Source organism: Janthinobacterium sp. SUN100, from assembly GCF_030397705.1.
Classification (GTDB): Bacteria; Pseudomonadota; Gammaproteobacteria; order Burkholderiales; family Burkholderiaceae_D; genus Janthinobacterium; species Janthinobacterium kumbetense.
The window spans coordinates 684,937-740,075 of record NZ_JAPUBU010000002.1 but is presented as its reverse complement, the minus strand read 5'-3'; the positions used below and the strand labels follow the sequence as shown (position 1 = coordinate 740,075).

Annotated in this window: 56 protein-coding genes (1 of these 56 running past the window's edge); 30 read left to right on the top strand and 26 right to left on the bottom strand. The window is 63.7% G+C overall.

Annotation, left to right across the window (positions count from 1 at the left end; all coding sequences use genetic code 11):
• Window positions 1-293: the start of a cytochrome ubiquinol oxidase subunit I gene (locus O0881_RS15570; protein ID WP_289912051.1), read on the bottom strand. Its footprint begins 1,087 nt before the window's first position; 293 of the gene's 1,380 nt are visible here — the first part of the coding sequence; its start codon is at window positions 291-293; the stop codon falls past the left edge of the window.
• A 13-nt stretch (window positions 294-306) separates the two neighbouring features.
• A complete protein-coding gene (locus O0881_RS15565) occupies window positions 307-2,619 on the bottom strand; it encodes an FdhF/YdeP family oxidoreductase (RefSeq protein ID WP_289912048.1) in 2,313 nt (770 codons plus the stop codon).
• A 166-nt stretch (window positions 2,620-2,785) separates the two neighbouring features.
• On the opposite strand from O0881_RS15565, the gene O0881_RS15560 reads away from it, so the two are divergent.
• Both O0881_RS15560 and moaA read left to right on the top strand, forming a co-directional pair.
• Entirely contained in the window at window positions 2,786-3,070 is a 285-nt protein-coding gene (locus O0881_RS15560) for a helix-turn-helix domain-containing protein (protein ID WP_099664923.1), read from the top strand.
• Window positions 3,071-3,183: 113 nt separating this feature from the next.
• On the top strand, window positions 3,184-4,266 hold the full coding sequence (gene moaA, locus O0881_RS15555; protein ID WP_289912044.1) for a GTP 3',8-cyclase MoaA: 1,083 nt from the start codon (window positions 3,184-3,186) through the stop codon (window positions 4,264-4,266).
• A gap of 130 nt (window positions 4,267-4,396) precedes the next feature.
• Here the strand turns inward: moaA and O0881_RS15550 are convergent, their stop codons facing one another.
• Window positions 4,397-5,818, bottom strand: coding sequence for a PLP-dependent aminotransferase family protein (locus O0881_RS15550; protein ID WP_289912043.1), 1,422 nt, complete (start codon window positions 5,816-5,818; stop codon window positions 4,397-4,399).
• Window positions 5,819-5,976: 158 nt separating this feature from the next.
• On the opposite strand from O0881_RS15550, the gene O0881_RS15545 reads away from it, so the two are divergent.
• Both O0881_RS15545 and O0881_RS15540 read left to right on the top strand, forming a co-directional pair.
• Window positions 5,977-6,939 (top strand): Dyp-type peroxidase, encoded by a 963-nt coding sequence (locus O0881_RS15545; RefSeq protein ID WP_289906449.1) that lies wholly within the window; start codon window positions 5,977-5,979, stop codon window positions 6,937-6,939.
• 44 nt (window positions 6,940-6,983) lie between these two features.
• The gene (locus tag O0881_RS15540) at window positions 6,984-7,367 is read left to right on the top strand and encodes a hypothetical protein (RefSeq protein ID WP_251350810.1); all 384 of its coding nucleotides are present in this window, start codon (window positions 6,984-6,986) and stop codon (window positions 7,365-7,367) included.
• Window positions 7,368-7,439: 72 nt separating this feature from the next.
• On the opposite strand, the gene O0881_RS15535 is transcribed toward O0881_RS15540, so the two are convergent.
• Window positions 7,440-7,802, bottom strand: coding sequence for a hypothetical protein (locus tag O0881_RS15535; protein WP_289912041.1), 363 nt, complete (start codon window positions 7,800-7,802; stop codon window positions 7,440-7,442).
• Window positions 7,803-8,028: 226 nt separating this feature from the next.
• Between O0881_RS15535 and msbA the strand changes: the two genes are divergently transcribed.
• Entirely contained in the window at window positions 8,029-9,864 is a 1,836-nt protein-coding gene (gene msbA / locus O0881_RS15530; protein ID WP_289899272.1) for a lipid A export permease/ATP-binding protein MsbA, read from the top strand.
• Between the two features lie 4 nt (window positions 9,865-9,868).
• Here the strand turns inward: msbA and O0881_RS15525 are convergent, their stop codons facing one another.
• Window positions 9,869-10,276 carry a hypothetical protein gene (locus tag O0881_RS15525; RefSeq protein WP_289912040.1) on the bottom strand — a complete coding sequence of 136 codons (408 nt, stop codon included), beginning with the start codon at window positions 10,274-10,276 and terminating at the stop codon, window positions 9,869-9,871.
• A 77-nt stretch (window positions 10,277-10,353) separates the two neighbouring features.
• Between O0881_RS15525 and O0881_RS15520 the strand changes: the two genes are divergently transcribed.
• The 3 genes from O0881_RS15520 (at window position 10,354) to O0881_RS15510 (ending at window position 13,247) form a co-directional block, all read left to right on the top strand.
• On the top strand, window positions 10,354-11,481 hold the full coding sequence (locus tag O0881_RS15520; RefSeq protein WP_289912038.1) for a toxin-antitoxin system YwqK family antitoxin: 1,128 nt from the start codon (window positions 10,354-10,356) through the stop codon (window positions 11,479-11,481).
• A gap of 79 nt (window positions 11,482-11,560) precedes the next feature.
• Window positions 11,561-12,055, top strand: coding sequence for a MarR family winged helix-turn-helix transcriptional regulator (locus O0881_RS15515; RefSeq protein WP_289912037.1), 495 nt, complete (start codon window positions 11,561-11,563; stop codon window positions 12,053-12,055).
• 76 nt (window positions 12,056-12,131) lie between these two features.
• Window positions 12,132-13,247, top strand: a complete 1,116-nt coding sequence (locus O0881_RS15510; protein WP_289912035.1) for a toxin-antitoxin system YwqK family antitoxin — start codon at window positions 12,132-12,134, stop codon at window positions 13,245-13,247.
• Here O0881_RS15510 and O0881_RS15505 read toward each other — a convergent pair.
• Entirely contained in the window at window positions 13,244-14,566 is a 1,323-nt protein-coding gene (locus tag O0881_RS15505) for a chloride channel protein (RefSeq protein ID WP_289912034.1), read from the bottom strand. The two genes, O0881_RS15510 and O0881_RS15505, sit on opposite strands and share 4 nt — an antisense overlap.
• Window positions 14,567-14,652: 86 nt before the next feature.
• Complete coding sequence (locus O0881_RS15500; protein WP_289912033.1) at window positions 14,653-15,576, bottom strand: LysR family transcriptional regulator; 924 nt, start codon at window positions 15,574-15,576, stop codon at window positions 14,653-14,655.
• Between the two features lie 97 nt (window positions 15,577-15,673).
• Here O0881_RS15500 and O0881_RS15495 point away from each other — a divergent pair, with 97 nt between their 5' ends.
• Complete coding sequence (locus O0881_RS15495) at window positions 15,674-16,684, top strand: zinc-binding alcohol dehydrogenase family protein (RefSeq protein ID WP_289912032.1); 1,011 nt, start codon at window positions 15,674-15,676, stop codon at window positions 16,682-16,684.
• 19 nt (window positions 16,685-16,703) lie between these two features.
• Here O0881_RS15495 and nhaR read toward each other — a convergent pair whose 3' ends face one another.
• On the bottom strand, window positions 16,704-17,603 hold the full coding sequence (gene nhaR, locus O0881_RS15490) for a transcriptional activator NhaR (protein ID WP_251350801.1): 900 nt from the start codon (window positions 17,601-17,603) through the stop codon (window positions 16,704-16,706).
• A gap of 159 nt (window positions 17,604-17,762) precedes the next feature.
• On the opposite strand from nhaR, the gene O0881_RS15485 reads away from it, so the two are divergent.
• Window positions 17,763-18,725: a TerC family protein gene (locus O0881_RS15485; protein ID WP_289912030.1), complete on the top strand. Its 963-nt coding sequence runs from the start codon at window positions 17,763-17,765 to the stop codon at window positions 18,723-18,725.
• A gap of 69 nt (window positions 18,726-18,794) precedes the next feature.
• Entirely contained in the window at window positions 18,795-19,196 is a 402-nt protein-coding gene (locus tag O0881_RS15480) for a TerB family tellurite resistance protein (protein WP_289912028.1), read from the top strand.
• 6 nt (window positions 19,197-19,202) lie between these two features.
• On the opposite strand, the gene O0881_RS15475 is transcribed toward O0881_RS15480, so the two are convergent.
• A complete protein-coding gene (locus tag O0881_RS15475) occupies window positions 19,203-19,556 on the bottom strand; it encodes a YnfA family protein (RefSeq protein WP_289912027.1) in 354 nt (117 codons plus the stop codon).
• Window positions 19,557-19,601: 45 nt separating this feature from the next.
• Window positions 19,602-20,765, bottom strand: coding sequence for a sugar diacid recognition domain-containing protein (locus O0881_RS15470; RefSeq protein WP_289912025.1), 1,164 nt, complete (start codon window positions 20,763-20,765; stop codon window positions 19,602-19,604).
• Between the two features lie 146 nt (window positions 20,766-20,911).
• Between O0881_RS15470 and O0881_RS15465 the strand changes: the two genes are divergently transcribed.
• Window positions 20,912-22,243, top strand: coding sequence for an MFS transporter (locus O0881_RS15465; protein WP_289899262.1), 1,332 nt, complete (start codon window positions 20,912-20,914; stop codon window positions 22,241-22,243).
• Window positions 22,244-22,275: 32 nt separating this feature from the next.
• A complete protein-coding gene (locus O0881_RS15460; protein WP_289912023.1) occupies window positions 22,276-23,544 on the top strand; it encodes a glycerate kinase in 1,269 nt (422 codons plus the stop codon).
• 2 nt (window positions 23,545-23,546) lie between these two features.
• Here the strand turns inward: O0881_RS15460 and O0881_RS15455 are convergent, their stop codons facing one another.
• Window positions 23,547-24,560, bottom strand: coding sequence for a zinc-binding alcohol dehydrogenase family protein (locus O0881_RS15455; protein ID WP_289912020.1), 1,014 nt, complete (start codon window positions 24,558-24,560; stop codon window positions 23,547-23,549).
• Between the two features lie 95 nt (window positions 24,561-24,655).
• On the opposite strand from O0881_RS15455, the gene O0881_RS15450 reads away from it, so the two are divergent.
• On the top strand, window positions 24,656-25,570 hold the full coding sequence (locus O0881_RS15450) for a LysR family transcriptional regulator (protein WP_289912019.1): 915 nt from the start codon (window positions 24,656-24,658) through the stop codon (window positions 25,568-25,570).
• Window positions 25,571-25,594: 24 nt separating this feature from the next.
• On the opposite strand, the gene O0881_RS15445 is transcribed toward O0881_RS15450, so the two are convergent.
• Window positions 25,595-25,972, bottom strand: a complete 378-nt coding sequence (locus O0881_RS15445) for a cytochrome c (RefSeq protein ID WP_077401501.1) — start codon at window positions 25,970-25,972, stop codon at window positions 25,595-25,597.
• Between the two features lie 259 nt (window positions 25,973-26,231).
• On the opposite strand from O0881_RS15445, the gene O0881_RS15440 reads away from it, so the two are divergent.
• The 3 genes from O0881_RS15440 (at window position 26,232) to O0881_RS15430 (ending at window position 30,222) form a co-directional block, all read left to right on the top strand.
• Complete coding sequence (locus O0881_RS15440) at window positions 26,232-27,797, top strand: DUF1800 domain-containing protein (RefSeq protein WP_289912018.1); 1,566 nt, start codon at window positions 26,232-26,234, stop codon at window positions 27,795-27,797.
• Window positions 27,798-27,817: 20 nt separating this feature from the next.
• Window positions 27,818-29,008: a DUF1501 domain-containing protein gene (locus O0881_RS15435; RefSeq protein ID WP_251350793.1), complete on the top strand. Its 1,191-nt coding sequence runs from the start codon at window positions 27,818-27,820 to the stop codon at window positions 29,006-29,008.
• An 89-nt stretch (window positions 29,009-29,097) separates the two neighbouring features.
• Window positions 29,098-30,222: an AI-2E family transporter gene (locus O0881_RS15430; RefSeq protein ID WP_289912017.1), complete on the top strand. Its 1,125-nt coding sequence runs from the start codon at window positions 29,098-29,100 to the stop codon at window positions 30,220-30,222.
• Window positions 30,223-30,328: 106 nt separating this feature from the next.
• Here O0881_RS15430 and O0881_RS15425 read toward each other — a convergent pair whose 3' ends face one another.
• Window positions 30,329-30,553, bottom strand: coding sequence for a hypothetical protein (locus O0881_RS15425; protein WP_010396348.1), 225 nt, complete (start codon window positions 30,551-30,553; stop codon window positions 30,329-30,331).
• Between the two features lie 141 nt (window positions 30,554-30,694).
• Here O0881_RS15425 and O0881_RS15420 point away from each other — a divergent pair, with 141 nt between their 5' ends.
• Genes O0881_RS15420 through O0881_RS15410 form a run of 3 tightly spaced genes read left to right on the top strand, consistent with a single transcriptional unit; the run spans window position 30,695 to window position 33,197 of the window.
• The gene (locus O0881_RS15420) at window positions 30,695-31,453 is read left to right on the top strand and encodes a phosphatase PAP2 family protein (protein WP_289912016.1); all 759 of its coding nucleotides are present in this window, start codon (window positions 30,695-30,697) and stop codon (window positions 31,451-31,453) included.
• Between the two features lie 12 nt (window positions 31,454-31,465).
• Entirely contained in the window at window positions 31,466-32,374 is a 909-nt protein-coding gene (locus O0881_RS15415) for a diacylglycerol kinase family protein (protein ID WP_289912241.1), read from the top strand.
• Between the two features lie 4 nt (window positions 32,375-32,378).
• The gene (locus O0881_RS15410) at window positions 32,379-33,197 is read left to right on the top strand and encodes a metallophosphoesterase (protein WP_289912014.1); all 819 of its coding nucleotides are present in this window, start codon (window positions 32,379-32,381) and stop codon (window positions 33,195-33,197) included.
• A 139-nt stretch (window positions 33,198-33,336) separates the two neighbouring features.
• Here O0881_RS15410 and cls read toward each other — a convergent pair whose 3' ends face one another.
• Window positions 33,337-34,728: a cardiolipin synthase gene (gene cls, locus O0881_RS15405; protein WP_289912012.1), complete on the bottom strand. Its 1,392-nt coding sequence runs from the start codon at window positions 34,726-34,728 to the stop codon at window positions 33,337-33,339.
• On the bottom strand, window positions 34,725-36,836 hold the full coding sequence (locus O0881_RS15400; RefSeq protein ID WP_289912010.1) for a site-specific recombinase: 2,112 nt from the start codon (window positions 36,834-36,836) through the stop codon (window positions 34,725-34,727). The genes cls and O0881_RS15400 overlap by 4 nt, the downstream gene beginning before the upstream one ends.
• Window positions 36,837-37,203: 367 nt before the next feature.
• On the opposite strand from O0881_RS15400, the gene O0881_RS15395 reads away from it, so the two are divergent.
• Window positions 37,204-38,265, top strand: coding sequence for a porin (locus O0881_RS15395; RefSeq protein ID WP_289912009.1), 1,062 nt, complete (start codon window positions 37,204-37,206; stop codon window positions 38,263-38,265).
• Here the strand turns inward: O0881_RS15395 and O0881_RS15390 are convergent.
• From O0881_RS15390 to O0881_RS15380, 3 genes are all read right to left on the bottom strand, one after another.
• The gene (locus tag O0881_RS15390) at window positions 38,253-38,837 is read right to left on the bottom strand and encodes a DUF3617 domain-containing protein (protein ID WP_289912008.1); all 585 of its coding nucleotides are present in this window, start codon (window positions 38,835-38,837) and stop codon (window positions 38,253-38,255) included. The two genes, O0881_RS15395 and O0881_RS15390, sit on opposite strands and share 13 nt — an antisense overlap.
• Before the next feature lie 67 nt (window positions 38,838-38,904).
• Window positions 38,905-40,452 (bottom strand): TerC family protein, encoded by a 1,548-nt coding sequence (locus O0881_RS15385; RefSeq protein ID WP_289906470.1) that lies wholly within the window; start codon window positions 40,450-40,452, stop codon window positions 38,905-38,907.
• Between the two features lie 82 nt (window positions 40,453-40,534).
• A complete protein-coding gene (locus O0881_RS15380) occupies window positions 40,535-40,810 on the bottom strand; it encodes a hypothetical protein (RefSeq protein WP_289912006.1) in 276 nt (91 codons plus the stop codon).
• Between the two features lie 282 nt (window positions 40,811-41,092).
• On the opposite strand from O0881_RS15380, the gene O0881_RS15375 reads away from it, so the two are divergent.
• On the top strand, window positions 41,093-43,936 hold the full coding sequence (locus tag O0881_RS15375) for a pitrilysin family protein (protein ID WP_289912005.1): 2,844 nt from the start codon (window positions 41,093-41,095) through the stop codon (window positions 43,934-43,936).
• Between the two features lie 216 nt (window positions 43,937-44,152).
• Here O0881_RS15375 and O0881_RS15370 read toward each other — a convergent pair whose 3' ends face one another.
• From O0881_RS15370 to O0881_RS15355, 4 genes are all read right to left on the bottom strand, one after another.
• Complete coding sequence (locus O0881_RS15370) at window positions 44,153-44,839, bottom strand: OmpA family protein (RefSeq protein WP_233516313.1); 687 nt, start codon at window positions 44,837-44,839, stop codon at window positions 44,153-44,155.
• A 166-nt stretch (window positions 44,840-45,005) separates the two neighbouring features.
• Window positions 45,006-45,152, bottom strand: a complete 147-nt coding sequence (locus O0881_RS15365) for a lmo0937 family membrane protein (protein WP_010396376.1) — start codon at window positions 45,150-45,152, stop codon at window positions 45,006-45,008.
• A 183-nt stretch (window positions 45,153-45,335) separates the two neighbouring features.
• The gene (locus tag O0881_RS15360) at window positions 45,336-45,578 is read right to left on the bottom strand and encodes a hypothetical protein (protein ID WP_099664894.1); all 243 of its coding nucleotides are present in this window, start codon (window positions 45,576-45,578) and stop codon (window positions 45,336-45,338) included.
• Window positions 45,579-45,742: 164 nt separating this feature from the next.
• On the bottom strand, window positions 45,743-46,387 hold the full coding sequence (locus tag O0881_RS15355) for a glycine zipper 2TM domain-containing protein (protein WP_289912004.1): 645 nt from the start codon (window positions 46,385-46,387) through the stop codon (window positions 45,743-45,745).
• 186 nt (window positions 46,388-46,573) lie between these two features.
• Between O0881_RS15355 and O0881_RS15350 the strand changes: the two genes are divergently transcribed.
• Window positions 46,574-47,350 carry a Crp/Fnr family transcriptional regulator gene (locus O0881_RS15350; RefSeq protein ID WP_099664892.1) on the top strand — a complete coding sequence of 259 codons (777 nt, stop codon included), beginning with the start codon at window positions 46,574-46,576 and terminating at the stop codon, window positions 47,348-47,350.
• 96 nt (window positions 47,351-47,446) lie between these two features.
• Here O0881_RS15350 and O0881_RS15345 read toward each other — a convergent pair whose 3' ends face one another.
• Together O0881_RS15345 and O0881_RS15340 are read right to left on the bottom strand one after the other, a co-directional pair.
• A complete protein-coding gene (locus O0881_RS15345) occupies window positions 47,447-47,665 on the bottom strand; it encodes a glycine zipper 2TM domain-containing protein (protein ID WP_289912003.1) in 219 nt (72 codons plus the stop codon).
• Window positions 47,666-47,842: 177 nt separating this feature from the next.
• Complete coding sequence (locus O0881_RS15340; RefSeq protein ID WP_289912002.1) at window positions 47,843-49,879, bottom strand: AsmA family protein; 2,037 nt, start codon at window positions 49,877-49,879, stop codon at window positions 47,843-47,845.
• 253 nt (window positions 49,880-50,132) lie between these two features.
• Here O0881_RS15340 and O0881_RS15335 point away from each other — a divergent pair, with 253 nt between their 5' ends.
• The 7 genes from O0881_RS15335 to O0881_RS15305 all read left to right on the top strand — a co-directional run bounded on the left by O0881_RS15335 (window position 50,133) and on the right by O0881_RS15305 (window position 54,606).
• Entirely contained in the window at window positions 50,133-50,537 is a 405-nt protein-coding gene (locus O0881_RS15335) for a DUF4398 domain-containing protein (protein ID WP_099664890.1), read from the top strand.
• Window positions 50,538-50,562: 25 nt separating this feature from the next.
• Window positions 50,563-51,462 (top strand): OmpA family protein, encoded by a 900-nt coding sequence (locus O0881_RS15330; RefSeq protein ID WP_099664889.1) that lies wholly within the window; start codon window positions 50,563-50,565, stop codon window positions 51,460-51,462.
• Window positions 51,463-51,654: 192 nt separating this feature from the next.
• Window positions 51,655-52,191 carry a ferritin-like domain-containing protein gene (locus O0881_RS15325; RefSeq protein ID WP_070224913.1) on the top strand — a complete coding sequence of 179 codons (537 nt, stop codon included), beginning with the start codon at window positions 51,655-51,657 and terminating at the stop codon, window positions 52,189-52,191.
• 58 nt (window positions 52,192-52,249) lie between these two features.
• Window positions 52,250-52,552: a DUF883 family protein gene (locus O0881_RS15320; RefSeq protein WP_035826246.1), complete on the top strand. Its 303-nt coding sequence runs from the start codon at window positions 52,250-52,252 to the stop codon at window positions 52,550-52,552.
• A gap of 18 nt (window positions 52,553-52,570) precedes the next feature.
• Window positions 52,571-52,957 carry a phage holin family protein gene (locus O0881_RS15315; protein WP_251350778.1) on the top strand — a complete coding sequence of 129 codons (387 nt, stop codon included), beginning with the start codon at window positions 52,571-52,573 and terminating at the stop codon, window positions 52,955-52,957.
• A 21-nt stretch (window positions 52,958-52,978) separates the two neighbouring features.
• Entirely contained in the window at window positions 52,979-53,317 is a 339-nt protein-coding gene (locus O0881_RS15310) for a hypothetical protein (RefSeq protein WP_035826249.1), read from the top strand.
• Between the two features lie 134 nt (window positions 53,318-53,451).
• Window positions 53,452-54,606 (top strand): patatin-like phospholipase family protein, encoded by a 1,155-nt coding sequence (locus tag O0881_RS15305; protein ID WP_289912001.1) that lies wholly within the window; start codon window positions 53,452-53,454, stop codon window positions 54,604-54,606.
• Between the two features lie 28 nt (window positions 54,607-54,634).
• On the opposite strand, the gene O0881_RS15300 is transcribed toward O0881_RS15305, so the two are convergent.
• Window positions 54,635-54,937: a hypothetical protein gene (locus O0881_RS15300; protein WP_289899245.1), complete on the bottom strand. Its 303-nt coding sequence runs from the start codon at window positions 54,935-54,937 to the stop codon at window positions 54,635-54,637.
• 44 nt (window positions 54,938-54,981) lie between these two features.
• Window positions 54,982-55,134: a DUF3309 family protein gene (locus O0881_RS15295; protein ID WP_010396415.1), complete on the bottom strand. Its 153-nt coding sequence runs from the start codon at window positions 55,132-55,134 to the stop codon at window positions 54,982-54,984.
• Window positions 55,135-55,139: the final 5 nt, after the last annotated feature.

Here is a 55,139-nt window from a genome sequence, read left to right as displayed (position 1 = left end):
AGGATGTTGCCGATGAACTGGCCGGAATGGTGCGAAAACGGCGCCCAGTTGGTGCCGAACTGGAATTCCAGGGGAATCCCGCTGACGACGCCGACGGCGAAGTTGAGCACCAGCAACTTGCTCCAGAAGCGCGCGTGGCGGTAGTAGACGGGGTCGCTGGTGCGCAGCCACAGCGCCTCGACGACGAACAGGAACAGCGACAGGCTGATCGTCAAGATGGGCCACAGGATGTGGAAGATGGCCGTCATCGCAAATTGCGCGCGCGACAGGTCCAGGGTATCGAAACCGAACATGGCGTTCTCCTGTTCAGCTGACTGCGGCCGAAGGCGACAGCAGCACGGGAATGGATTTGAAGGTCGGCGTGCGCGAACCGTAGCCGACGCTGTCGAGCGGCACCAGCGGGTTGGTTTCCGGGTAGTAGGCGCCGATGCAGCCGCGCGGGATGTCGTACTCGACCAGCAGGAAGCGGTCGGCGCGGCGTTCGATGCCGTCGTGCCACACGCCGATCAGGTCGACCCAGTCGCCGGCCGCAAAGCCCAGCATGGCCAGGTCGTCCTTGTTGATGAAGACGACGCGGCGCTGGCCGAAGACGCCGCGGTAGCGGTCGTCCATGGCGTAGATGGTCGTGTTGTACTGGTCGTGCGAACGCGTTGTCATCAGCACCATCAGGCGCTCGCCGTATTGCTGGCGGGCGCGGTGGATCGGCGTGTCCAGTTCCACGGCGTTGACGAGGAATTGCGCCTTGCCGCTTTCCGTCTTCCATACCCGTTCGCGCGAGGCGATTTCCAGGTGGAAACCACCCGGTTTGGCCACGCGCAAGTTGTAGTCGAAAAAGTCATCGAACACTTGCTCGATGGAATCGCGCAGCAGCGCATAGTTGCCGGAATAGCGCAGCCAGTCGATCTTCTCGCTGCCCAGGGTCGCTTGCGCCATGCCGGCCACGATGGCGATTTCCGAGCGCAGATTGGGCGAGGCGGGCTGGTTCATGCCGAACGAGATATGCACCATGCTCATCGAGTCTTCCACCGTCACGCCTTGCGCCACGCCCGACTGCACGTCGATTTCCGTGCGTCCCAGGGTGGGCAGGATCAGCGCATCCTTGCCGTGCACGAGGTGGCTGCGGTTGAGCTTGGTGGCGATGTGCACGGTCAGGTCGCACGAACGCAGCGCGTCCCAGGTGCGCGGCGTGTCCGGCGTGGCCATGGAGAAATTGCCGCCCAGGGCAACGAACACTTTCACCTTCTTCTCCAGCATGGCTTCGATGGTGCCGACGGCGTCATAGCCGTGGTGGCGCGGCGGCTCGAAGTTGAAGACGAGACCCAGGCGGTCGAGGAATTCCTTGGTCGGCTGTTCCTCGATGCCCATGGTGCGGTCGCCCTGCACGTTCGAGTGGCCGCGCACGGGGCACAGTCCCGCGCCCCGCTTGCCGATATTGCCGCGCATCATCATCAAGTTCGACAGGATTTGCACGGTGGCCAGCGAATTCTTGTGCTGCGTCACGCCCATGCCCCAGGTCGAAATGACGGCCTTGCCCTTCACATAGATCTGCGTCAATTCTTCGATCTTGTCGCGCGCCACGCCCGATTCGGCCAGCAGCAAGTCCCAGCTTTCCGCGCGCAGGTCGGCGGCGAAGGCGTCGAAGCCGCTCGTGTGTTCGGCGATGAAATCGCAGTCGAGCACGCGCTCCTGGCCGTGGGCGATGGCCTCGTCATCGAGCTCGACGACGCGCTTGGCCATGGCCTTGATCAGCGCGAAGTCGCCGCCCAATGTCGGGCAGATGAACAGCGAGCAGATGTTCGTGCTGCCGCCCGTCAGCATTTCCAGCGGATGCTGGGGGCTGGTGAAGCGCTCCAGGCCCCGTTCGTGCAGCGGGTTGATGGAGACGATGGTGGCGCCGCGGCGTGACGCTTCGCGCAATTCGCCCAGCATGCGCGGGTGGTTGGTGGCCGGGTTCTGGCCGAACAGCAGCAGGGTGTCCGCATGCTCGAAGTCGTCCAGCAGCACCGTGCCCTTGCCGATGCCCACCGTTTCCGGCAAGCCGCGGCTCGTCGCTTCGTGGCACAGGTTGGAACAGTCGGGGAAGTTGTTCGTGCCGTAGGCGCGCACGAACAGTTGATACAGGAAAGCCGCTTCGTTGCTGGCGCGGCCCGACGTGTAGAAGGCGGCCTGGTTCGGGTCGTCCAGCGCGTGCAGGTGGTGCGCCACGAGGGCGAAGGCGTCGTCCCAGGAAATGGCCTGGTACTTGTCGCTGGCCGCGTCGTACACCATGGGGTCCGTCAAGCGGCCATGTTGTTCCAGATCATAGTCCGACTGCTCCATCAATGCGGTGACCGTGTGCTCCTCGAAAAATTCCGGGCGTACGCGCTTGCTCGTCGATTCGGCGGCCACGGCCTTGACGCCGTTTTCGCAGAATTCGAACGTGGACGCGTGTTCGCGGTCGGGCCAGGCGCAGCCGGGACAGTCGAAGCCGTCCGGCTGGTTTTGCTCGAACAGCGAACGGTAATTGCCCGCGCTGACTTTTTCCTTGAACAGATTGATGGCCACGTACTTGAGGGCACCCCAACCGGCCGCGGCATGGGTGTAGGGCGCGATGCGCGCGTCGGACTTTGGCTTGCTCATGATGACTCTCCTGGTGATATGCGATGGGACAATCACATGGTAGGGGCGGCGGCTTGCCCCGTAGGCGCACAGTTCCGGACAAAAAAACAGAGTACAGATGGCAAGGTGACGATGCCGGTCGCGCCGGCGCCGGCCGTGATCTATGATGTGGACAAGGAGAAAAAACATGCACAAGGAAGACAAGGAAGACGGCATCGACGCGGCCCTGATAGCGCTGCTGGCGCTGCTGTGGGAGGCGCGGCAGGAGGCGCCGGAGAAACCGTGGTCGCTGGCCAAGCTGGCCAAGCGGGCGGGGGTACAGATGAGCACTTTGTTGCGCCAGCTCAATGCGCTGTCCAGCGCGGGACTGGTGAACGTGACGACGGCCGAGAGCGGCGGCGGCAGCGCGCTACTCAGCGCGGCGGGTGCGGAACTGTGCGCCACGGTGTTTGCCGTACCGCCATCGCAGTAGGAGTACAGTCCCGCGCGTCTGTACTCTATCGGCCGGCGCCGGACTGTACCTCTTTGCCTGCCCCCATTCGTCCTATGCTACTTCCAGACGAATGCCTATCGAGGGGAAGCACCATGAACACCATCCTGTATCCGCAGCCGGCGCTCCGGCAGCCAAGCCATATCGAACCGTGCGTGGACATGCTGGGCCGCCCCCTGACGGATTTGCGCATTTCCGTCATCGACCAGTGCAACTTCCGCTGCACCTATTGCATGCCGGCCGAGCTGTATCCCAGCGACTACCCGTTTCTTCCATCGAGCGAGCGCCTGTCCTTCGCGCAGATCGAGACGATGGCGCGCGCCTTCGTGCGCCTCGGCGTCGATAAAATCCGCATCACGGGCGGCGAGCCGCTGCTGCGCAAGAACCTGGAACAGCTGATCGAGGCGCTGGCGAAACTGACCACGCCGGACGGGCGCGCCGTGAGCATCGCGCTGACGACGAATGGCAGCTTGCTGGCGGCCAAGGCGCGTTCGCTCAAGGATGCGGGCCTGGAGCGGGTCACCGTCAGCCTCGACAGCCTGGATAACGGCATTTTCCAGCGCATGAATGGCGTCGATTTTCCCGTCGAAAAAGTGCTGCACGGCATTGAGGTAGCGCAAGCCGTGGGCTTGACTCCCGTGAAGGTCAACATGGTGGTGCAGAAAGGCGTCAACGATAGCCAGATCGTGCCGCTGGCGCGCCATTTCCGCCACACGGGCGTGGTGCTGCGCCTGATCGAATTCATGGACGTGGGCGGCATCGGCGCCTGGTCGCGCACGCACGTCGTCACGTCCGAGGCGGCGCGCGCGCTGATCGCCGCCGAGTTCCCCCTCGTGTCGCTGGGCGAAGGCAAGCCTGTCTCGCACGAAACGGCCAGCCGCTACCGTTATCTGGATGGCGGCGGCGAAGTGGGTTTCATTTCCAGCGTGTCGCAGCCGTTCTGCGGCGACTGCAGCCGCGTGCGCGTGTCGTCGGACGGCAAGCTGTTTACGTGCTTGTTCGCCCAGGACGGCCTCGACCTGCGGTCCCGGCTTGATTCTGCGCAAGGTCTGGAAAGCCTGCTGCGCCAGCATTGGCAGCGCCGTGGCGACCGCTATTCGGAAGTGCGCGGCGCACTGGCCCAGCTGGGCGGGCGCAAGCAGTATCCCACCGTGCGCATGTCGCTGGTGGGCGGATAACTGGTTTACAACGCCTAGCAAAACCGTAGCGAGCGGAAGTAAGTTGTGGCTAAGAAGCGCAACTGTACGAAGGTACAGTGAGCATCGCAGGCCGCAAATTACGACGCGCAGTAGGTTTTGATAGGTGTTATTAGAGGAATTCGGTGATGAGCTTGCCGAGCAGGATGATGGCTTGCTCGACGCCCGCGCTCCACGGATAGCTGTAGTTGAGGCGGATGCAATGCTTGTAAGCCTGGCTGACGGAAAACATGCGTCCCGGACCCACCGTGATCTTGCATTCCAGCGCGCGCCGGTACAGCTGCATGGAGTCTATGTCGCCAGGCAATTCCACCCACAGCACGTAGCCGCCCTGCGGGTGCGAGATTTTCGTGCCAGCAGGAAAGAAACGCTGCACGGCGGCCGCCATGATGCGCGCCTGCTGGGCATACGCCTTGCGGGTGCGGCGCAGATGCTGTTCGTAGCCATCGTTTTGCAGGTATTCGGCGATGGCCAGCTGGGGAAACGAGGACGTGGCCAGGGTGTTGAGGAATTTGAGTTCCTCCACCTTGCCCCGGTAGCGTCCGGCCAGGGCCCAGCCCACGCGCTGCGCGGAACTGAGGCTCTTGGAAAACGAGGAGCAGTGCAGCACCAGGCCCTTGCGGTCGTAGGACTTGAGCGAGGTTGGGTGGGCGTCGCCGTAATACAGCTCGTTGTAGACGCCGTTTTCGATGGCCGGCACGTCGTGCTGCTCCAGCAACTGGTACAAGGCCCGCTTGCGCTGGTCGGACATCTGGAAACCGAGCGGATTCTGGAAGTTCGGCATCACCATGACGGCGGCGATCGGCTGCCGGGCCATGATGTCGGCCAGCGCTTCGATGCTGATGCCTTCATACGGGTCGGTGGACACTTCCACCACCTTCATGCCCAGCCGTTCGACGGCCATCAGCATGGCGTAGAAGGTGGGCGACTCGACGGCGATGGTGTCGCCGGGCTTGGCCACCGCTTGCAGGCACAGGTTGATCGCTTCCGTGGCGCCCACGGTGACGATGATTTCGTCGGGATCGACGGCCAGGCCGTTTTCCATGTAGCGGCGGGCGATTTCGCGGATCAGCTGCGGGTTGCCCGGCGGCAGGTCGTCCGTCACGTTCCACGCGCGGTTGCGGCGCGCCACCGCGCCCGCATACTGGTTGATGCGTTCCCAGGGAAACAGCGACGGGTCGGGGTAGGGCGAGCCCAGCGGGATGGCGTCATGCAAGCCGATCGAGCGCAGGGTGGACAGCACCAGCCGGCTCACGTGCACTTCCGCCGGCACGGGGCTGGGGTGCGATGCCTGCATGCAGATGGACGGCGTGGCTGTGTCGCCGGCGCGCTGGCGCACGAAGTAGCCGGACTGGGGCCGGCTTTCGATCACGCCCATGCCCTCCAGCTTGACGTAGGCGCGCAGCACCGTGGTGATGCTCAGCTTGTGCTGCTGGCTGGTCTGGCGCACGGACGGAATGCGTTCGCCGGGCAAGAGCACGCCCTTGGCCACCAGTTGCTCGATGTCGCTGACGAGCTTTTCATACAATTTCATGCAATGGTATCCATTCTTATTCTTGCTCTACGTCATTGCATTATCGTTCAATTCATGACTACCTATAGTTACAGTTATCGCATGTTGCCAAAATGAAACTGCCATCCGGCACTTCTGGTTTAAGATCCACATAGAAACGAAAAAGAGGAACCTCTGTCATGGCAATTCCACAAAGCATGCTGTCTGTCGTCGCGCGCGACGAAGTGCATTTGCAGTTCAAGGTGAAGGCCGGCGTCGACATGCGGCAGCTGTTCCAGCGGCTGGGCAAGCTGTGGGAATCCGAAGTCACGGGCATCCTGGACCCCACCCTGAACCGCCACCATCAGTTGACGGGCGGCACGGCCAATGTGGTGCTGGGATTCAAGCCCGAACTGTGGCGCGCCGCGTGCCCCGGCTGCGTGCCGGACAATATGGCATCGTTCGCGCACGACCTGGTGGGCGCCAACGGCAAGACGGCGCCGGCCACCCAGCACGATTTCTGGGTCTGGATCACGCAGTCGAACGCGGCCACCCTGTACGACAGCATGCGCACGACGCTCACCTTGCTGAGTCCCTTCGCCGAGCTGGCCAGCGAACAGGTGTGTTTTCCGTATCATAACAATGTGACCTTCGACGGCTTTGCCGACGGCGTCGCCAACCCGAATCCGTTCCGCGCCAACGGCGTGGCCATCATTCCTGACGGCGAAGCGGGCGCGGGCGGTTCCACCGTGTTACTGCAGAAATGGCGCATGGACGTGGAGCGCCTGCGCGCCTTGCCCGTGCACGCGGCGGAGCAGGTGTGGGGCCGCACCAAGGCCGGCAGCCATGAATTGTCGCCGTTGCCCGTCGATTCCCACGTGGGCCGCAACCAATTCATCCGCGATGGCGAGGAAGTCGATATCGTGCGCCGCAACGCCAATTACGCCAATGCCAGCGAGGCGGGCGTCATGTTTGTCGGTTTTTGCAAGGACATCACCGTGACCATGGGCATGCTGCGGCAAATGTACGGCGTAGGCTATGATGGCGTCACCAAGACGGACCGGCTGCTGGATTTTTCCACGGCGCTGTCGTCGGCGATCTATTTCGTGCCCAGCATCGACGCCTTGCTGGCCGCGGGCATTTCGCCGGCGGACCCCGGCTGAGGGCCGCCCCGGCGGTCCCTATTTCTACTTTAAAGGAGTTTTCCATGCGTATACGTCCCGCCACACTGCTGTCCGCCCTGATCTTCGGCAGCGTCGTCTTCAGCGCTTCCGCTTCCGCCGTCGGCCTGGGTTTCCTGGCCGATACGCCGATGGCTTACCTGAACAAGAACGACAAGCCCGTCTTCGTCAAGGCCGTCACCGACGTGCTCAATGACAAGAAAGATGGCGAAACCGTGCAATGGAGCAATGAAGGCTTGCGCAATTCCGTGCGCATCGCCGCCGACATCACGGCCAGCGACACGCAAAAGACGGATGAGCAAACTTGCCGCAAGGTACAGGTGGGCTTGAGCGCCAAGGGCCAGGAACAGACCCTCAAGCTGACGGTCTGCAAGGCCGGCACGGCCGCCTGGAAAGTGAAAAAACAATAAGCACCGGCCGCCGCCCTTCCTTGCCGGAAGGGCGGCGTCGCGATGACTGCCCGCAGCGTGCGCTGCGGCTGCCTAGTCGTGGTTGATGGCTGCCACCTGGTGCAAGCATGCCTCGTCGGTGAGCAAGGTGACCACCGCATTGGTTCTGGCATGGACGCGCACGCCCTTGAGCCAGTCCGGCAGGGCAAGGACGGCGCCCGCCACAATGGGCAGGATGACCTGGATCACGGACTCGCTGCCCCTGGGCGGCGTCGCCTCGAAGTCCAGGTCCTGGATGCCGTCCTGCGGCGGCTTGAGGTAGACGCGCGGTGCGAGGGGGACCGCCTGCCAGCCGCCGGAGCTGACTTCGCCGATCGCGCTCACATGCAAATGCGGGGGAAGGCTCTTGTCGATGGCGAGGTGCACGGCCTTTACTTTGTAGATGGGAACGCTCATGGTATCTCCAGGAAGGATGGGGTGCGCCGCCAGGCCCGCGGCGTGTAGGGCCAGTCCCGATGTCTCGGCATCGTTAAGCTAGCTCAGCAAGTGTAGGTCGTATTTTCACCATCACCATCTCCAATTGTCACCATGGCCAGGCGCGCAAGCCATGCTGCTCTACTTTCTTGGGGGAAAGCCACCCGCAACGGTTAGAATCACGTTTTACCTTCTTTTTCCCATCTGCATGCAGCAAAGTCGCCTCCTGTTCTTCCGCCTGGCCGGCCAGTTTCGCCGCTATGGCGCCATCGTCGCCGCCACCTTGCTGGCCGTGGGCGTGGCGTCCGCCACCGATGTATTGTTAATCAGGCAATTGCAAAACGTCGTCGACGCCATGCGCGCGACGGCCAGCACGCAGGCCGCGCCCGCGTCCGGCGTGATGGGCATGCTGCAGGGCTGGGTCGACCGTTTCTTGCCGGCACAGGCGGGGCAGGTGGACTTGTGGGTGATTCCCGCCACCATCCTGGGCCTGGCCGTGCTGCGCATGGTGTCGAGCTTTGCCGGCGACTACGGTTCCGTATGGCTATCGAGCCGGGTGCAGGCGGATTTGCGCGAAAAGATGTTCGCCACCATCATGCGCCTGCCCAGCCGCTTTTTCGACACCACCACCACCAGCCTGACGCAGTCGCGCGTGGCCTTCGACGCCAGCCAGGTGTCGCAGGCGGGCTTGAACGTGCTCAACGTGATGGTGCGCGATTCCGTCGCCACCGTCGGCTACCTGATTTTATTGTTCAGCATCGACGTGAAACTGGCCCTGTTCTGCATGGCGTCGATGCCCATCGTGGCCATCGTCGTGACCCTGGCGGGCCGCCGCATGCGCCACCTGAGCAAGAGTTCGCAGCAAGCCGTGGGCGAGCTGACGTCCGTGCTGGACGAAAGCATCGGCGGCCAGCGCGTGGTGAAAATCTTTGGCGGCCAGGATTATGAACAGGCGCGCTTCGTCAACGTCGTCAAGCGCAACCGCCAGCTGGCCGTCAAGCATGCCGCCACCTCGGCCATGAATTCCGGCTTCATCATGATGCTCGTCGGCATTACCCTGTCGTCCGTGATCTATTTCGCCATGCTGCGCGCGCAAAGCGGCGCCATCACGCCGGGCGCCTTCGTCGCCTTCATGGGCGCGCTGATGGCGATGCAGTCGCCGATCAAGAATTTGACGAAGATCAACGAGCCGCTGCAGCGGGGCTTGGCGGCGGCCGAGTCCGTCTTCGGCTTGATCGACACGCCGCTGGAACCGGACCCGGGCACCATCGCGCCGGTCACGGTGCAGGGCAATCTGTCCTTGCAGAACGTCAACTTCCGCTACAACAGCGACGATCCCGATGCGCCCACGGCCTTGAGCGATATCACGCTCGACATCCGCGCCGGTGAAACGGTGGCCCTGGTGGGCGGCTCCGGCGGCGGCAAGACGACCTTGCTGGGCTTGCTGCCGCGCTTCTACGACGTCAGCGGCGGCCAGATCCTGCTCGATGGCGTCGACCTGCGCGATTACGCCTTGCTGGCCTTGCGGCGCCAGTTCGCCCTCGTCAGCCAGGATGTGATCCTGTTCAACGACACGATGGCGGCGAACATCGCGTATGGCGACCCGGCCCCGGACCAGGTCCGCATCGAAGCGTCGGCGCGCGCCGCGTATGCGCACGATTTCATCATGCAGTTGCCGCAAGGCTACGAAACCCAGGCGGGGCAGAACGGTTCGCGCCTGTCGGGCGGACAACGCCAGCGCCTGGCCATCGCGCGCGCCCTGTACAAGGACGCGCCCATCCTGCTGCTCGATGAAGCGACCAGCGCGCTGGATACGGAGTCGGAACGTTCCGTGCAGGCGGCGCTGGAAGTGCTGATGCGCAACCGCACCACCATCGTCATCGCCCACCGCCTGTCGACCATCGAAAGCGCCGACCGCATCGTCGTCATGCAGGGCGGGCGCCTGGTGGAATCGGGCAGCCACGCCACCTTGCTGCAGCAGGGCGGCGCGTATGCGCGCCTGCATGCGAGCCAGTTGTCGCCCGTCAAGGATGGCGCGGCCTAGAACCTTAGAACACGTGAATTTCCTGTAATACCAGCATGGCGCCAGCCGCCGTGCCTTCCACGCGGAAGGTGGCGGTCAGGTCCGACCAGGCGCCGTTCAGTGGCAGGGCGTGGCGTGCTTCGGCGATCGCCACGCCGCCGTCCTCGCTTGCCGGGCGCTCGACGCAGCGTTCGTGCGGCGCGCCGCTGGCTTGCGCCGCCGGCGTGACGCGATACACGCTGCCATCCGCATACGGCTGCGGCGAACCATAACCCTCGATCACGGCGCGCAGCAGCGCCGGCGTCCAGCCGTAATACGCGTCGTGCGCCGTGCGCGCATGGGCGCACGCGTAATCGCCGCGCGCCAGGTCGGCGATCCAGGCGTCGATGATGTCCAGTATCTGTGTGTCGCTGGGGGCGGAGGGCAAGTGCATGGATTTCTTTCGTGACGGGGAAAAACGTTGCTTTCCATTATGATGGCCGCCGCACGATAACATTGCAACGGAACACAATGCACACACGACAGAAGACACGCGTGGCCCTGGCCGCGTTGCTGGGCATGGTCCTGGCCTCGCCGCTGGCGGCACAGGCACAGCCCGCAGGGCAAACGCCGACGTCAACGCTACAGGAGGAAGACCGGACCATGTATTTGGATGAAAATTTCATGCCCAGCAATCAGCGCAGCGCCGTGTATGCGCTGCGCACGCCGCCCGTGCGCGACGAGGCGCTGGGCGCCTGGCATGTGCGGCTCGAATTTCCCGACACGCCGGGCGTGCCGGCCTTTGAAACCTATGCCACGGACCTGGACTTGAGCCAGGTCAAGTTCGTGAAGTTTCGCAAGTATTACCATGAAAATGGCCAGCTGCTGCGCGAAACCTATTTCGATGCCCAGGGCGAGGAACTGCTCGGCGGCAGCGTGTACTTTGAAAATGGCCAGGTTCAGCAGCGGGTGACCGCGTTGCCGAACGGGCGCGACAGCATCTCGGAAACGTATCACCAGAATGGCCAGCTGATGAGCCGCACGCTGTATCACGGCGACGAGATGGCCGATGGCGAGCAAGTGTCGTATGGCGCGAACGGGGCCGTCAGCAACCGCTCGTATCGACGCCATGGCAAGATGGATGGCGTGCAGGAATCGTTTTATGCGGATGGCAAGCTGTTCCGGAAGGGGTGGTATGTCGATGGCCAGCGCGAGGGCGAGTTCGTCATGTACGCGCAGGATGGCAAGGTGCTGGCCCGGACCGTCTGGGTGCACGGCCAGCCCGACGGCTGGTCGTTTGAAAGCCATGGCAATGGCGTCGTGTCGAACAAGACCCTGTACCAGAAGGGTGCCGTGCTCAGCTTGCAAACGTGGGCCCCGAATGGCCGGCCCGTGTTTGCCTGGCAGAAAGACGCGCAGGGGCGCGACCACGGCGATACGACGGATTGGCATGCCAACGGCGCGCGCGCCAGCGTGACGCCGTTTGTCGAAGGCCAGCGCCACGGCTTGCTGCAAACCTGGTACAGCGACGGCAGCCTGCGCCAGATCGTGCCGTACGACCACGGCAAGAAGCACGGCATCGAGCGCCACTGGGACCAGGCCGGCAAGCTGGTGCTGGAACAGGCGTGGCAAGCCGGAGAGCCAGTTTCCATGCGCTAGGAGTCGTCCGCCTTTGCAGGTATCATGCAGGGATTCCGGCCCGCCAGCAGGCGCGAAGCCGGCAGGATAACTGGAGGCAATGGTGGTGGAAGCGGAAGTTTCGGCGATGGCCAGGGCGCAAGGCATGGCCTTGCAAAACATGCGCGTCGTCATGCGCGCGGCGCAGCGCCACTCGGCGCAAATCGAAAAGCAATGCGGCGTGTCGGGCGCGCAATTGTGGGTGATGCAGGAGTTGCTGGAACGGCCGGGCCTGCGCATGGGCGAACTGGCCAGCAAGATGTCGATCCACCAGACGACGGCCAGCAACCTGGTCGAGGCGCTGGTCAAAAAAACCTATGTGCGCAAGGCGCGCGACCAGCCAGACCAGCGCGTCGTCACCCTGACCCTGACCTTGGAAGGGCAAGCCGTCATCGCCGGCGCGCCGCAGCCGGCGCGCGGCTTGCTGCCCAGTGCGCTGGCCCAGCTGGACCCCGACAGCCTGGCGCACCTGAACCAGGGCTTGAACGCCTTGCTGGCCGTCGTCGCTCCCGATGACCGGCAGGCGGGCATGCAGCCGTTTCCGTTCACCATGTAGTCACGCGCAAGCGTGTGGCGCGCCGCCCCGCTTGCCCGTATCATCGGCGCCGTCGCACCGTTGATGAAAGCATGCATTGAAGATACTCACCTCTGTTTTGCTGGCCTCTGTCCTGGCCGGTTCCCCGCCCGTTTCCATGGCCAGCGCCCCGGCTGCCCCGGCCGTGGCTGCCGAACCGTCGCCGGCTTCCCAGTATTTTGACGGGGATTACCAGCCCGTGGCGCCCGCCGCGGCCGTGTACGAGCAGCGCGCGCCGCTGCGCCACGATGCGGCCCGCCAGGCATGGCATTGGCAGCTGCATTTCGCGCAGCCGCCGGGCAAGCTGCACATGGATGCCTGGCTGCTGGGCACCGACGTGGCGTCGCCGCGCTACGCTGGCCGGCGCAGCGTGTATTTTGCCGATGGCCAGCTGGGCCTGCTGGAAGAGCGCAACGGGGAGGGCGATTTCAATGGCGTGAACGTGGAATACTATGCGGACGGGACGGTGAAGAGCCGCAAGGCGTACCGCGACGGCGAGTACGACGGCTTGCACAGCCACTTTCATGCGAATGGCCAGCTGAGGCATGCCTTGCTGTACCAGGCGGGCCAGCCCGCCGATGGCGAATTCCTGAGCTTTGACGAGCACGGCCAGGTCAGCAACCGCGCGCATTTCGCCGATGGCGTGCTGACCGGTGAAGTGACGGCGTTTCATGCGGATGGCCGGCTGGCCGAGCGGGGACCGTATCTCGATGGCCAGCGCAACGGTCTGCACCAGGCCTGGTGGCCGGACGGCCGTGAAATGTCGCGCCTCAATTTCCTGCATGGCAAGCCGCAGGGCTGGTCGCTGCTGTATTTCGCGAATGGCCAGCTGGACCAGAAAAACCTGTTCGAGGATGGCGTCATGCTGAGCACGCAAAGCTGGCGCGACGATGGCACGCCGCTGCGCCAGCGCCAGCAGGATGAACAGGGCCGCGCGCAGGGCGAGGACAGGCAATGGCATGCAAACGGCACGCTGGCCCGGCTCGCTTCCTACCGCGATGGCGAGCCGCATGGCGCGTGGCGCGAATGGCATGCGGACGGCTCGCCCCGCCACGCCGTGGACTATGCGCGCGGGCGCAAGCAGGGCCTGGAGCGGGCCTGGGCCGGCGACGGCACGCGCACCATCTGCGAGTGGCAGGATGGCCGCCTGTTGCGTGCCTGCCGCAATTTCTAGTGCGGTGGCGCGGGCAGTCGTTGCAGCTGCAACTGCGCCAGCGCCCCGTACAGCGGTTCGCTGAGCACGCGCGAGACCGTGCTGGCCACGACGGCGCAAGCCATCAGGCTGAGCACCATGCCGTGGCCGTCGACCATTTCCATGACAATAATGAAAGCCGTCAGCGGCGCTTGCGTGGCGGCGGCCAGGAAACCCACCATGCCCAGCGCGATCAGGGCGGGCGCGTGCGGGTAGTGCAGCAGTTGCGCAATGTCATGCCCGATGCCGGCGCCGATGGCCAGGGAGGGCGCGAAGATGCCGGCCGGCACGCCCGACCACACGGTCAGCCACGTCGCCACATATTTGAAGGCAACGAAGGCGGGCGTCACGTCGGACGAGCCTTCCAGCATGGCGCGCGTGGCCACGGTGCCGCTGCCGAACGTGGCGCCATGGCTGGCGATGCCGATGGCCGCCACCAGCAAGCCGCAGACGGCGGCGAACAGCACGGGCCGGCCTTTTCTCCATGTGGACAGTTTCCCCAGCGGATTGCCCCTGGCGGACGCCAGCAGCAGGCGCGCAAACAGGCCGCCGGCCACGCCCGCGACCAGGGTCACCAGCAGACCCGGCAAGGCCAGCGCCAGGCCGATGGGGCCGGGGTGGATGATGCCGAAGTGGGTGGCGTTGCCGTGGATGGACACGGCCATCATGCCGGCCAGCACGATGCCAGCGACGATGAGGCCGCTGTTGCGCTGCTCGGGCGAGCGTGACAGTTCCTCGATGGCAAACATGACGCCCGCCAGCGGCGTATTGAAGGCGGCCGCGATGCCGGCCGCGCCGCCCGCCACCAGCAGGGAATGGGCGCTCACCTGCGAGTGGCGGGGCAGCCAGCGGCGCGCGGCCAGCATCACGCCGGCGGCGATCTGCACGGACGGCCCTTCGCGTCCCAGCGAGAGTCCCCCCAGCAAGCCGCCCGCCGTCAGGCCGATCTTCGCGGCGCTGAGTTTCAACGAGACGAACAGCGAGCGCTGTTCGGGCGCCACGGCCGGGTCCAGTGTCGCCATCACTTGCGGGATGCCGGAGCCGGCCGCGCCGATCGCGTAGCGGCGCGTCAGCCAGACGAGCAGGGCGGCGCAGGCGGGCGTCCACAGCAGGGCGAACCACCAGGCCTTGCCGTTAAAAAACAGGAACAAGTCCAGCGCTTCCTCGGCCAGCCACGTAAAGCCCACGACGACGAGACCGGCGATGGCGGCCATGCCGACGACGACGGCGCGCGACCACCACAGGTGCGGGTTGGCAAATTCATGCTTGAAGGCAGAAGGAATATCGTGCAAGTGCTTCATTGCGGCAAGTCCAGGAAGGGGCGCGCAGGGCGTCGGGAAGACTTGCCATTATAAAGATATATTTGTCCGAATGTTTTTCCTCTGCCTTATTTGTGGGCAATTGACGACAACAGCTGCGCCTCGGCCAGGAAATCGACGAGCGCCCGCACTTTCGGCGCCAGGTGCGGCCCGGACGGCCACAGCAGCCAGCAACCGTGAGCCGGATGGCCGCTGATGGCGTAATCCTTCAGCACCTCGATGAGGCTGCCGTCATCGAGTGCCGGGCGCACATGAAAGTCGGGCAGCCAGGCGATGCCCAGGCCTTGCCGGGCAAAGTGCAGCCGCGCTTCCACATTGTTGCAAATCATGGATTGCGGCAAGTCCGGCGCAGTCTCGCCTTCGTCCTGGCGCAAGCGCCACTGCTCGACCTTGCCGCTGTGGCGGAAGCGGTAGTGCAGGCAGGCATGTTGTTGCAGCTCAAGGGGATGCTGCGGCGTGCCGTGGCGCGCCAGATAGGCGGGGGAGGCCACGAGGCAGGAGCGGAACTGGCCCAGCTTGCGCGCGGCCAGGCGCGAATCGCGCGGTGCGCCGATGCGGATGACGGCGTCGAAGCCATCGCCGACGACATCGGCCAGCGCATCGGAAAAGTCCAGCTCCAGCGCGATGGCAGGGTGCTGCGCGGCAAAATCGGCCAGCGCGGGCAGGAATACGCCGCCCAGTTCCGGCAAGCCCAGGCGCAGGCGTCCCCGCGGCGCGCGCGCTCCCGCCAGTTCTTCCTGCGCCGCCTGCATTTCCGCCAGGATGCGTTCACTGCGCGTCAAAAACAGCTGGCCCTCGGCTGTCAGGCTCAGCTGGCGCGTGCTGCGCTGGAACAGGCGCGCGCCCAGCCGCTGCTCGAGCCGGGCCAGGCTCTTGCTGACGGCCGACGGTGAAATGCCGGCCTGGCGCGCGGCGGCGACAAAGCTGCCCGCCTGGGCCAGTTGCACGAACAGGGCCACGCCGGAGAGATTATCTGTTTCCTGGTTTTGCATGATTCATGACAGTTTGGTCAGCAGTGAAACGCATTGAAGCATATTTTTCTTTGTTGCGTGGCTGCTTACCATGGGCTTTTATTTGCGGGGGGTGGCAATGAAGACGATCGGTTTCAACAAGGGCAGCGGCGTGGGCGACGAGCATGGCTTGTTCGACGTGGAGGGGCCGATGCCCGTGCCCGGCCCGCGCGACGTGCTGGTGCGGGTGCGCGCCGTGGGCGTCAACCCGCTCGACACCAAGGTGCGCGCCGGGCTGGTCACAGTGCCGGACAATGTTGTCAGCCTGGGCTGGGATGCGGCCGGCACCGTGCATGCGGTGGGCAGCGAAGTCACCCTGTTTGCGCCGGGTCAAGCCGTGTATTACGCGGGTTCGTTCGACCGCGCAGGCGCCAATGCGCAATACCATCTGGTCGATGAGCGCATCGCGGGGGCCATGCCGGCGTCGCTGGACTTTGCGCAGGCGGCCAGCGTGCCATTGGCGGCGCTGACGGCGTGGCAATTGCTGTTCGAGCGCTTTGCCATCGCGCCCGGCGATATGCAGCCGCGGGGCAGCCTGCTGGTGCTGGGCGGCGCGGGCGGCGTCGGTTCCATGCTGATCCAGTTGGCGCGCCGGCTGACGGGTTTTACGGTGATCGCCACGGCGTCGCGCGGCGACAGCATGGCGTGGTGCCGCGCCATGGGTGCCCATCACGTGATCGACCACACGCTGCCGCTGGCGGCGCAGGTAGCGGCCTTGCACGTGGCGCCCGTGCGCCACGTCGCCGCCCTGTCGCACACGGCCCAGCATGCCGCGGCGCTGGTGGAGCTGATCGCGCCGCACGGCAAGCTGGCCGTCATCGATGACCACGATGTTTTCGACGCGGCGCCGCTGAAGGGCAAGAGCATCTCGCTGCACTGGGAAATGGTGTTTACGCGGCCGTTGTTTGCTACCGACGATATGCTGGAGCAGCACCGCATTTTGCAGCGCGTGGCGCGGCTGCTGGATGACGGCGTGCTGCGCCACACGGTGCGGCAGCGCCTGTCGCCCATGGATGCGGCCACCTTGCGGCGCGCCCACGCGCTGCTGGAGCGGGGCGGGCAGCCGGGCAAGATCGTCGTCGGCGACTGAACCGGCTTGCAAGGCAGGCTTACACGAACAGCTCGCGCCGCGCGCTCTGGCTGATGGCGATGGTGGCCGGGTGGCTCAGGCGCCGTTCCGTGGTGATCGCATACACTTGCTCGACGAGGCTGTCGACCCGGCCCAGCGCCACCACGGCGTATTGTTCGCAGACCTGGGGCGCGATGACGGTGGGCGCGAAGAACAGGCCGGCGCCGGACTGGCCGAAGGCTTTCATCATGGCGCTGTCGTCGAACTCGCCGACGATGCGCGGGTGCAGCTTGTTGTCGCCCAGCCATTGCAGCAAGCGCCCGTAGATGGCGAAGTCTTCGCCGGGCAGCAGCAGCGGCGCCCCATCGAGGCATTGCGGAAAGCCGCCCGCCAGGGTGGCGGCCAGCGCCGGCGTGCCGAACAGGGTCATGCCGCTTTCGCCCAGCAAGTGGTTAAAGCCGCGCACGCTCAAGTGGGCCGGCATGGGACGGTCCGCCATGATCAGGTCCAGCCGGTGCACGGCCAGGTCCGCCAGCAGGCTGGCCAGCCGGCCTTCGCGGCAAATGATGCGCAGCGGCTCGGCCAGTCCCAGCGCCGGCGCGACGAGGCGGCAAGCGATCAGTTTCGACACGGAATCGGCGCAGCCCACGCGGAAGGTCGTCGTCGTCGTGCGCGACTGGTCGCGCACGATTTCCAGCAATTCATCGCCCGTGCTGAAGATGCTTTCCGCATGGCTGAGGATACGCCGGCCCGTGTCCGTCAATTCCAGCTGGCGCCCGCTGCGGCGGAACAGTTCCACGCCCAGGGTGTCGGCAAACTCGCTGAGCTGGCCGGAAATCGATTGCGGCGTCAGGTGCAGCTGCTCGGCCGCGCGCGCGATGCTGCCCGTCTTGGCCACCATCCAGAAATAGCGCAAGTGCTTGAAGTTGAGTGTGGACATGGTGTTTTCCGGAAAATAAATACATCGAATTTTTCGATGCATTCTTAAATTATATTCGATTTGTTCGATGTTTATAAGAAGGCTATGATGGCTGCTCAATTCATGCAAGGAGAGTGCCATGGACTTCAGAATACAAACAGAGCATTGCGGAGGCCGCCGATGAACGGCCTGGAAAGTATTGCAACGGCACCCATGTGGGCCGGTTTCATCGCCTTTGTCCTGGTGATGCTGGCGCTGGACTTGTTCGTCTTCGGCGGCAACAAGGCGCACAAGGTGGGCGTCAAGGAAGCGGCGACGTGGTCGCTCGTGTGGGTCAGCCTGGCCCTGCTGTTCAACGGCGGACTGTGGTGGTATCTGAACGGCACGGCCGGTCCCGAGATCGCCAACCAGAAGGCGCTGGAATTTTTCTCCGGCTACCTGATCGAAAAAGCCTTGTCGGTCGATAACGTGTTCGTCTTCCTGCTGATCTTCAGCGCCTTCCAGGTGCCGATCCAGTACCAGCGCCGCGTGTTGATCTATGGCGTGCTGGGCGCGATCGTCATGCGCGCCGTGATGATCATGGCCGGTGCGTGGGTGGTGAGCGAGTTCAGCTGGGTGCTGTACCTGTTCGGCGCCTTCCTGTTGATTACAGGCATGCGCATGCTGGTGGCGGCCGATGCGGAGCCGGACGTGGCGAACAACCCCGTGCTGCGCTTTGCCCGCCGCCACTTGCGGGTGGCCGACGGCGACCACGGCGAACGTTTCTTCGTGGCAAAGGGCGGTTTGCGCTATGTCACGCCGCTGTTCCTCGTGCTGATCCTGATCGAGGTGACGGACCTGGTGTTCGCGGTCGATTCGATCCCGGCGATCTTCGCCATCACGACGGACCCGTTCATCGTCTTCACGTCGAACCTGTTCGCCATCATGGGCTTGCGGGCACTGTATTTCCTGCTGGTGGATGTGGCTGACCGCTTCCACATGCTCAAGTATGGCCTGGCGATGGTGCTGGTGTTCATCGGCGCCAAGATGCTGATCATGCCGTGGTACCACGTGCCGGTGGAAGCGTCGTTGCTGGTGGTGGCGGTACTGATCCTGTCGAGCTGCGTGGCCAGCGTGTTCATCACCCGCAGCGACAAGAAGTAAATGTTGTACGGCGCGCCCCGCCTGGCGGTGGCGTGCCTTTTAATTGACTAATAGAAAGAGTAGAAAATCATGCGTACCTATGAAGCAAACAGTCCCCAGGCAGCGGGACGTATCCTGGCCCTGATGATGGTGGTCGACGGCAACCTGGCCAGCGCCGAGCTGCAAGCCATGCATCGCAGCAAGATCCTCGAGCATATCGACCTGGCCCCGGCCGCCTTCCAGCAACTGCTGCAAGACTTGTGCGATGACATGCTGACGTCGACCGTGCATGGCGCCGTGCAACTGGCCCATGGCGTGATCGACAGCCTGCTCGATGAAATCGATGACCCGGACTTGCGCCGCAAGCTGCTGCAAGCCATGTGGAAGATCGCCGATGCGGACGACTGGCTGGCCGATGGCGAAGCCGTGTTGCTGGCTCGCGCCAGCGCGGCGTGGTCGGCGGAAACGAACTTCCGCGCGCATGCCGCTTGAGGAAAATCAAGCCGCCTTGTGCCCCATGGCAATGACGGCGGCGCCGACCAGGGCCAGGCCCACGCCGGCGATGTCGGTCCAGGCGGGCGTGACGCCATCCACCAGCCACAGCCATCCCAGCGCCGTGGCGATATAGATGGCGCCATACGTGGCATACACGCGGCCGCTGGCGGCCGGATGCAGGGTCAGCAGCCACACGAAGATCAGCAGGCTGACGGCGGCCGGCAACAGCAGCCAGGCGCTGCCCTTGTTGCTCAGCCATAGCATGGGCAGGTAGCAACCCAGCAGTTCGGCCACGGCCGTGACGGTAAACAGCCCGAAAGTGCGGGCAAGGCTGGTCCATTCGAAGGCGTCGTTCATGCTATTCCTGTTGTGCGGTCAGCCGCCATTGTAGACGGGCCTGCGTCAATTCAGTTGCAGGGCGACATACAGCAGCAGGCGGTCATCCGTGTCGTCCAGGTCCAGCCCCGTCAGTTCGGCGATCTTTTGCAGCCGGTAATCGAGCGTGTTGCGATGGATGTGCAGGGCCCTGGCCGTGGCCATCGGGTGGCTGTGGTGGCGGAACCAGGCGGCCAGGGTGCGCATCAGGGTACCCGACTTGCGGTCGTGCGCCTGCAGGCGGGCCAGGGTCTGGCGCAATTGCTCCGCCTGCCAACCGGCTTGCAAGCCTGACAGCAGCACGGGCAGGCTCAGTTCCAGGTAGGAAAAAGTGGTTTGCGCGCCATCGCGGGCGCGCCCCACGCGCGCCGTCTGCTTCGCCGATTCATACGACGCCGTCGCGCCATCGAGGCCTGGCAAGGCCACGCCCATGGACAGGGTGGCGGGCGGCGTGAGCGCCTGCTGCGCCACCTGGTGCAGTTCGAGCAGGCGCTGCCTTGCCTGCGCCGCGCGCGCCTGCTGCGGGCCGCTGGCGGGAAAGGCGTCGAGCAGCACCAGTTCGCCCGGCGAGACGACGGCCATCAGCAGGGCGGGCCAGCGCGCCGACAGGTCGGACTGCACTTGCTGCAGCTGCGTCAGCACCTGGTCCAGCCGCTCGCCCGGGCCTTCTCCCGCATCGGGTATTTCCAGCACGAACATGGCGCGCGGCACGCGCAAGTCCAGCGCCAGGCGCGCCGCCCACGCTTGCATGCTGGCATCGGAAATGCCCGTGCGATACACGAGCTGGAACACGAATTCCTCGCGGTAGCGCTTTTCATGCTGCAACTCGCTGACCAGCCGCGCCTGCTCCAGCATCATTTCCGCCATGGCCCGCACCAGTTCGCCGAACTGGCGCACGGCATCCGGCTCGCCCGTCAGGCCCAGCACGCCGCAAATCTCGCCGCGCACCGTCAAGGGCAGGTTGATGCCGGCCCGCGTGCCCGGCAGCCTGGCCATGTCGGCCGCGCCGATTTCCACGCTGGCGTGCCGGGCCAGCGCCAGTTGCGCGCCCGGATGCAGGTCGCCCACGCGCTGCGGGTCGCCGCTGGCCAGGATCACGCCGCGCGCATCGATCACGTTGACGCTGAAGGGAATGATGTGCATGGTGCGCCGGACGATGTCCTGCGCCAGGGGGGGATCGATGCTCGGCATGGTATTCACCTTCTGGTTTTGTGCATTTGCATGGAATCATCGGATTCAACACTATGTTTCTTCATGCATCCGCACGATGACTGTTTCTGTGGGCGATTGTACGATGGGCTGGTCGCATCCCATAAAAAAATAGTCAGGAGACACCCATGACCACCCATCCAGGCGCCAGCCTGTCCGCCGGCGCGTCCGCGCAGGACCGCGTGCGCGAAGGCGCCTACCGCAAGGTCACCTTGCATCTGATCCCCTTCATCTTCATCTGCTACCTGTTCAATTACCTGGACCGTGTCAATGTCGGCTTTGCCAAGCTGCAAATGCTCGATGCGCTGCAATGGAGCGAAAGCGTGTACGGCCTGGGCGCCGGCATTTTCTTCATCGGCTACGTGGCCAGCGGCGTGCCCAGCAATCTGTTGCTGCACCGCCTGGGCGCGCGCAAGGTCATCGGCACCCTGATGATCGCCTGGGGCATCGCCTCGGCCTGCCTGATGTTCGTCACCACGCCGGCCGCGTTTTACTCGCTGCGCTTCATCACGGGCGTGTTCGAGGCCGGTTTCTTCCCCGGCATCGTGCTGTACTTTACGAACTGGTATCCCGCTTCGCGCCGGGGCCGCATCATGGGCCTGTTCATGTCGGCCATTCCCATTTCCGGCTTGCTGGGCAGCCCCTTGTCGGGCTGGATGATGCAATCGTTCGCCGGCCACGGCGGTCTGGCCGGCTGGCAATGGATGTTCTTGCTGCAAGGCATTCCCACCGTGCTGCTGGGCTTTCTCGTGTATGTGCTGCTGAACGACGGCATCGCCCAGGCGAAGTGGCTGAATACTGAAGAAAAGCAGCTGCTGCGCGCCGACCTCGACGAGGACGAACGCCAGCGCCGCAACAGCGCGAATACGGCCGACACCTTCGCCAGCGTGCTGCGCAACAAGCACGTGTGGATGCTGGGCCTCGTGTATTTCTGCATCCAGATGGGCGTGTACGCGATCAATTTCTGGCTGCCCACCATCGTCAAGTCGCTGGGTTTCGCCAGCCCCGTGGCCGTAGGCTGGGTCAGCGCCATTCCCTACCTGTGCGCCAGCATCTTCATGATCTGGGTGGGCCGTTCGGCCGACAAGCACAAGGAACGCCGCTGGCATTTGAGCGGCCCCCTGCTGATGGCGCTGTGCGGCTTGCTGCTGGCCACCCAGGCGCACGGCAACGTGGTCGTCGCCCTCATCGGCCTGTCGCTGGCGACCATGGGCGCGCTGTCCGGCCTGCCCATGTTCTGGCCCTTGCCGACGGCGTTTCTCGGCAGCGCGGCGGCGGCCGGCGGCTTGGCGCTGATCAATTCGCTGGGCCAGGTGGCAGGCTTCGTCAGCCCCTTCCTCGTCGGCTGGATCAAGGATGCGACGGGCGGCACCGACGTGGCCCTGTATATTCTTTCCGCAGTCATGCTGCTGGGCGCCATACTGGTGCTGCGCGTTCCCGCGCGCATCGTGAACCGTTGAACGAAGCTGCCATCGAACCGGAGGAATTGACCATGACGACCACCCCGGCGCCGCGCGCCTTGCTGCAAGCCATGTTCCAGGCCGCCATCGAAGCGGCCCAGCCATCGCACTGCATACCGCCCCATCTGCCGCCAGCGCCCAAGGGCCGTTTGATCGTCATCGGCGCCGGCAAGGCGTCGGCCGCCATGGCGCAAGCCGTGGAACGGCACTGGCCGGGGCCGCTGTCCGGGCTGGTCGTCACGCGCTACGGCTATGCCGTGCCGTGCGAACGCATCGAGATCGTGGAAGCGTCGCACCCCGTGCCGGACCAGGCCGGCATGGACGCGGCGCGCCGCATGCTCGAACTGGTCGGCAACCTGCAGGCGGACGATACGGTGCTGTGCCTGATTTCGGGCGGCGGCTCGTCGCTGCTGGCCTTGCCGCTCGATGGCATCACTTTGGCCGACAAGCAAGCCTTGAATCGCGCGCTGCTGGCGTCCGGCGCCACCATCGGCGAAATGAATTGCGTGCGCCGCCATTTGTCCGCCATCAAGGGCGGGCGCCTGGCGGCCGCCTGCCATCCGGCGCAGGTCATCACTTTGGCGATTTCCGACGTGCCCGGCGACAAGCTGGGCGACATCGCGTCCGGCCCCACGGTGGGCGACGCGACGACATGCGAGGATGCGCTGGCCATCGTGCGCCGCTATGGCATGGACTTGCCGGACAGCATACGCGCCACCTTGGAAAGCGGGCGCGGCGAATCCGTGAAACCCGACGATCCCCGCCTGGCGCGCACGCGCACGACCCTGATCGCCACGCCGCAGATGGCCCTGGAAGCGGCGGCGCAGGTGGCGCGCGCGGCCGGCGTCACGCCGTATATATTGGGCGACAGCCTGGAAGGCGAGGCGAGGGACGTGGGCAAGGTGATGGCCGGCATCGCGCTGCAAACGGCGCAGCGGGGCCAGCCGTTTCCCGCCCCGTGCGTGCTGCTGTCGGGCGGCGAAACGACGGTCACCGTGCGCGGCAACGGGCGCGGCGGGCGCAACGTGGAATTCCTGCTGGCGCTGTGCATCGCGCTCGATGGACGCGAGGGTATCCACGCGCTGGCCGGCGACACGGATGGCGTCGACGGCCAGGAAGACATCGCCGGCGCGGTCCTGGCGCCGGACACCCTGCAACGGGCCTGGGCGCTGGGCATCAAGCCCCGCGACAGCCTGGACAACAACGATGGCCACGGCTTCTTCCAGGCGCTGGGAGATAGCGTGGTCACGGGCCCGACATTGACGAATGTCAATGATTTCCGGGCCATCCTGATTACCTGAATTTAGAACCCTTCCAGCACGATCTTCCCTTTTGCCGTATTGCTTTCCAACAGGGCATGCGCGCGTTTCAGGTTTTGCGCGTTGATCGTGCCGAAGCGCTCGGCCAGGGTCGTCTTGATGACGCCGGCGTCCACCAGTTGCGCCAGCTCTTCCAGTAGTTCATGCTGTTTGACCATGTCGGCCGTCTGGAACAGCGAACGGGTAAACATCAGTTCCCAGTGCAGCGACACGCTCTTGCCCTTGAACTTGCGCACGTCGAGGTGCTCGGGGTCGTCGATCAGGGCAAACTTGCCTTGCGGCGCGATCAATTCCACGATCTGGTCGAAATGCCGGTCGGTCTGGTTCAGGCTGATCACATAGTCGACGGGCGGCAAACCCAGGCGCGTGATTTCCCCTGCCAGCGGCAGGCTGTGGTCGATCACGTGGTGTGCGCCCAGTTCCTTCACCCAGTCCGCCGTTTCCGCGCGCGAGGCCGTGCCGATGATGGTGACACCCGTCAATTGCCGCGCCAGCTGCACCAGCACGGAGCCGACGCCGCCGGCTGCGCCGATCACGAGCAGCGACTTGCCCGTCAAACTCTTGTCGCGGCTGAGCTGCAGGCGGTCGAACAGCAATTCCCAGGCCGTAATGGCCGTCAGCGGCAGGGCGGCGGCCGGGGCGAAATCCAGGCTGGCCGGCATGTGGCCGACGATGCGCTCGTCGACCAGCTGAAATTCGCTATTGCTGCCGGGGCGGTTGATGGCGCCCGCGTACCAGACCTTGTCGCCCACGTGGAACAGGGTGACGTCGGGGCCGACGGCCGTGACGATGCCGGCCGCATCCCAGCCCAGCACTTCCGGCTGGCCCTCTTTCGGCGCGCGGTTCTTGCGCACCTTGGTGTCGACGGGATTGACGGAAATGGCCTTGACGGCGACGAGCAGGTCGCGCCCCGTGGCGACGGGCACGGGCAGCTCGATGTCGAGCAGGGCGTCGGCATCCGTGATGGGCAGGCTGTGGTGGTAGGCGATGGCTTTCATGTGCTTCCTCGTTGAGTGGATACCGTATGATGGTGGCAATGCCGCCCTGGAAACAGGGGGCGCGTACGGAAACACTTTCAAAGGAATGTTGAAAATTGCTGCGACTCGATGACTTGCAGGTATTTGTGCGCACGGCCGACCGGGGCAGTTTGTCGGCGGCCGCGCGCGAGATCGGCATCTCGCCCGCGCTGGCCAGCGCCGCCGTCAAGCGCCTGGAAGGCGTGTTGGGCTTGCGCCTGCTGGCCCGCACGACGCGCTCGCTGAGCCTGACGCCGGAAGGCACGCAATACCTGGAACATGCGCGCGAAGCCTTGCGCCTGCTGCGCGCAGGCCACGATGCCCTGCTGGCCGGCAAGGACAGTTTCGGCGGAACCTTGAAAATTGCCATGCCCTCCGACCTGGGCCGCAACCTGATGCTGGGCTGGCTGGACGAGTTCCAGCTGCGCCATCCGACACTGCATTACCAGCTCAGCGTCAGCGACCGGGTGGCCGACATGGTGCGCCAGCAAGTCGACGTGGCCATCCGCTATGGCCAGCAAGACGATTCGAGCATGATCGCCATGCCGATCGCGCCCGCCAACGACCGGGTGCTGGTGGCGTCGCCCGCCTACCTGCGCGAATACGGCCCTTTGCTGGCGCTGGAAGACTTGTCGCAGCGCAATTGCCTGCGCTTCGCGCTGGAAGACGGCTTGCACGACCGCTGGACTTTTTACCGCCTGCCCCAGCGCGAGCAAGTGACGGTGTCCGTGAGCGGCAACCGCAGCGCCGACGACGCCGACCTGGTGCGCCGCTGGGCCGTGGCGGGACTGGGCATCGCCTATAAGTCGCGGCTCGACGTGGCGGGCGACCTGGACGCCGGCCGCCTGCAAGCGCTGTTGCCCGACGTTGCGGGCGAGGCCACGCCCTTGCACCTGGTCTGCACGCACCGGGCGCAGGTGACGCCGCTGGTGCTGCAGTTGCGCGATTTCCTGCGCGACAAATGTGCGCAGTTATTAAAACGGCAGAATTGACCGGAGAGCGTTGCTTATCTGATATCAGCGATTTTTTAAAATCACATCGCTCATGTATTGATTCAAATCGCGAAAGTCTTTCACCCGCCAGGCATATGGCGCAATCTTGACGCCATTCTCTTTCAAGGTCTTGGGAATCAGATCGCCATTCGGACGCAGGATGACCGACGATACGATCACGCCAGGATAATCCTTCAGGCGTTTTTTGAAGGCGGCGGTGGTCAGGTCCGGCGTGGGCGGATTGCTTTTATTCGCCAACGGCCCCGTTCCCTTGATCTCCGCGCCATGGCACACGGCACAGCGCTGTACATACAGGGTTTTCCCATTCAGATTCTCCGCCAAGGCTGACGGCGCTTGAATCAGCGATAACGTTCCTAATGCAGCGATAAATAATATTTTCATTTCTTTTTAATGTGGACGTATTGTATGGATAATGTCTGGTTCGAGAGAAAATACGGAATGCCATTGCAATACGCCATTCTCCCGATAACATTTTATCCGAGATGATTCATGATAATGTGCCCGTAATGTGCCCCTGCCCGCGAGAGCCTGGCTGCTGAACCATCGTGCTTGATTACAACTCGTTGCAAATGGCAATCATGCGCAGGTCAACCTGGGCGTACCCTCAAGCATTCTGCATGAAACCGCTTGAAGGACCGCCATGACCCCGCACCGATTATTGCCGACGACCTTGATTTCGCTGCTCTTGCTGGCCGGCTGCGCCGCGACCGGACCAGGACCGGCCGCCCAGGCCGATCATCGCGCGCAGAGCAGTCCCGCGCAGACCAGTTCCGCGCAGGACGTCGCCATGCTGGAACGGGTCAGCTGGGGCGTGAGCGGGGGCAGCGTGCGCCAGGTACAGGACAAAGGCTGGAACGCCTGGCTGCGGACGCAGTTGCATCCAGGAAAAGCGGCCTTGCCGCCAGCCATCGCCGCGCAAATCGACGCCATGACCATCAGCCAGGTGCCGCTGGAGCAATTGGTGATTTCTATGGAGCAAAAGCGCAAGGAGTCGGCCGGCTTCATGGACGACATGGCGAAGCAGCAGGCGCAAAAGGATTATCAGCAGGAACTTAACCGCCTGGCGCGCGAAGCGGCCACGCGCTCCTTGTTGCTGGACGTGTATTCGCCGAACCAGTTGCAGCAGCAGCTGAGCTGGTTTTGGCTCAACCATTTCAGCGTGCACCAGGGCAAGCACAACTTGCGCGCCATGGTGGGCGATTACGAGGCGAACGCCATCGCGCCACATGCACTGGGGAAATTCCGTGACTTGCTGGGCGCCACCGTCCACCATCCGGCCATGCTGCGCTACCTGGACAATGAAGCCAATGCCGCCAAGCGCATCAATGAAAACTATGCGCGCGAGCTGATGGAACTGCATACGCTGGGCGTGAACGGCGGCTATAGCCAGATGGACGTGCAGGAACTGGCGCGCATCCTGACGGGCGTGGGCGTGAACCTGGGAGCGGACACGCCGAAAGTGAAGCCGGCGCTGCAGTCGCAATACGTGCGCCGGGGCTTGTTCGAGTTCAACCCCAACCGCCACGATTACGGCGACAAGCAATTCCTCGGGCAAACGGTGAAGGGCAGGGGGCTGGCCGAGCTCGATGAAGCGCTGGACCGCCTGAGCCGCAGTCCCGCCACCGCGCACTTTATCAGCGGCAAGCTGGCCCAGTATTTCGTCGGCGACAATCCGCCCGCGCCGCTGGTGGCGCGCATGGCGGCCACCTTCCAGCGCAGCGACGGCTTGATCGCCGACGTGCTGCAAACCATGTTCGACAGCCCCGAATTCAGACAATCGCTGGGCAAGAAATTCAAGGACCCCATGCATTATGTCGTGTCGGCCGTGCGCCTCAGCTATGACGACAAGCCCATCCTGAATGCGGGACCCATGCTGAACTGGCTGTCGCGCATGGGCCAGCCCCTGTACGGACGCCAGACGCCCGATGGCTATCCGCTGACGGACGCTTCCTGGGCCAGTCCGGGGCAAATGACGACGCGCTTCGATATCGCCCGCACCATCGGTTCGGGCAGCGCCGGCCTGTTCAAGACGGATGGCCCGCAGCCGCAGGAAAAAGTGGCGTTCCCGCAACTGGCCAGCGCCCTGTATTACCAGTCGCTGCAGCCAGGCTTGAGTCCGGCCACGCGCCAGGCACTGGATCAGGCCGCTTCGCCGCAGGAGTGGAATACATTTCTTCTTTCCTCGCCGGAAATGATGCACCGTTAAGTTGAAATCGGAGGATTGCCATGAATCGTCGTGACCTGTTGAAAGCCCTGGCCGCCGCACCCTTGTTCACCCACGCGGGCAGCCTGCTGGCCGCACCCGCCACGGATGCGAAGCTGCTGTTCGTCTTCCTGCGCGGCGGCTATGACGCGAACAATCTGCTGGTGCCGGTCGGCAGCGATTTTTACTATGCGGCGCGGCCGAATATCGCCATCGCGAAACCGGGCGAGGAAAACGGCGCGCTGGCCTTGACCGCCGACTGGGCCTTGCATCCGGCCTTGCGCGAGAGCATTTATCCCATGTTCACGGGCGGCGAGGCGGCCTTCATCCCGTTCGCGGGCACGACGGATTTGACGCGCAGCCATTTCGAGACGCAGGATACCATCGAGCTGGGACAAGAGATCAACACGCGGCGCGACTTCCGTTCGGGTTTCCTGAACCGCCTCGTGCAGACCTTGAATGGCAGCAAGGCCGGCCCCGCCATCGCTTTCACCGACCAGCTGCCGCTGATCTTCCAGGGCGGGGTGCAAGTGCCGAACATGGCGCTGCGCTCCGTGGGCAAGTCCGGCATTGATGCGCGTCAAAGCCAGATCATCGCCGCCATGTACCGGGGCACGCCCCTGCAGCAACCCGTCAGCGCGGGCTTTGTCGTGCGCGACGACGTGACGAAGGAATTGACGGGGGAAATGCAGGCGGCCAACCGCAACGCCATCAGTACCAAGGGTTTTGAGCTGGAAGCGCAGCGCATCGCCCGTTTGATGAAGGACAAGTACAACCTCGGCTTCGTCGACGTGGGCGGCTGGGATACGCACGTGGGGCAGGGCGGCGCCAGCGGTTACCTGGCGGGGCGCTTCGATGAACTGGGACGGGGACTGGCCGCGTTTTCGCAGGAAATGGGCAGCGCCTGGCGCAATACCGTCGTCGTCGTCGTCAGCGAATTTGGCCGCACCTTCCGCGAAAACGGCAACCGCGGCACGGACCACGGCCACGGCAGCGTGTTCTGGGTGCTGGGCGGCGGGATCAAGGGCAAGCAGGTGGCGGGCGAGCAAGTGGCGATTGCCCAGGCAAACCTGTTCCAGAACCGCGACATGCCCGTGCTGAATGAATACCGGGCCGTACTGGGCGGCTTGCTGCGCCGCACCTTCGGCTTGACGCCGGCGCAACTCGACCACGTGTTTGCCGGCGTGAAACCGGCGGAACTGGGCCTCGTGTAAATCGGCGAATCTCCGTGTTACGCTACGCCTGCGCAACTGGCGCATAGCGAATACTGGCGGCCCATGGCGCCGGGCACGAATGGAGTGGCATGAACGATACCCAGCGCGACATTGTCAGCGCAGGCTTTTCCCTGGCCTTGATCGCCGTGACGGCCTTCGTCATGCAGCGTTTCTTTTTGCCGCTCGTGTGGGCCGGCATTCTGTGCGTGGCCACCTGGCCTTTGTATGTGCGCGTGCGCGCGGCGCTGGGCCAGCGCACCATCGTCGCGGCAGCCGTGCTGACCCTGGCGTTTGCCTGCATCTTCATCATTCCCGTGCTGTTCGGCGTGGCGCAGGCGGCGCGCGAAGTGCCTGTGCTGGCCAATTTCGTCGTGCATGCGAATGCCGACGGCTTGCCCGTGCCGGACTGGGTGGCGCATGTCCCGCTGGCCGGCAGCGCCATCGGCGACTGGTGGCAAGCCACCCTGAGCCAGCCGCATGGCCTGGGCCACTTCTTTGCGGGCAGCGCCGTGGGCGGCTTTCATTCCGCGCGCGACATGCTCAAGGTGCTGGGCGCGGACGTGTTCCACCGCCTGGTCGACTTCGGCCTGGCGTTTTTATGCCTGTTTTTCTTTTACAAGGATGGTGAAGCGCTGACGCGCCAGATCACGGCCGTCGGCAGCCATTTTTTGCGTCCCGAACGGTGGGGCCGCTATGCGCAAAAGATCCCCACGGCCATCCGCGCGACCGTCAACGGCCTGGTGCTGGTGGGCCTGGCCGAAGGCGTGCTGATCGGCATCGCCTACGCCATCGCCGGCTTGCCGTCACCGGCCCTGTGGGCGTTTGCCACGGGCATCCTGGCCATCATCCCGTTTGGCGCGCCGCTCGCGTATGGATGCGCGGCCGCCTTGCTGGTGTTCCAGGGCAATGTGGGCGCCGCCATCGGCGTGGCCGCCTGGGGCACCGTGGTGCTGTTTGTTGCCGACCACTTCGTGCGCCCTGGCATGATCGGCAACGCCACCCGCTTGCCTTTTCTTGCCGTGCTGTTCGGCATCCTGGGGGGCGTGGAAACCCTGGGCCTCGTGGGCCTGTTCATCGGCCCTGTCGTGATGGTGCTATTTGTTACCTTGTGGTACGAAGCGAATGCGACTGACCGCGTACCGCCGGCCAACATGCCTTCCAGCACAGCTGCCGAAACACCTGCCAGTCCGGCCGCGCCGGAACGCACACAGTAGTGAGGGGTCGGTCAGCGTGCTGCTGGCCGGTACTGAGGCGTTCCCGGCGTGGCCGGACGGAGCTGACTTGATAACAGGGTACGAACACCTTGTTTTAAAGTCATTCTTAATGTGCCTTGGATAGAATAAGCAACCAACGGCGCATCAGCAGCACTTCAACATAGCCCGGCTCGATGCCCGTACCGCACTCGATCAAGGGATTGACGGTGTAGTAGCGCTTGCGGAAGTCGCGGCAGACGAGGATTTCGCGCTTGCCCATGCGGACGAGGAAAGAGCTTGGGGCGTATTCCAGGCCGAACCGTGAGCCAAAACCGCTATTCAATGTTGCCATGACAATTCCTTTGAGGGAGATGTGTTGAACGAGTCATCAGAATAGCATAACTACTGTATGAATACACAGCTACTGTATGAATAAACAGTATTTTTTTACTGGTGTGGTTTTTTTGATCAGTACCGGGAACATGAAAGAGAGATGAGTTTGCAAGAGAAAAATGACATGGGCATGACCACGGGCTGGACCACGAAACTGCGCCGCTTCGTCGAGGCGCGCCTGTCGCCCGAAGGCGAACTGGGCCTGCATATGACGGTGGGCCTGGCCCTGATGCTCGTCGCCATCGTGGTCTTCCATGAGATCGCCGAAGCCGTCATGGGCATGCAGCAAATTACCGTGATCGACTTGCAGGTGGCGCAGTGGTTCAACCAGCATGCCGTGCCGTGGATCACCAGCTGCCTGCTGGTCGTCACGCACATGCATGGCGTGATCGGCGCCATCACCCTGGCCGTCTTGCTGGGCTGGTATCTGCACCGCAAGGGCGCCAGCTACTGGTTGTTTACCCTGGTCATTACCATGCCGGGCGTCATGTTTTTGAACCTGCTGCTAAAGTACATTTTTGTGCGCGCGCGGCCCAGCTTTGACGAGCCCATCCTGCAGACGGCCCTGAGCACGTACAGCTTTCCCAGTGGCCATACGGCCACCTCGACGGCCCTGTACGGCTTGCTGGCCGCCTACCTGATTTGCCAGACGGCGCCGGGTGCGTGGGGCAAGCGCATCGCCATCGCGCTGGGCGCCTTCCTGATGGCGTCACTCGTGGGCTTCAGCCGCATTTACCTGGGCGCGCATTACCTGAGCGATGTGCTGGCGGCCATGGCGGAAAGCTATGGCTGGCTGGCCATCTGCATCGCCGGCGTGTCGACCCTGCGCCGCCGCCGGCATATCCGGCAAACCAGATAAGGGGAAACCATCCTGAGCAAGATTGCAGTCATCATCAATGCGGGCGCCGGTTGCGGCTATGCGCCCGACTGGGCGCAGCAGCTCGAAGCGAAATTCGCCGCCGTGGGGCTCGACGCCGCCATCACCCTGGCCGCCAGCGGCGCCGAGATGATCGCCACGGCCGGGCAGGCGCTGCGCGATGGCGCGCCCATCGTCGTGGCCGGTGGCGGCGACGGCACCATCAATGCCGTCGCGTCCGTCGTCGTCGGCAGCGGCACGCCGTTTGGCGTCTTGCCGCTGGGTACCCTGAACCATTTCGCCAAGGATTTGAACATTCCGCTCGAACTCGATGCGGCGATCGCCAACGTGGCGCAGGGCGTGCCGCACCAGGTCGACGTGGGTGAAGTCAATGGCCGCATCTTCCTGAACAATTCCAGCCTGGGCCTGTATCCCGACATCGTGCGCGACCGCGAAAAGCAGCAGCGCCGGCTGGGACGGGGCAAGTGGCTGGCGTTCAGCTGGGCGCTGGTGGCGGCCTTGCGCCGCTATCCCTTCCTCAGCGTGCAATTGAAACTGAAGGACGCCGTGCATGCGCGGCGCACGCCGTTTGTCTTTATCGGTAACAATGAATACCTGATGGAAGGCTTGAATATCGGCGAGCGCGAACGGCTCGATGGCGGCCAGTTGAGCCTGTACGTGGCGCAGCGTCCGGGCCGCCTGGGATTGCTGAAGCTGGCCTTGCATGCGCTGTTCGGCAAGTTGTCGCAGGCCAAGGATTTCGACGTGCTGACGGCGACCGACCTGGAAATCGCCACGAAGCACCGGCGCCTGCGCGTGGCCACGGATGGCGAAGTGACCGTCATGAATACGCCGCTGCAGTACCGCATCCGCCCCGCCGCGCTGACGGTGCTGGTGCCTGCGCCGGCACCTTCCGGGGAGTAAGGCCATGCGTACCATCGTGCATTTGTCCGACTTGCATTTTGGCAAGGTCGACGCGGACTTGCTGGCGCCCTTGCGCGCGCTCGTCGAACGGCTGGAACCGGACGTCGTGGTGGTGTCGGGCGATTTGACGCAACGGGCCCGCAGCGCCCAGTTCCAGCAAGCGCGGCAGTTTCTCGACAGCTTGCCGGGGCCGCAGATCGTGGTGCCGGGCAACCATGACGTGCCTCTGTATAACGTCTTTTCCCGCTTCCTGACGCCGCTGGTGAAATACCGGCGCCATGTGACGGACGATTTGTCGCCCGAATATGTGGACGAGGAAATCGCCGTGCTGGGCATTAATACGGCCCGCTCGCTGACGTTCAAGGATGGCCGCATCAGCCACGAGCAGATCGATTTCCTGCGCGAACGCCTGGGCCGTTTGCCGCCCGGGTTGACGCGCATCATCGTCACGCATCATCCATTTGACTTGCCCGAGCACTTCGACGACGATGATCTGGTCGACCGTGCGCCGCTGGCGCTGCAAATGTTTTCCGAATGCGGCGTGGATCTATTGCTGGCCGGGCACTTGCATGCGAGCGTGGCGGGCAACACGGCCGAGCGCTACAAGATCGCCGGCTACGCTGCCCTGATGGTGCAGGCGGGCACGGCTACGTCCACGCGGGGCAGGGGCGAATCGAATTCCTTCAACGTGCTGCGCGTGGAAAACAGTTGTATCCGCGTCGAGCGCTACAGCTGGAATGAAGACAGCGCCGACTTTGAAAAAGTCAGCACGGAAGCATTCGCGCGCCAGGGCGGCGTGTGGGCCAGCTTGCGGCCGCTGTAGCCAGAATTAATGGGGTAGGCGGCAACCGGCATCAGGAGTGGCCGGCAAAATGGCCAGGGCTAGGCGCGTTGCCGAAGACAGTACGAATAGTACGGCGAGGCAATGCAACAACGCCCTGGACTTTTTGATGGCTACTCCGCTACAGCCAGTAGTTCATGAAGCGGGCCGCCCACTCCTTCATGCGGTCGGCAATCGGCCGCGTTTCCCATTTCGCCCTGGTGATCTCTTCCGAGTCGCGCAAGTCTTCCTGGAAGGCGTTTTCCATTTCGCGGCCGAAGCTGTCGCCCAGCACGATCACGTTCAGTTCGCTGTTATGCAGGAAGCTGCGCATGTCGATGTTGGTCGAGCCGACCGTCGACCAGGCGCCGTCGATGACGGCCGTCTTGGCGTGCAGCACGGCCAGTTTCAAGTGGAAGATGCGGATGCCGCCGGCCAGCAGCTGGTCGTACAGCGCGTGTCCCGCATGGAATACGAGACCGCTGTCGGACACGCCGGGCAGCACCACGGTCACATCTACGCCACGTTTCGCGGCGGCCACCAGCGCATCGACCGTCTGCTGGTCGGGCACGAAGTAGGCGGACGTGATGTGGATGGATTTTTTTGCTTCCTGGATGGCCAGGATATACGCCTTGTAGATTTCGAAGCCGCCGTCCGGCTCGCTGGCCACGACGCGCACCAGCTTGTCGCCCACTTCCGACAGGGTGGGGAAGTAATTCGCGTCCGGCAAGTCGGCCTGGTCTTGCTGGGCCCAGGTGCGGATGAACAGCCACTGGAAGGCGGCCACGGCCGGGCCTTCCACTTTCACGTGGGTATCGCGCCAGCCCACGTCGCTCTTGTCGGCGGACTTGTTCTTGGAGCGGAACAGCGAGCTTTTCGCATAGGTGTCGCTGATGTTGACGCCGCCCGTAAACGCCGTCTTGCCGTCGACGATCAGCACCTTGCGGTGGTCGCGGTTGTTGATCTTCCAGTCGTCGCCCTTGAGCTTGGCGGGATTGACGGGGTTGAAGGCCACCAGGTGCACGCCGGCCGCGCGCATGCGCTCGAAGAACGCCTGCGGCACGCCGAGGGTGCCCACGCTGTCGTAGATGACGTTGACCGTCACGCCCGCCTGCTGCTTTTCGATGAGCATGTCGGCAAACTTCAGGCCCAGCGGGTCCTGGTCGAAGATATACGTTTCCAGGTTGATGCTGTTCTTCGCTTCGCTGATGGCCTGGAACATGGCTTCCATCGTTTGCGGGCCGTCAAACAGCAGGGTCACCTTGTTGCCCTTGATCAAGGGCACGCCCGTGGCCGCCTCTTCCAGCGCGGCCTGGGCTTTCAAATCCATGCCGGACTTCGCCCAGCGCTTGTTGAGCAGGGCGGCGCGGCTGTTGACGTTCAGCACGGCGCCCTTGCCCGTGATCACCTTGGGCTTGGCCACGGGCTCCAGGGTGGTGTTGAGATTCTTGACATTGGGCAGCGAGGCGCATGCAGCCAGGGTCCAGCACAGCAGTAGGGCGGTGAGGCAGGGTTGCATGCGCCTGGCGGTCATTTTTGAGCCTTGGTCGTGGGTGACAGGTTTGCCGAGTCATCGGCCAATGCCAAAGGTGGCGGGTTTTTCGAGCCGAAGAAGAAGACGATGGGCGAGCGCAGGAAGCGCTTGCCCAGGATCTTCAGCAATTGCATGCCGTGCTTGAAGCGTACCTGGCGCGAACGCAGGGCCACCCACAGGGCCAGGCCGAAGCTCACCAGCAGGTTGGCCGTGCCGATGGCGAAGATGCCCGACAGCGACTTGACGGCCAGTTGCCAGCTCATGTTGTGGTCCAGGCCCACCAGCGCGGTGGCGAAGTTGGCGGCCGAGAAGGTGATGTGGCGGATATCGATCGGCAAGCCGATCAGGAAACCCAGGGTGCCGATGGAACCGAGCAGGATACCGAAATAGAAGTTACCCATCAGCCCGCCCAGGTTGTTTTCCAGGTACAAACCCAGCCGCTGCAGGCGTTCCTGGCCGATGACGCGGCCCAGGCCGCGCAATTGCGCGATGCGCTGCGCCCAGCGCGTGTACAGGGCCTGGTTGTCGTAGTAGCCGGAAATCAGGCCGGCGACGAACAGGCACACGCCGGCGATCATGGCGTAAAAGATCGCGGGGCTGCCGATGGGATCGATATCGTGCAGCAAGCGCATGGCCTTCTCGGGCGTCACCAGGTTGTGCCCGGTGATCGCCTTGTAGCCGAGCGCGATCAGCCACGCCGTGGGGATGGCCGTGGCCAGGTTGCCCAGCACGGCCATGTTTTGCGTGCGGAACACTTTATTGATCAATTCCGCCATGCTGTCGAGGTCGATATTCCGTCCATCCTTGCTGTGCAGGCCGGCTGCGATGCGCGACGCCGTCATGGCCGGCTGCTTGGTGGCCACCGTGAAGTGCAGCAAGTGGATGAACATGAAGCCGATCGAGTAATTCATGCTGAACATGAACGCTTCGACCAGCGGCGCCGAGCGCAGGTAGGACATCAATATCTTGAACAGGGCCATGAAGCCGATGATCACGCCCGCGCCCGCGGACGACAGGAACATGGCGCCCATTTCGCGGCGGTTTTCCGCGATGTAATGCTCGCCCGTGCGGCTGGCGTTTTCCGTCACATTGCGCGCCAGCAAGTTGATATTGTCGGAAAACAGGTCGCTGACCTTGTATTTGTTGTTGTGCGCCTGGATCAGTTCCAGCGCCAGCCCGACGGCGCCCGCGCGGCGGCGGCTGACGGGTTGCGGGTGCAGCAAGTCTTGCGTGGCGTCCACCGTGATGGCGGCGATGTCCACGTTGTTCGAGGCCGGCAATTCGCCGCTCGTGTCGACGAGGAACAGCAGCTTGCGCAGGCGCTCGATGCTTTGCGCCAGCGCCACCAGCAGATACGTGAGGGGAATGCTGGTGCCCTGGTACAGCGCCTTCTTGCGGATCTTGGCGATGACGGCGTCGCACTGGTCCAGCATCACCAGCAAATGGCGCGCATCCTCGATGTGCTCGATATCGCCGTGCAGCAGATTCGTATAGGCGTCCAGGTAGGCGTTCACTTCCGTGTTCTGCACCATGAACGGCGACTGGAACACTTCAATTTCGCTATGGAAACGCGTCAATTCCGGTTCCAGGCCCATGGCGCAGACGCGGTAGGACAGGGTGCGGATGGCGTCGAGCATGCCTGGCAGCATGATATTGCCATCGCCGACGGCCAGTTCGATGTCGTCGCTGGTGAGCACGTCGAACAGTTCCAGCCAGTCCGTGGCGGGCACGTTGCTGATCCACAAATAATCGGTCTTCAGGTACAGCACCTGGTCAAGCGCGTCGTTCAGGTATTCGTCGCCGAGGGCGGGCGGCAGCATGCGGTAGGCGATGCGGCGTTTCAATTCCGTGAAAAAGCCGCTGTTCGACAGCACGCCGATATCGGTGTAAAGGCTGGCGTGGCGGCGCGCGGCCAGCACGCGCAGCACGTATTCGTGCAGGGCGCGCGCTTGCGCGGGGTTACCTTTGAGAAGCTGGCGCAGGGTGCGCACGTTGGCAATCGCGGTAGCGCTGTCGTGGGGGCGCTTGGGACGCAGTGAGTTGAATAGTTCCACCAGCAAGTCGATATTGCTGGAGTTGGGGTCAATGCGTTCGAGGATAGCTAGCATGCAGAAAAAACGGGCGAGCCGCTGTCGGTAAAACCAGTAGTGTACCGCCTGCGTCAATTCTCGCAACGTTCGCCACCGAACATTGCTTTACGGCAGGGCCTGCATTTAACGCCATTTTGCCGCAAATTGCCTGAATCATGCTCACTCTTGCGTGTTGTCAGTACGCGACGCGGTTTCATGGCCTAAGCTGAAGTTTCTGTTGTACAACGCACGGATGGCTGGACAAAAAGCGAGGATAAGGTAACACTAAGATCAGACACACAGCGCATGTCCTGATCAATACCGGGAAGTTTCAATTCACGTTACCGAGATATTTATCATGCAGACCTCGTATTTTGCGCTTGCTGTGATAGGGATGGGGCCGTGGATGCTTTTTGCACCGGCCCAGGCTGCCGATGGCGCAGGCAGTGCCGCATCCACTAACGTTGCCGTGTACGGCGTGCTCGACGCAGGCATCGTGGCCGAGCGGGGCTGCGCCGCCAATTGTGCCAACACCAAGGTATCCGGCGGCGTCGCGTCCGGTTCGCGCCTGGGCGTGCAGGGCCGCGAAGCGCTGGGTAATGACGTGTCCGCCGTATTTACCCTGGAAGCGGGCGTCCAGAACGACACGGGCCAGTCGGAAGAGGGCCGTTTGTTCGGCCGCCAGGCCTACGTGGGCCTCGACAGCCGCCTGGGCGCGCTGACCCTGGGGCGCCAGTACAATCCGCACTACCTGGCCCTGACCGACGTGGCCGACCCGTTCAAGGGCGGCATGGCCGGCAGCGCCGGCAACCTGGCCGGCTACAGCGTGAAACGCTACGACAATACCGTCAAGTACGTGACGCCCGCCTTGCGCGGCGTGACTGCCAGCGCCATCTACAGCTTTGGCGAGTCGCCGTACAGCAACGCCAGCAACCGCGCGTATGGCGCCACGCTCGGCTATTCGGCCGGCGCCGTGAATGTCAGCGTATCGCACCAGCGCAAGAATAACCTCATCCTCGCTTCCGGCACCTTGCCCGCCATCGACATGTCGGCCCGCAATACCCTGATCGCGGCGAATGTCGACCTGAAAGTGGCCACCGTCTTTGCCGCCGTGGGCGTGAACAAGGGCTATGGCAGCTCGCCGTGGGACCCGAACAATGCCTACAGCGCGCTGGCCCTGTCGATGTCGTCGTCGGACAGCCGCGACACCTTGCTGGGCGTGTCCGTGCCCATGGGCGGCTTCAAGCTGCTGGCGTCCTGGGTGCGCAAGGATGACCGCGACCTGGCCAACCGCGACGCCAGCCAGGCAGCCGTCGGCCTCACGTATTCCCTGTCAAAGCGCAGCGATTTCTACGCGTCCTACGCGAAGATCCACAACAAGAACGGCGCCCGCTACACGGTGGGCAATGCCAGCGACAGCGGCCGCGGCGATGCAGCGTTCAACCTGGGCTTCCGTCACGGCTTTTGAATTGACGCCGCGGCAGGGGCCGGGGCCGGGCAGCTGGCGCCCAGCCACTTGCCGCTGCTCGTCACGTTCACCTGTTCCGGCGCGCCGCGCGCGCTGGTCGTCACGGCCAGCTGCATGTTGAAAGCCTGGTCGCCCGTGAACATGACCTTGCCTTCGCCGCTCGATTTCGGGTTGGCGCAAGTGAACGATACCTGCATGCCGCCCGCGATGTCCGTGTTTTTCGACTTGCAATCACCGGGCTGGCCCGTGGGAATCTGCTTGCGCGCCGCCATGTCCGGCGTCACGCACGCCGTCACGCGCACGGCGCCGTCGGCGCCCACGGTGGGCATGGCCATGCCGCGGCTGGCCGCCATGCTTTCCAGCTGCTTGCGTTGATCGGGAGGAAGGTTGCCCAGTTGTTGCAGCACCATGGACATGGCGTTGTCGGTGGCGGCGTCCGGCGACGCCATCTTGCTGTCGACTTGCCACAGGCCCGGCTTGATGGTGGGCGATGGCGCGGCGGCGTGGGCGCCGGCGTGGCTGCCTAAGGCGGCGCAAGCCAGCAGGGTCAGGCGTAGCAGGGATTTTTTCATCGTGGGGTCTCCGGTATGGGCAGACCCAAGCATACGGCATGGCAAGCGGGGCACGCTTGCCATTGTGTTACAAACTGTGATCGGGCTCGATGCGCCGCACGTCCACGCAGGCGATGCGGCGCTCGTCGGCCTCGACGATTTCATAACGCAAATCATCGAGTTCCAGCACTTCGCCCACGGCCGGCATGTTTTCGAAATGCGCCAGCAGGAAGCCAGCCAGCGAGTTGTATTCGCCATCTTCGCTGACCAGGGTTTCCGTCTCGAACACTTGCTCCAGGTAATGCAGGTCCGTCGCGCCATCGATGCGCCAGTGGCCGGGGCCCAGCACTTCCACGTCCGGCTGCTCGTCCTCGTCGGGGAATTCGCCGGCGATGGCTTCCAGGATGTCGATGGGCGTGAGCACGCCTTGCACGGTGCCGAACTCGTCGACCACCAGCACCAGCTGGCCGCGCGAGCGCTTTAACGTTTCCATGGCTTTCAGCACACCGGCCGCTTCCGGCACGACGACGGCTTCGCGCATGCTGTCCGGGTCGATCTTGCCGCGCGACACCAGGTCCTCGATCAGGTCCTTGCTGCGCGCGATGCCGACCACGTTATCCAGGTCGTCATTGCAGACAGGAATCATGCTGTGCGGCGTTTCGCGCAGCAATTGCAGCATCTTTTCGCTGCTGTCGTTCAGGTTGACCCACGACACGTCGCCGCGCGGCGTCATGACGGAGCGGATCGAGCGTTCGGCCAGGGTCAGCACGCCGCTGACCATGTTGCGCTCTTCCACGCCGAAGGCGGAAACGTCGGGCAGTTCCTTGACTTCGTGCTCTTCCACGGCTTCGCGGCCCTTGCGTCCGCCCAGCAGGCTCAGCACGGCTTGCGCCGTGCGGTCGCGCAGCGGGGCGTTCGACTGCAGCTTGAGGAAGTTGCGGCGCGCCAGCTGATTGAAGAATTCGATGACAATCGAGAAACCGATAGCGGCGTACAAATATCCTTTCGGAATGTGGAAGCCCAGGCCTTCGGCCACCAGCGACAGGCCGATCATCAGCAGGAAACTCAGGCACAGCACGACGACGGTGGGGTGGGCGTTGACGAAGCGCGTCAGCACTTTCGACGCCAGCATCATGACGACGATGGAAATGACGACGGCCGCCATCATCACGTACAGGTTTTCCACCATGCCGACGGCCGTGATGACGGCGTCGAGCGAAAAGACGGCGTCGAGCACGACGATCTGCGCCACCACGAGGCCGAAGCCGGCGTAGACTTTCGGGCCCGTCTGGGCGTGCGTGACCCCTTCGAGGCGCTCGTGCAGCTCGCTGGTGGCCTTGAACAGCAGGAACAGGCCACCGACGAGCAGGATCAGGTCGCGTCCCGAAAACGAGAATGTCAGTATGGAAAACAATGGCGTGGTCAGGGTGACCAGCCAGGAAATCAGCGAGAGCAGGCCCAGGCGCATGACGAGGGCCAGGGTCAGGCCCAGCACCCTGGCCTTGTCGCGCTGGTGCGGCGGCAATTTCTCGGCCAGGATGGCGATGAAAATCAGGTTGTCGATCCCCAGTACGATTTCCAGTACGACCAGCGTCAGCAGGCCGACCCAGATTGTCGGGTCAAATAACCATTCCATGTGTATAACCTTGTAAAGTCGATCAGTGTAAAGCGTGCCTGGTGGCTAAAGCCCCGGGCGCGTGGGTGCTGCATGCATGTCTTCAGGGGCGGACGCGCGGCGGCCGGGTGGCCAGCCGCACGTCCGCTTCGGCAAGTGCGCCCGGTCCCGCTTGCCAAATGATGGCGCAAAACGGCGCCCCCTGGCGCGAGCTCGGGTACAGCGTGATGGGGTCGTTGTCGCATTCTTCAGTATCGCAGCTGTCGCCAGGCAGGTCCGCATGGAGGCTGGCGTCAGCACAATCGATGTCGAAGGCGGGCGTGGCGGCAGCGCCGGCCGCGATTGCATGCTGGAATGGGGAAGGACTGGCGTAGGCCATGTTGGCGAACGCCTGGGGTAACGCGATGAAAACAAAAAGGCAGAGCAGGACGAGAGCTCGTCTCATATACAGGCAGATAGTTCTGGAACCATGGAGTATAACACGGGCACATAACAGCTCGATGACAGGACTTGCGTAAGTGATAAGTATGCCGTAAATTGCGAGAGCAATGATTTCCCTGGGCGGCGAAGACGCAGCGCGGGTCCATGGCAATTCTTGCGTTTGTATTCCATGGCGCCGCTTTTGCGCTTGTCTAAAACGTAGTGTTACCAGGACTCTGCCTTGAAACCCATTACCGCCCTCCTGCTTGCCGCCGGCATCCTCTCGCCTTCGTTCATCCTTGCCGCCACTCCGGTGGAAGCGGCGCCGACCCAGAAAGCCGGCAAGGCTGCGCCCGGCCGCGCCGCCGTCAAAGTCACGTCCGTCGAAGGCATCACCGAGTACCGCCTGGCCAACGGCTTGCGCGTGCTGCTGTTCCCCGACGCCAGCAAGCCCACTTTGACCACCAACATCGTTTACCTTGTCGGCTCGCGCCATGAAAACTATGGCGAAACGGGCATGGCCCACTTGCTCGAGCACTTGCTGTTCAAGCCCAGCGCCAATTTCGGCGTCAAGAAGGGAACCAAGACCCCCGTCGAGATCCTGAACTCGACGGGCGCCCAGTTCAACGGCACCACCTGGTACGACCGCACCAATTACTACGCCACCTTCCCCGCCAACGACGACAACCTGCGCCAGATGCTGGCCATGGAAGCGGACCGCATGGTGAATGCGGCCATCGACCAGAACGACCTGTGGAATCCGAAGACGCAGAAGGGCGAAATGACCGTCGTGCGCAACGAATTCGAGATGGGCGAAAGCGACCCGATCGGCGTGACGAGCGAACGCATCCAGGCCGTCGCCTACGACTGGCACAACTATGGCAAGTCGACCATCGGCGCCCGTTCCGACATCGAACAGGTGAACATTCCCCGCCTGCGCGCGTTTTACCATAAATATTATCAGCCGGATAACGCCGTGCTGATGGTGGCGGGCCGCTTCGACGAAGCCAAGGTCTTGAAGCAGATCAATGAGCTGTTCGGCAAGATCCCGAAACCGACGCGCGTGATCGAGCCGACCTACACGGCCGAACCCGTGCAGGATGGCGAGCGCGCCGTGACGGTGCGCCGCAGCGGCGGCACGCAGTTCGTCGGCGCCGGCTACCACGTGGCGCCGTCCGGCAACCCGGACGCCGTCGCCATCGAGGTGCTGGGCCACGTGCTGACGGACGCGCCGGCCGGCCGCCTGCACAAGGCGCTGGTGGAAACCAAGCTGGCCAGCAAGATCGAATACAATTCCGTGAGCAACCTGGAGCCCGGTTACAACCTGTTCGGCGCGCTGGTGCCCGTCGATGGCAACCTTGATGCGGCGCAAGCGGCCATGCTGAAAGTGCTGGAAGACTTGAAATCGCAGCCGGTCACGGACGCGGAAGTGGCGCGCGTGAAACAGCAGCTGAACAAGCAGATCGAACTGGCCACCTCGAACACGGCGAGCCTGACGATCGCCCTGACGGAATCGCTGGCGGCCGGCGACTGGCGCCTGTTCTTCCTGCAGCGCGACCAGCTCGACAAGCTGACGACGGCGCAAGTGCAGGCGGCGGCCGAGAAATACCTGAAGAGCTCGAACCGCACCCTGGGCCGCTTCATCCCGACCGATGCGCCGGACCGCACCGTCGTGCCGGCCTACGCCGACGTGGCGCCGCAACTGGCCGGCTACACGGGCCGCGCCGTCGTGGCGCAGGGCGAGGCGTTCGACCCCAGCCCCGACAATATCGAAGCGCGCACCACGCGCTTCACCTTGCCGAACGGCTTGAAGGGCGCCTTGCTGCCGAAGAAAACCAAGGGCAGCACCGTCAGCGTCGTGTTGAAACTGCGGATCGGCAGCGAAGAGAGCTTGCGCGGCAAGGGGCAAGTGGGCAGCTACACGGCGAATCTGTTGTCGCGCGGCACGGATAAACTGTCGCGCCAGGAAGTGAAGGACAAGTTCGACCAGCTGGGCATGCAGGTCGCCATCACGGGCGGCGCCGAGGGCGTCACCGCCATGCTGACGGGCAAGCGCGAAAACTTGCCGGCTGCCATGGACTTGCTGGCGCAAGTGCTGCAAAAGCCGGCCTTGAACGAGACGGAATTCCTGGAATTGCAGCGCGAGCGCGTCGGCCGCGCGGAGCAGGAACTGCCTGAACCGCAACCGCTGGCCGTGAACGCCTTCCGCCGCCTGCTCGACGCCACGCCGGAAGGCCATGTGCGCCACGTGGCCACCTTGCCGGCCGAGCTGGCGCAATGGAAAGCCATCCAGGTTGCCGACGTGAAAGCCTTCCATGGCGCCTACTATGGCGCGTCGAACGCGACTTTCGCTGCCGTGGGCGACTTCGACCCGGCCGCGCTGAAGGCGCAAGTGGCCAGCCTGTACGGCAGCTGGAAGGCGCAGCAGCCGTATGTGCGCATTCTTGACACCGTCAAGCCCGTCAGCGGCGAGAAAGTTAAACTGGAAACGCCGGACAAGGCGAACAGCGTGCTGTTCGCCATCCAGCCTATTCCCCTCAAGGATGACGCCGCCAGCTATCCCGCCTTGCTGATCGCCAATCACATGCTCGGCGGCGGCGCCTTGCGCAGCCGCCTGGCCGACCGCATCCGCCAGAAGGAAGGCCTGTCGTACGGCGTCGGCTCGCAAGTGAGCATTCCATCGCGCGAACCGGCCGGTTACTGGATGGCGTATGCCATCAGTGCGCCGCAAAACACGGTCAAGGTGGAAGCGGCCCTGCGCGAGGAAATCGCCAAGGTGCTGGCCGACGGTTTCACGCAAGACGAATTGACGGAAGCGAAAAAGGGCTGGCTGCAATCGGAAGAAGTGGAGCGCACGCAGGATGCGGGCCTGGCGCGCGAACTGGCCGGCTATCTGGCGCAAGACCGCACCATGGCTTACAACAAGGACCTGGAAGCCAAAGTGGCCGCCTTGACCCTGGCGCAAGTGAACCAGGGCTTGCGCGACTACCTGAAGCCTTCGGCCGTGTCGATCGTGACGGCGGGCGACTTCGCCAAGGTGGCGAAAGAGGGTGAAAGCGGCGCCAAGGCAACGACGTCGAAATAAGCTGCTTCAAAATAAGCTGCTTTAAATGGAAAAAGCCCGTTGGCAAGTGACCTTGCCAGCGGGTTTTTTTACGATCTTGATATTGATGTCAACATCCCGACACGGAACAAAACCGTAGCGAGCGGAAGGGAGAGGTGGCCGAGAAGCGCAACCGTACTTTAGTACGGTGAGCATCGCAAGCCGCCTATACCGACGCGCAGTAGGTTTGGTTCGGTGTTACCCCCGCGGGGCTAGCTCTGCTACGTAGATTTCCACGCGGCGATTGCGTGCGCGTCCCGAGGCATCCGCATTCGAGGCGATCGGCTCGCGGGCGCCGCGGCCTTCCGTGACGACGCGGGTCGGCGAGACGCCGCGCATGGACAGGTAGTCGCGCGTGTGGGCCGCGCGTTCCACCGACAGCGGTTCATTGATGGAATCGCTGCCCGTGCTGTCCGTATGGCCGATGATGCTGACCGTCGTGTTCGGGTTTTCATTCAGGGTGGCGGCAAAGCGGTCGAGAATCGGGCGGAAGTTGCCCTTGATGTCGGCGCGGTTGGTGTCGAAGGAAATGTCGCTTGGAATTTCCATTTTCAGGCGGTTATCGGCCGTCTGCGACACTTGCACACCAGTACCCTGTGTCGCCTGTTCCATCGCGCGCTTCTGGTTTTCCATGCGGTTCGACCAGATATTGCCGACCACGGCGCCAGCTGCCGCACCCAGCAGGGCGCCGCCGGCCGTGCGGCCGCTGCTGCCGCCACCGGTGGTGCCGCCGATCAAGGCGCCCAGGCCCGCGCCGATGCCGGCGCCCGTGGCCGTGCCACGTTGCGTCGAGGACATGTCCGCGCAGCCGGTGGCGGCCAATGCGATCACCAGCATGCCGATCAGGGATTTGGCGCCAGGGCCTTTTTTGAATGTTTCTTTCATGGATTTTCTCCTTGTTTTGTTATGGGGACATACCCAGGACTACCTGTACACGTTACTGCAAAACGACGCCGCTTGCCAGTGCGCGCACACCGTGCGAAAAATACGGCAAAAGGCGGCGCCCGTTTGCACGCGCGCCGCTCTTGTCAGACCCGGCTAAGGGCCTGGGCTATAAGCCGCGCCCGCTGATCAGGCGCAGCAGCACCATGATTACGGCGACCACCAGCAGGATGTGGATGAAGCCGCCAATGGTATAGGAAGTTACCAGGCCCAGCAGCCAAAGAATGATGAGTACGACGGCGATTGTATACAGCATGATGTGTCCTCCGAGAGTAATGTGTGGATGACGGCGACTGCCGTGGCCTTGCAGGCGCTGGCGCGTGGCGCCGTCATCGGTTCTTGTCATTGCGCGGCGACCGGGTCGCTGAACGCTGATGCCATGACTAAGTGTCTACTTTGTTTCCCTTGCGTTCTGTACGCTGTCGTACACAAGGCTCAACTATCGGGGGCGGTCCGCGTGTTCATCGGCCATGCCCGGCACCCACGCCAGCATGCCGGCCATGCCGACTGCGCCCGCCAGGCAGCTGACCATGCCGCCCGTGAGCAGCAGCATGACGCCGAATACGGGGCTGCCCGCCGGCGGCGCCAGGTCCAGCGCGCAGAAGCCCAGTGCGGTGGCCAGCAAGCCGCCGCCAATAAAGCCCAGCCAGATCCTGTTGCTGCCTGTCTTGTCGTCTTCCATGGCGTCTCCTTTGACATTCCGTTGAACTTTCCTGAATGCATCATCTCGCGGGACTGCAAGCTCATCTGTACGCCAGCGAACATTGCCAAAAAGAAAACGCCCGGACAAGCCGGGCGTGTGTTTAATTTACAACTAATCGCGGCAGCGGCGCCGCCGCGGTTCGCTTAGCCCATGGCGCGCAAGCCGCCGTTGACGACGCGCACGCGGTCGCCCTGGCGCCAGTTCGGCGCGGCGCTCTGGTGCACGGTGCGTGTCTTGCCGTTATCGAGGCGCACGACGATGTTGTAGCTGCGCGTGGCGCGCACGCTGCCTTCGATCTGGTTGCCGGCCACGGCGCCGCCGACGGCGCCCAGCACGGTGGCCAATTGCCTGCCGTGGCCGCCGCCCACCTGGTTGCCCAGCAAGCCGCCGACGACGGCGCCGCCGGCCGCACCCACGCCGCTGCCTTCGGCGCGCGTATTGACTTCATGGATGGCTTCGATCACACCGCAATTGGCGCACACTTGCGGCGCCGGGGCGGCCGCGTATTGCGGCTGCGGCTGGCGCACGGGTTGCGGCTGTGGTTGCTGCTGCTGCGGTGGCAGGGCGGCCAGCGGCAAGGCGCCGGCAGGCTGCAGGTTCGCTGGCGGCTGGTTCGCCTGCAGATTGGCCATCTGCTCGGCCGAGGTACTGGCCGCCAGCGGCTGGGTGTCGCCCTGGGAAGAAGGCAGCCAGCCCATCAGGGCAGCCGTGCCCACGCCGCAAAACAGCAGGACGGCGACGGCGGCGGCAAGCACCAGCGGATGGAGGGATTTGGTGGTGGTAGTCATGGAAGGCTCCTTGGTTTTTTTAAAATAGTAAAAAGGGTAGTGCGTGTTTTGCGTGTTATGTGCGTCTGTTGCCAGTGTGCTGTGCCGCTTGCTCCGCTTCCGTGCGTCACCGTACATACAGGGCCGGTACTGCACCGTAGGCTAGGTAAAAATTATGTCGAGTTGTAACGACACCGAGGAAAAGCAATGCCACCAACGACTGCCAGCATGACCCTGCCCCGCGATGCAGGCCGATCCGGCCTGGGTTCGCCCGTGGGTGCGCCAGACGCCGGCAACCGCTTGCTGGCCAGCCTGCCCGAGCACGACTTGCGGCACCTGACGGCGCTGTTCGATACCGTCACGGTCGAGGTGGGCGAGGTGTTGTACGAACCGGGCCAGCCTATCGGTCACATCTATTTCCCCGGCGATTGCCTGATCTCGCTGCTGGCCGTGGCGGAAGGGCGGATGACCCTGGAAGTGGGCTCCGTCGGCCGCGAAGGCGTGCTGGGCGCGTCCGTCGCACTCGGTCATGACCTGGCGCAAGTGCGTGCCGTGGTGCAACGTTCCGGTACGGCCAGCCGCATCGCGCGCGCGGAGTTCTGCGCCGAGTTCGCCCAGCTCGAATCCCTGCAGCGTTTGCTGTACCGCTACACGGACACCTTGCTGGCGCAAGCCATCCAGATTGCCGTATGCAGCCGCTTCCACGTGCTCGAGGCGCGCCTGGCCCGTTCGCTGCTGATCACGCGCGACCGCCTGCAGTCGGAAAAATTTCACCTCACGCATGAATTTCTTGCCCACACCCTGGGCGTGCGGCGGGTCGGCGTGACCAAGGCGGCCAGCGCGCTGCAACAGCAAAAACTCATCACCTACAGCCGCGGCAATATCGAGATCCTCGATTCGGCGGGCCTGGAAGCCGTTTCCTGCCGCTGCTACGAGCTGGTCAAGGATAGCGGCGCCATCGGCATGGCCAACGTCTTCGTCTGATTTCCTCGGAGTAACTTTTCAATTTCATCAACGGAAGCCGGACGCAAAAAAGCGGGGCGGGCGCCTGGGCACCCACCCCGCTTTTTTGATCAACGATTACTTCGGCTTGACCTGGTTGCCGATCACGCCGCCGACGGCGGCGCCGCCGACTGCGCCGACAGCGCTGCCGCCCGTCAGCACGGCGCCGGCAACGGCGCCGATGCCGGCGCCGATGGCCGTGTTCTTATCCTGGCCGGACATGTTGGCGCAAGCCGTCAGGCTCAGCAGCAGGGCGGCAACGGAAGTGGTGGTGGCGATTTTTTTAATGATTTGCATGATAGTTCTCCTATGAATTCGGACCTCGTGGCGCCGGCATGGTATGGGCCGGTGGGATTTCGTATCGCCACGTCTTGGGTGTTTCAGGCACGATCACAGAATAGATTTGCGGCAAGGCAGGGTCTGTTCGGCAACGCACATAGGGGTGTAACAATTGTAAAAGCACACACGCCGCGCTTAACGTGCCTTGCGCACGGGCTTGCCCGGCTTGGGCGCCACCGGTTTCACGCGCGCCTGGGCCAGCAAGGCCGCGCATTCGCTATCCTCGACGGGGCCGGTGTTGACCAGCGGCAGCAGCGCCGCCACGGGCGCCACCACGGCCAGCGCCAGTGCGCCGCCGGCGCGCAGGGCCAGCACGCCCTTGTCGACGCTCACGTCGGGTTTGCTGAAAGTGCCATGCACATACAGGGGCGAGCGCAGCGAAAAGATGCGCAAGCCCTTGCTGTCCGGCCGCAGGGTGAGGTCCAGCCGTTCATCGGCCAGGTTCACCGTGCCATCGATATGCAGGATGGCGTCATCCGTGTCGACGATGAACTGGCGCGTGCGCATCAGCCCCTTGGTGACGGCGAAGTCGGCCGCCATGCAGTTCAGCTTGACCTGCTTGTCGCCTGCCAGCTTGGCCAGCACGATACTGCCGATATTCAAGCCCATTTCTTCCAGTAACAGCTTGCTGATGCTGCCCCGGTTGATCAGCGCGCGCACTTCGCCGTTCGAGCTGCCCAGCAGGGTGGCGACGGAATTGCCCGTGGCCGACAGCGACGCATCGCCATTGATTTCGCCCACGCTCGCTTGCAGGGCCGGCAGGCGGGGGAACAGTTGCTGGATGTGCAGATGGCGGGCACTGGCCTTGAGTTCGGCCGCGATGCCGTTGGCGATGACCTTGCCGCTGCCGTCGAGCTTGATCTGCGACGTCAGGGTGCCGCCCGCCACGTTGAAGTTGAGCGGCGTCAAGGACAGCACGCCATCCGTCAGCACGACATGCGTGTCGAGCTTGCTGATCGGCAACTCGGCATCGCGCGTGATTTTATCCGCCGTGTAGCGCACGTCGGCGTCCAGGCTGGTCCAGCGCTCCGTCTTGAAGGTTTCCACCGGCAAGACCCGGCCGGCCGGCTGCGTCGATGGCACGCCCCGTTCCTTCTTGCTGGCGCTGGAATCGGCGCCCACCAGCGGACCCAGGTCGGAAAATTGCAGCAGGCGCGAGTGGACTTCGCCCGTCAGCCGCTTGCGCGGCGTGCTGGCGGAAAAGGCCAGCTTGCCGTTGATGTCGCTGGAGCCCACCTTGCCGCTGAACTGGTCGTACACCCATTCGCCGCCGCGCGGCGCCAGGGTGCCCGTCAAATGGCCTTCCGTGCTGAAGTGCGGCGTTTCCGGCAGCAACACGCCCGTCAACGGATACAGGCGCGCCATGCTGGGCCCGGATAGCTTCAGGCGCACGTCGAGCGCGGCCAAGTCTGTCGGGCGGGTCAGGGTGCCTTCGATGGCCACGCTGCTGCCGCTGGCGCGCATGTCGGCCTGGATGGGGAAGGGCGTGCCTTGCCGCTGCAGCGACAGCACGCCGCCCGCCTTGCCGCCGCCCTTGACGGTTTCGCCGCGGTAGGTGCCGGACAGCGTCCACGCGATGCCGTAGCGCGCATCGTCCGCGATGGTGTCGACATCGGCGCGCATCGCCGTCTTGCTGACGCCATCGTCCAAGGTCACGGTACCCTTGCTGAAGACCACGCTTTGCAATTCCAGCTGCCACGGCGACGGCTGGTCCTGCTTGTCGAAGGTCCAGTTGTTCTTGCCATCCTTGCTGCGCAGCAAGCGCACCTGCGGCGTGTCGAAGCGCAATTGCGGGATGATGATTTTCTTGTCCAGCAGGGCCAGCGGATTGAGCGAGAACGCCAGCTGGCTCACGGTGACCAGTTGCCCCTTCTCCCCCGTGTCCGCCATGGCGTTCGGGTTGCCCAGGCGCACGTCCTTTGCCTGCAGGTGCGGCCAGGGCAGATAGTCGCGCCAGGTTTTTTGCCCCGCGGTGGTTGGCTGCTGCCACGTCAGCGCCAGGTCGCCCTCGATGGCAAACGGCCGCCCCAGCGCATCGCTGGCGCGCGCATTGAGCCAGGGCTTGGCGCGGTTCCAGTCCATATTCAGCAGGACGACGGCGGCCGTGACGGGCAGGGCGATCAGCACGGCGGTACTGGCGAGGGCGATTTTTTGACGGCGGGAGAGCGGCATGAGCTGATTCTTTCTGGACAAGTAGTCACGATGCTACAGGAATCGCTCCAAAGCCGGGCCTGTTTCAGGTTTTGCTGGCGGACACGTGCGCTGGCGCACGTTGCCCATGCAAGTATTGTCGATTTCCTACCCTATGTGCGGCACCGAACGGATATGCGGGGATGCGGGGCCTATAACGTCATACATCAAACGCAGTTCCTGATTCGTTCCATGTATGACTTATATCGTTACCTCACTCTCCAGGAGAAGAAAAATGACAAACCGAGATTCCATCAAAACCCCCTTGACCGCCCTGGCTGCCTGCATCAGCGCCGTTGTCCTGATGACGGGCTGTTCCAGCCTGAAAACGCCAGCCACGGCCGATGTCGCCGTGTCGCGCGCCGCCGTCGATAACGCCGCCAGCGCCGGCGCCGCCGACCTGGCTCCCGATGAAATGCGTTCGGCCCGCGAAAAAATGCGCATGGCTAACCAGGCCTTGAAAGACCGCGACTACAAGACGGCGCGCGACCTGGCCGACCAGGCGCAAGCGGACGCCAAGCTGGCGCAAAGCAAGGCCAACTCGGCCAAGGCGACATCGGCCGCCGATGAAATCAACGAGAACATCCGCGTCATGCGCGAAGAGCTCGACCGTGCCAATCAGCAAGCCCCAAAACAATAAGCAACAACAATAACAGGACCCCATCATGAAAAAAGCTACCTACACCACCATTCCCGGCCTGCTGGCCATGGCCGCCCTGGTCGCCGCCTGCAGCTCCGCACCGACCACCACCAGCCTGCTCGACCAGACGCGCGGCGACTACATGGCGGCGCAATCGAATCCGATCGTGTCGACCTATGCGCCACGCGAATTCCGCGAAGCGAGCGCGGCCCTGGAAGCGGCAAATGCGGCCGCCACGCGCCAGGAAGATAGCGAAAAAGTCGACAAGCTGGCCTACCTGGCCAAGCAAAAGATAGCCACGGCGCAAGAAGTTGCCAAGCAAAAGGCAGCGGAAGCCGATATCGCCAACGCCGGCAAGCAGCGCGACCAGTTGCGCCTCGATGCGCGCACGCAGCAGGCTGACCAGGCCACGGCCCGCGCCCAGTCGGCGCAAGCGGATGCGGAAGCGGCCAAGGCCCAGGCACAAGCGGCTGAAGCGTCGGCCCGCGATGCGCAAGCGCGCGCCGCCGGTCTGGAAGCGCAGCTGGCCGACCTGGCCGCCAAGAAAACGGAACGGGGCATGGTCATCACCCTGGGCGACGTGCTGTTTGGCACGGACAAGGCGAACCTGACGGCCGATGGCGCGAATACGGCGCGCAAGCTGGCCGACGTGCTGAAAAACAACCCGCAACGCACCGTGCTGATCGAAGGCTTCACGGATAGCACGGGCGGTTCCGCGCACAACCTGGAATTGTCGCAACGCCGCGCCGAGTCCGTGCGCAATGCGCTGCTGGAGCAAGGCATCAGCCGCGACCGCATCGCCACGAAAGGCTACGGCGCCGCTTACCCGGCCGCCGGCAACGATACGGCGGCGAACCGCCAGCTGAATCGCCGGGTGGAAATTGTCCTGTCTGAGGACAACACGGCCATTCCCGCCCGCCGCTAAAACACCAGGCCAAACCTGCTGCGCGTCGCGACTTGCGGCCTCCGATGCTCACTGTGCTATAGCACAGCTCCGCTTCTCGGCCACAATTCACTGCCGCTCGCTACGGTTTTGCCAGGTGTTTGATTTGTTAGTAGGCAGCACCGGCCGCTACCTGGCCGGTGGATACCCATGCAAGACTTGAAAGGAAACATCATGACCCAAACATCTGTTGAGATTCCAGCTGGCATCGATACGGCCGCCATCCGCGCCGCCGCGAAAAACCTGGACGACGGCGCCGTCACGGCCGGCTATCAGGGCGACCGCCAGGAGTTGATCACCCTGTTGAATGGGGCGCTGGCCACCGAACTGGTGTGTATTGCGCGCTATAAACGCCATTACTACACCGTGAGCGGACGCGACAACGGCACCATCAAGGCCGAGTTCCTGGAACATGCGCAGCAGGAGCAGGAACACGCCGACTGGCTGGCCGAGCGCATCGTGCAATTGAATGGCAAGCCAGATTTTAATCCTGCAACATTGCTTGCGCGTAGCCATGCCGAGTATGATGACTCCGAAGACGTGCAAAGCATGGTGCGTGCCAACCTGATCGCGGAACGGGTGGCAATCGAGTCGTATCGCCAGATGATCGTGAAAATCGGCGACAAAGACCCGACCACACGCCATTTGTTGATCAAAATCATGGCTGTCGAGGAAGAGCACGCCGATGATATGCGCGATCTAATGGAATAGTGTTTTTGAGTAAAGTAGGTATAGTAACTACATTCATCCACAGCTAAGGAGCTAAACCATGTTGGAAAACAATATCACCACCGTCAATAACGATGTCAAAACCCTGGTCAAGGACGCTCAGGCCCTGTTCAGCGCCGCTGCCGCCCTGACCGGCGAAAAAGCCGACGAAGTGCGCGTCAAGGGCATGAAAACCCTGGATGCCGCGCTGGCCAAGGCACATGAAGCGCAAGCGTCGGCCATCGTCGCCACCAAGCAGATGGCTGCCCAGGCAGACGGTTATGTCAAGGAAAACCCATGGCGCACCGTGGCCGTCGCCGCTGGCGTCGGCGTGCTGGTTGGCTTCATCCTGGGCCGCAAGTAATCCACTGTCAGGAGCGATATGGACAAGTCTGCTTCGTCTCACCAGGGGCCGGGATTGATCGGCTCGGTCGCCGGCCTGGCCAAAAACGCCGTCGGACTGATGTTGTCGCGGCTGGAGCTGGCCACCATCGAACTGTCGGAAGTGCGCAATCACATGTTGCAGCTGATTGTCATTTTCGCGTTGGCGACCGTGGCGGGCTTGTTTGCCATCGCTTACGGCAGCGTGCTGGTCGTCTTCCTGGCCTGGGATAGCCTGGGCTGGAAGATCCTGGCGATCATGACGGTCGTGTTCGTACTGCTGGCGATCGCCCTGGTCATGTATGCGCGCGCCATGTTGCGTCAAGGAAAGCTGTCCATGCCGGCCACCATGGCGGAATTGAAGGCCGACCGCGACATGCTGATGTAAGCGGCCTTACGAGGAGAATTCATGTCGGAAAACGACAAACTGGCGGCGCAAGCCGCCCGCAAGCGCCTGCTGATCGCCCAGGGTGAAATGTACCGCGTGGGCATCGTGCATGCGCGCGCCAACGTGGGCTACGCATTGCGTCCCGAATCGATGCTGCAGGGCGTGGTCGAAACGGCCGTCGGCTTTGCCGGCCACCGCGTCGAATCCCTGCTGGCGCCGGGCGGCATGCGTTTGCAAGGCGCCATGCCTTACGTGCTGACGGCGCTGTCATTTATCGGACGCAAGAAGCTGGTGAAGCCGGCCCTGGTCCTCGTGGCCGTTGCCGCCGTTGCCGCCAGCTGGCTGCGCCGCAAGCGCTGAACGCCAGCCGTGTTGCACAGGAACGCCGTCATCGACGGCGTTTTTTTTGCCCGTACCCAACGTCCGGCACGTGCAGGCGCAATCCCTTACAATGATTCACGCCGCACCCGCGCGGCGGACAGAGGGCCATCTCGATGACGAATTCAAAGACACCGATCAATCAGTTAAATCCCTTGCGCCTGCGCATCGTGCTGGTGCTGCAAGGCGGCGGCGCACTGGGCGCCTACCAGGCTGGCGTCTACCACGCGCTGCACGAACATGGCCTGGCGCCCGACTGGGTGGTGGGCACCTCGATCGGCGCCATCAATGCCGCCATTCTTGCCGGCAACAAGCACGAAGACCGGCTCGTGCGCTTGAAACAGTTCTGGCAGCGCGTGGCGCACCGTGACAGCATCGACATGAACCTGGTATCGGACCAGCAACGCCGCTCGAACATCTGGCTGGCCACGCTCGATACGGTGTTGCGGGGCGTGCCCGGCTTCTTCAAGCCGCGTTCCTTCAGCATGTTTCCGGCAGGAATCGCCGTCAAGCCGGAAGAGGCCAGCTTCTATGACACCAGCGAACTGGCCGGCACCCTCGAAGACCTGGTCGATTTCGATTACCTGAACCAGCCTGGCGGCATGCGCCTGACGGTCAACGCCCTGCGCGTCAAATGCGGCAGCCTCACCAGTTTCGACAGCCAGCAGCAACCCCTGACGGCGGACCATATCCGCGCTAGCGGCGCCTTGCCGCCCGGCTTTGCCGGCGTGCGCGTCGATGGCGACTTATATTGGGATGGCGGCCTGTACTCGAACACGCCGCTGGAAACCGTGCTCGACGACACGCCCCACGTGGACACCCTCGTCTTCATGGTGGACCTGTGGAGCTCGGAAGGGCCGGAACCGACCACCCTCGACGAAGTGCAGACGCGGCAAAAGGACGTCACCTTCGCGTCGCGCTCGAAGCGTCATATCGCCGATTATGTCAATACGCATACCTTGCAGCGCAAATTGCGCGAACTGTACGCCGGGCTGCCCGATACCAAGCACAACCGCCAGCAGACGGAAGAGCTGGTCGCGCTCGGCTGCGACAGCACCATGCACATCGTGCGCCTGCCGTACGCAGGACGCGACTGGCACATGGCGGCCAAGGACATCAATTTTTCCAAGGGCTCCATCGAGTGGCGCTGGGAGCAGGGTTACCAGGATGGCTTGCGCGCGATCAAGGCGGCCGGCTGGCTCGCCTATGTCACGGAAGACACGCCGCTCGTGGTGCACGAACTGCCCCCTTACGAGCGCGACGCCGCCTGATTAGGCCGAGTCGCAAGAGTACGCTTCACTACTGCGGATGGGCTGCTTCGCGCAGTTTTTCCGCGTTCGCCATGTCTTGCCGGTAAGTGTCTTGCGCCTCCTTCAGGCAGGTGGCGCGCGCCGCGGAAGGTTCCGAACGGCAGGCTTTCTTGGCTTCGGCCAGGGCGGCGGCGATTTCCTTGCGCAGGGTGCGCAGCTGGGCTTGCGCCGTGCTGTCTTCCTGATACCAGCGTTGCGGGTCGCCCGGCTGCGGCGCGGCCGTCTGGGCCAGTGCCAGCGGCGCCAGGCTGCAGGCGAACAGGGTGGCCAAGAGTGTGTTGTGGATAGTCATGATATTTCCTCCTTGAAATAAAAAAGGCGCCGTAGCGCCTTTTTTTACAACCTGCCCGTCAGTAATAGCAGGATCAGTATCACTACGACGAGGCCGGCGATGCCGCTGGGGCCGTAACCCCAGTTGCGGCTGTGCGGCCAGGTAGGCAGGACGCCGACCAGGGCCAGGATCAAGATGATCAGAATGATGGTGCCCATGGTAT

Bases quoted from the DNA above. Each gene is read 5' to 3' on its own strand.
- O0881_RS15565 (WP_289912048.1), bottom strand. From the start codon at position 2,619: ATGAGCAAGCCAAAGTCCGACGCGCGCATCGCGCCCTACACCCATGCC.
- O0881_RS15560 (WP_099664923.1), top strand. From the start codon at position 2,786: ATGCACAAGGAAGACAAGGAAGACGGCATCGACGCGGCCCTGATAGCG.
- moaA (WP_289912044.1), top strand. From the start codon at position 3,184: ATGAACACCATCCTGTATCCGCAGCCGGCGCTCCGGCAGCCAAGCCAT.
- O0881_RS15550 (WP_289912043.1), bottom strand. From the start codon at position 5,818: ATGAAATTGTATGAAAAGCTCGTCAGCGACATCGAGCAACTGGTGGCC.
- O0881_RS15545 (WP_289906449.1), top strand. From the start codon at position 5,977: ATGGCAATTCCACAAAGCATGCTGTCTGTCGTCGCGCGCGACGAAGTG.
- O0881_RS15540 (WP_251350810.1), top strand. From the start codon at position 6,984: ATGCGTATACGTCCCGCCACACTGCTGTCCGCCCTGATCTTCGGCAGC.
- O0881_RS15535 (WP_289912041.1), bottom strand. From the start codon at position 7,802: ATGAGCGTTCCCATCTACAAAGTAAAGGCCGTGCACCTCGCCATCGAC.
- msbA (WP_289899272.1), top strand. From the start codon at position 8,029: ATGCAGCAAAGTCGCCTCCTGTTCTTCCGCCTGGCCGGCCAGTTTCGC.
- O0881_RS15525 (WP_289912040.1), bottom strand. From the start codon at position 10,276: ATGCACTTGCCCTCCGCCCCCAGCGACACACAGATACTGGACATCATC.
- O0881_RS15520 (WP_289912038.1), top strand. From the start codon at position 10,354: ATGCACACACGACAGAAGACACGCGTGGCCCTGGCCGCGTTGCTGGGC.
- O0881_RS15515 (WP_289912037.1), top strand. From the start codon at position 11,561: ATGGTGGTGGAAGCGGAAGTTTCGGCGATGGCCAGGGCGCAAGGCATG.
- O0881_RS15505 (WP_289912034.1), bottom strand. From the start codon at position 14,566: ATGAAGCACTTGCACGATATTCCTTCTGCCTTCAAGCATGAATTTGCC.
- O0881_RS15500 (WP_289912033.1), bottom strand. From the start codon at position 15,576: ATGCAAAACCAGGAAACAGATAATCTCTCCGGCGTGGCCCTGTTCGTG.
- O0881_RS15495 (WP_289912032.1), top strand. From the start codon at position 15,674: ATGAAGACGATCGGTTTCAACAAGGGCAGCGGCGTGGGCGACGAGCAT.
- nhaR (WP_251350801.1), bottom strand. From the start codon at position 17,603: ATGTCCACACTCAACTTCAAGCACTTGCGCTATTTCTGGATGGTGGCC.
- O0881_RS15485 (WP_289912030.1), top strand. From the start codon at position 17,763: ATGAACGGCCTGGAAAGTATTGCAACGGCACCCATGTGGGCCGGTTTC.
- O0881_RS15480 (WP_289912028.1), top strand. From the start codon at position 18,795: ATGCGTACCTATGAAGCAAACAGTCCCCAGGCAGCGGGACGTATCCTG.
- O0881_RS15475 (WP_289912027.1), bottom strand. From the start codon at position 19,556: ATGAACGACGCCTTCGAATGGACCAGCCTTGCCCGCACTTTCGGGCTG.
- O0881_RS15470 (WP_289912025.1), bottom strand. From the start codon at position 20,765: ATGCCGAGCATCGATCCCCCCCTGGCGCAGGACATCGTCCGGCGCACC.
- O0881_RS15465 (WP_289899262.1), top strand. From the start codon at position 20,912: ATGACCACCCATCCAGGCGCCAGCCTGTCCGCCGGCGCGTCCGCGCAG.
- O0881_RS15460 (WP_289912023.1), top strand. From the start codon at position 22,276: ATGACGACCACCCCGGCGCCGCGCGCCTTGCTGCAAGCCATGTTCCAG.
- O0881_RS15455 (WP_289912020.1), bottom strand. From the start codon at position 24,560: ATGAAAGCCATCGCCTACCACCACAGCCTGCCCATCACGGATGCCGAC.
- O0881_RS15445 (WP_077401501.1), bottom strand. From the start codon at position 25,972: ATGAAAATATTATTTATCGCTGCATTAGGAACGTTATCGCTGATTCAA.
- O0881_RS15440 (WP_289912018.1), top strand. From the start codon at position 26,232: ATGACCCCGCACCGATTATTGCCGACGACCTTGATTTCGCTGCTCTTG.
- O0881_RS15435 (WP_251350793.1), top strand. From the start codon at position 27,818: ATGAATCGTCGTGACCTGTTGAAAGCCCTGGCCGCCGCACCCTTGTTC.
- O0881_RS15430 (WP_289912017.1), top strand. From the start codon at position 29,098: ATGAACGATACCCAGCGCGACATTGTCAGCGCAGGCTTTTCCCTGGCC.
- O0881_RS15425 (WP_010396348.1), bottom strand. From the start codon at position 30,553: ATGGCAACATTGAATAGCGGTTTTGGCTCACGGTTCGGCCTGGAATAC.
- O0881_RS15420 (WP_289912016.1), top strand. From the start codon at position 30,695: ATGAGTTTGCAAGAGAAAAATGACATGGGCATGACCACGGGCTGGACC.
- O0881_RS15410 (WP_289912014.1), top strand. From the start codon at position 32,379: ATGCGTACCATCGTGCATTTGTCCGACTTGCATTTTGGCAAGGTCGAC.
- cls (WP_289912012.1), bottom strand. From the start codon at position 34,728: ATGACCGCCAGGCGCATGCAACCCTGCCTCACCGCCCTACTGCTGTGC.
- O0881_RS15400 (WP_289912010.1), bottom strand. From the start codon at position 36,836: ATGCTAGCTATCCTCGAACGCATTGACCCCAACTCCAGCAATATCGAC.
- O0881_RS15395 (WP_289912009.1), top strand. From the start codon at position 37,204: ATGCTTTTTGCACCGGCCCAGGCTGCCGATGGCGCAGGCAGTGCCGCA.
- O0881_RS15390 (WP_289912008.1), bottom strand. From the start codon at position 38,837: ATGAAAAAATCCCTGCTACGCCTGACCCTGCTGGCTTGCGCCGCCTTA.
- O0881_RS15385 (WP_289906470.1), bottom strand. From the start codon at position 40,452: ATGGAATGGTTATTTGACCCGACAATCTGGGTCGGCCTGCTGACGCTG.
- O0881_RS15380 (WP_289912006.1), bottom strand. From the start codon at position 40,810: ATGGCCTACGCCAGTCCTTCCCCATTCCAGCATGCAATCGCGGCCGGC.
- O0881_RS15370 (WP_233516313.1), bottom strand. From the start codon at position 44,839: ATGAAAGAAACATTCAAAAAAGGCCCTGGCGCCAAATCCCTGATCGGC.
- O0881_RS15365 (WP_010396376.1), bottom strand. From the start codon at position 45,152: ATGCTGTATACAATCGCCGTCGTACTCATCATTCTTTGGCTGCTGGGC.
- O0881_RS15360 (WP_099664894.1), bottom strand. From the start codon at position 45,578: ATGGAAGACGACAAGACAGGCAGCAACAGGATCTGGCTGGGCTTTATT.
- O0881_RS15355 (WP_289912004.1), bottom strand. From the start codon at position 46,387: ATGACTACCACCACCAAATCCCTCCATCCGCTGGTGCTTGCCGCCGCC.
- O0881_RS15350 (WP_099664892.1), top strand. From the start codon at position 46,574: ATGCCACCAACGACTGCCAGCATGACCCTGCCCCGCGATGCAGGCCGA.
- O0881_RS15345 (WP_289912003.1), bottom strand. From the start codon at position 47,665: ATGCAAATCATTAAAAAAATCGCCACCACCACTTCCGTTGCCGCCCTG.
- O0881_RS15340 (WP_289912002.1), bottom strand. From the start codon at position 49,879: ATGCCGCTCTCCCGCCGTCAAAAAATCGCCCTCGCCAGTACCGCCGTG.
- O0881_RS15335 (WP_099664890.1), top strand. From the start codon at position 50,133: ATGACAAACCGAGATTCCATCAAAACCCCCTTGACCGCCCTGGCTGCC.
- O0881_RS15330 (WP_099664889.1), top strand. From the start codon at position 50,563: ATGAAAAAAGCTACCTACACCACCATTCCCGGCCTGCTGGCCATGGCC.
- O0881_RS15325 (WP_070224913.1), top strand. From the start codon at position 51,655: ATGACCCAAACATCTGTTGAGATTCCAGCTGGCATCGATACGGCCGCC.
- O0881_RS15320 (WP_035826246.1), top strand. From the start codon at position 52,250: ATGTTGGAAAACAATATCACCACCGTCAATAACGATGTCAAAACCCTG.
- O0881_RS15315 (WP_251350778.1), top strand. From the start codon at position 52,571: ATGGACAAGTCTGCTTCGTCTCACCAGGGGCCGGGATTGATCGGCTCG.
- O0881_RS15310 (WP_035826249.1), top strand. From the start codon at position 52,979: ATGTCGGAAAACGACAAACTGGCGGCGCAAGCCGCCCGCAAGCGCCTG.
- O0881_RS15305 (WP_289912001.1), top strand. From the start codon at position 53,452: ATGACGAATTCAAAGACACCGATCAATCAGTTAAATCCCTTGCGCCTG.
- O0881_RS15300 (WP_289899245.1), bottom strand. From the start codon at position 54,937: ATGACTATCCACAACACACTCTTGGCCACCCTGTTCGCCTGCAGCCTG.
- O0881_RS15295 (WP_010396415.1), bottom strand. From the start codon at position 55,134: ATGGGCACCATCATTCTGATCATCTTGATCCTGGCCCTGGTCGGCGTC.